This is a genomic window from Devosia elaeis, from assembly GCF_001650025.1.
Classification (GTDB): Bacteria; Pseudomonadota; Alphaproteobacteria; order Rhizobiales; family Devosiaceae; genus Devosia; species Devosia elaeis.
On the sequence record NZ_LVVY01000130.1, the window covers coordinates 1 to 52,339 of the forward strand.

Here is a 52,339-nt window from a genome sequence, read left to right on the forward strand (position 1 = left end):
GATTGACGCTGAGGCTCACCCTGTTTGACGCGCAGCAGATCATGGAGCGCCATCATGGACCCGCATTCCCTTTTCAGCCTGAACGATCATCTTGAAGCCCTCAGCGAGCATGGCGATCCGCTCGAGATTTTGGAGCAGACGGTGGATTTCGAGTATTTTCGATCCTGGCTGGTCGAGGGGCTGGGTTATGGCGACGGCAGCAAGGGTGGCCGGCCGCCGTTCGATCCGGTGGCCATGTTTAAGATCCTGATCCTGCAGGCCCAGCACAACCTGTCCGATGCCCGCACCGAGTTCATGATCCGCGATCGCCTGAGTTGGATGCGCTTCCTGGGTTTCTCGCTCGGCGATCGCACGCCCGATGAGAACACCATCCGCCATTTCCGCAACCGCATGACCGAGACCGGCACGCTCAAGCGGGTGATGAAGGCCTTCGACTGGCAACTGCACAAGAAGGGCTACATCCCGATGTCGGGCCAGATCGTGGATGCATCGCTGGTGCCGGCGCCCAAGCAGCGCAATACCGACGGCGAGCGGGACGCCATCAAGGCTGGCAAGTCAGCCAAGCAGATCTGGCCAAACGAACCGGCCAAAGCCGCACAGAAGGATACCGACGCGCGCTGGACCCTCAAGATCGGCGGCAAGGTGCGCTACCGACCCGACGGCACGCCACTGCCCATGATCGCCATCCCGGTGTTCGGCTACAAAAGCCATATCAGCATCGACCGGCGCTATGGCTTCATCCGGGCCGCAGCGGTGACCTCGGCCAACCATCCCGATGGCCGGATGCTGCGCCAGGTCATTGACCGGGAAAACACCAGCAGCGAGGTCTGGGCCGATAGTGCCTACCGCTCGCAAAGCAACGAGGCCTGGCTGGCCGATCGCATGCTGACCAGCCGCATCCATCGGCGCAAGCCCAAGGGGAAATCAATGCCGATCGCGACCGCGCGGGCCAATGCGGTCAAATCCTCGATCCGCGCCCGGATCGAGCACGTGTTTGCTCACCAGAAAAACCGGTTCGGCCTGTTCATCCGCACCATCGGCGTCGCGCGGGCCGAGGCGAAACTGACGCTGGCCAATCTGGCCTACAACTTCGATCGCTTGGTCTTCCACGAAAAGCGCGCGGTCACGGCATGAGTCTGCCCGGGAACGGGGAAAATGCCCTTTGTGGGGCACCACAGGCGGTCAAAAACAGGGTCAAATAACGCCCAAATATGCCAAAGCGCTGAAATCAGCCGGCCATCACGGCATCATCGATCCTGAAGACACGGTTTTTGCGGGTCTCCAGCTCATCATAACTGCGGAACCGAAGACGCGGCGTGAAGAAGCGTTCCCGCACCAGGCCCACCTGGTTCTCGACCTGACCCTTCTCCCAGCCGGAGGCCGGCGTGCAGGCGACGGGGTCAACCAGATGATGGCCGCACATCTGCAGGAAGCGCCGATTATAGGCCCGCTCTTTGCCCACGAAGATGGTCTCGACCGCTGTCTTCATGTTGTCGTAGATGCCGCGCGTGCAGGCGCCCTTGAAGAACGCGAAGGCCCGATCATGAGCATCGAACACCATCTCCTGGGTCTCGCGTGGATAGGCCCGAACGAACATCATCCGGCTATGGCACAGCCTCACATGGGCAACCTTGACCGTTACCGTCGTGCCGTTGAGCAGCACGATCTCGTGGCTCCAGTCGAACTGGTACGCTTCTCCGGGCGCAAAGCTCAACGGCACAAACGCCGAAGCCACATTGGACGAGCGATCCCGGCTCCAGTTCCGGGCATAGCGCCGGACCGCATCATAGCTCCCCTCGTAACCGAGGCCCGCCAGTTCCTCGAACACCCGGATCAGCGTCAGCCGCTCGCGTGCCGCCTTCCCTTCGTTGGCCAGCAGCAGTCGGTCCAGCTCAGCTTGCCATGGGCCGATCCGCGGCAGCGGCTGCTTCTCGCGTTCATAGGAAAAGCTCGTCTCGCCCGAACGGATGATCTTGCGCACCGTATTGCGCGCAACATGCAGTTCCCGCTCGATCTGCTTGATGGACTTGCCTTGCACGAAATATGCCCGACGAACCCGTGCAATCGTATCCACGCCCTTCATCCCCCAACCGCCCGTCAAATCCAAAACAGGCAGTCTGCTCAACAAATCCAGGGGGTCAAAATTAGATGCCGATTACCCCCATAACGGGGTCAATTTTGCACGCCGAAACACAGCCGTCGCGCAGCTTCATCTGAACAACCAACGCGCCACCGCCGACGCGGTGATCGCCGCGATCGGCGGTGGCTCGAAACCAACGGTATTGAAGCATCTTAAAACATTGCGTGAGGAGCCGCCGCAAGCGGTGGACGACCTTCCGGCGGGTATCCTCGATCTGGTCCGGCCAGTCGTCGCGCAGATCTTTGCCGAGGGCCGAAAAGCTGAAGCGGTGCGAACCCGCGATCAGATTGAGCGGCTGCACCGGATGCTCGGTGACCTGGAGGCCGAGGTGGAAACGCTAGGGGCGGTCAATGCTGCGCTGGACGAGCAAGTCGTCGACTTGGGTCGGGAGCTCGATAAGTCCAGCAAGGCTCTGTCGAGCGCCGAAGCGCAGATCGTGGCTAGGGATCGCAAGATCGAGAAACTGACAGCACAGCTCAGCGAAAAGGAAATGGTCGCCCAGCGCCAACTCGCCGCGGCCATGAAGGGGTTTGAGCAGAAACTGTCGCTTCTGGCCGAGAACATGCTCTCTGCAAAGACCGCCCGGGTGAACACTACAGGCGATTCAACCTGATTGCGAAATCGAGCAGTCGAACGCCTCAGTCTGAGCGCCGGCCCAGGGCGGCCTCTATCCAATCCTCGCTCAAATCGACTGCAAACTGATCGCTCTTCAAGGCAATGCGTTTGACTGCCTGTTCAAGGCTGGTTGCGTCAATGGCCGTTTTCTCGGCCAACAGCGATAGCGTTGCCTCAGCGATCAACTGTCGCGCTCGGCTGACCGTCCGGCCCGACGCCGCCCAGGCCCGACGCTCCAAGTCCTTCTTAAGCCGAGACGCGTCCTGCAATGCGCCCTCAACAGACGTCAGGTCCTGGAGCGATTGGATAAGGCGAGACATCAAACGGCCCCTTCCCTTTCATCGTCCATGAAAATCGATCTCGTTTCCTCACCATGTCCATAGTAGTCAAGGTGGCGTGGATGAGGTCGGAACGGTCGGGACAAGGCGTTACCAGGAACGGTCATCGCAACAAGATCCTGCTCGAGCTGAAATATGCTCAAAAGGTCGGATCGACCAGCCAATGCGTGCATAGTCATCTGCTTTATGGTTCGGGCAGGAACCTGGCTCTCAGTTTCCGACTGCGCATAAGCCACCAATTGCGCGACCATCCGGATCAAATGCGGGTTCTGCCAACGACTGACGCGGCCTAACGTGTTGGCGCGCTCCTCCGGCCCTGCGGATTTCAACAGGCCGACTATGGCGTTAACGGCCTGAACGACGTGGTGCTTACCAAGTCGTTCCAGTCGAGACCAGTCAGGACCCGGCGAGGCAAGCGAAAACACGACACCCGGATCGGTGGGCACCGGCATAGGCATGCCGGAGGAGTCCATCAAAGTCAGATCTCGCCAACCTTTGCAGCGCGCCAGACTGTGCATGGCGCGAGCGCCTCGTTCTCGTATGGGCTCCTCAAGGAGTATCCTATCGCCTCGATCGACAATGAAGGCATCGCCGATCACCAGAACCAAACCAACGTTCTCGATAGGAATGTTCTGCTCGACACTTATCCCGCGCTCCATGAGCGCGGCCATGGCACTCTCGACGGAAAGCGGAGCCAACTCATCTGTGCTCGCCTGCAACGATGTGAGGACCGAAAGGTCGGCAAAGGCCTGCTCCAACGCGTCCAGCGCCGCCTGCCTGTCGGCGTTGAGCGCCTCGATCCGTTTTTTGATTTTCTGATGCTCGTCACGCAACTGGCGTTGTGCATCGCGTCGTTTCAAAATTGGCGAACCGCCTCCCGCCCGGCGGCCACCCAAAACTCTTTTTGGCAGTTTATCCTCGGGGGGCAGTGTGCCGTCACGCTCGACATTGGGGCGCGGATCGAAGCTTATTTCTAAACCCTGCCTTTTCGCCAGAGAATTGAACCCTTCAGCGACGCGAACGCGCACGTCAAAACGAAACCAGACATCGAGCTCGCGACATTTCCGTCTCGCGAATCCATCATTGGACAAAGCTCGCGTCGAAATCAGGCCGTGAAGATGATCGTTCGGCAATCCATCTTTGGCCGGCGATCTCTCCCAGTCGACCTGGACGGCCAACCCCATATCCACCAGTGGTCGAAAAAGCTCCTCTACGCAGCTTTCGGCCCATTCGGTGTTCAGCTGCCTGGGCCAGACAATATCGAAATACCGCGCCTCTCTGGAATCCCTGCGGCGCTCCGCCTCTCCGGCCGCCTGCCATATCCGATCACGGCTCCATGTCCCTGGATCGACGTCCTGGGGCACAAGAAGCCACTGGCGGACATGCGTCACGATGTGTCCACCGCGTTCTTTCTGAAGCGAAAGACCGTCGTGCCGTTCCCTGCCCATCTGGTATTCAGACCGCCCACTTGCGCTCCATCCGTCGCCTCTGGACACGCCGCCGAAACTCACACCGGGCAATTCAACCATCTGCATGTCCTGCTCCAATGTGTTAGTGAATGAACACGTCGCGAATGATCGAGCCAAACCCTGAAAGGCAGGCCATCACGAATGCGTCACCGCCTTAGCGTTGCGGACCATCACGATATCTTCCGGCCAACTCTATGGACGCGGCGCGGCCTTGGCTGCCTTCGACCACGGCGCAACCTGCTTGGCTTCCACCCAGGGCACCAACCGGATCGGCTGCGGCTCAAGATGCGCCGTCACCACCGGCAGCTTCAGCAAATGCTCCATTTGCTTGGCGATGCTGATTGGGCTGCAATAGCGCTCGGTCGTCTCGGAATCCCCTCCATGGCCAAGCAAATCTGCTCGGAACTCCTTCATGACTTCGTTCTGCTTGAGCTCGTCGCCGAAGAAGTGACGCACCTGATGTGGCGTGAAACCAACCGCGCGCAGCGATGAAAGCATCTGCTTGTAAAGTCGGTCTCCCAATAGCGAGCGCGAGGACGGCGAATAGAGATCTGGAAACAGGCGCTGGTAGCCCAGGGCCCTGATGGCTTCGACATACTCAAGAAAACCGAGCCGGATGATTTCGGGATGGAGCGCCAGGTTACGCACCGATTGCAGATTCTTGATGCGGCGGAATGCATTGGGCGCGATATGGATATAGGGAATATCGCCATTGTCCTGGATGACATCGTCCACCGCCAGCCCGCAATACTCCTCGCGGCGCGCTCCCTCATAGGCGGCCAGAATGGTGCAGTAATATTCGGCGCGGTGAAAGAACTCTGTCCCGGGCGTGTCGATATCGTCCCAATGCGCATAGCCGATGAAGACCGGCCTTTGGAACAGTCTCTGCACATCCGCTTTGTCCGGGATTGACCGCTGATCGCGGCCACGCTTGTTCTTCTTGGCGCGAAACGCCGTGGTCGACAGCTCCGGATCGAGAGCAACACCAAGACCGCTGCGGGCATATTTGAGAAGCTGCCCCAGGAATGTGAGGTGGCGGTTGCGCGTTGCACCTTGTAGCGTTCCGCACTCGGGTATCTTGTCTTGGGCGATGATACGGATTTCGGCAATGGAGCGCTTCTTGTCATCGGGGCTTTTGCCGAAACTCATATGCAACGAACGGAGGAAACCGTCGAAATCGGCGAGGTGGTCTTGGTGCACACTAGACAGATCGGCGATGCCGAACTCTTCTGCCATGTAGCGACCAAACAGGTCGAAAATGAACTTGGCCTGTCGAGCTGTCTTTTTGTCCCACTCACCGTCCTGAACGCGTTTGCTCTCCAGCGCCATTGCCACCTCGGCGATACCACCTGCTTTGCCCTGCGGCTTTGGTCGCACAGCAGCAACGTCCTTGGTGGCCAAGTCATTGTTAGCAATTGCAGCGGTCGGCGCGGGGGTTTGCGACGACCCTCCCCTCGCCTCCTCCATCAGCGTGACGAAATCCAGCTCGGAAACCGGCCGGTTTCCATAGCGCTGTTCGGCGCCCAGCAGGGCTTCGCCCAAAGCCCTGAGATAAACCGGCTGGGCCCGGGTCAGGCTGATCGCATTCACCTCGGCGCCCGCATCCCGGATATACCGCGCCAGACGCTGCCGGGAAATCTTGATTTCATCCCCGTCATGAAGCCGCGCGATGTGTTCAATCACCTTGACGATAAAATCGGCGCCACGCCCTTCCTCCAGCAGCCGCTGCTGTTCCTCTTCATGGATATGGGCATTGGCGCCCTGCTCCGACAGCAGCCTATAAGCTAGGCCCTGTGCCAGCTCCGTCTCCAGCAATTCGGCGCGCTCGGCCGTTGGATTGGCCCGCTCGAGATCGGCCAACAGGCCGAGCTTCTGCTGGTGCTCCACCAGCACCGCCTTGAACAGGGAACCGAGCTGTTCCCGGCTGATCTCTGCGCTCTTATCCACAAACACCTCCATTGCCCGCGCATCGAGTGGCGGGACCAGGCGACGGGCAACGGCCACGTCCTTGGTTCTGAGGTTCACCTTGACATGAGAGATTCGCAAGCGTGTTGCGATGTGAGTCGGCAACCGCCGCTGCCAGTAATAGACGGCGCCTCGACGAAGAAGATGGGGTCCGCGTGCCATATGTACCTGCCTTATGTATCACAGGCATGTACCCCAGTTACTGCGACTCGACCCCCAGAACACGATTGTTCTGGATAACTCGAAGTCCGTAACGCAAGGGATATTGACAGACATGCAGAATCATGGCTGGGGCGCCAGGATTCGAACCTGGGAATGGCGGTACCAAAAACCGCTGCCTTACCACTTGGCGACGCCCCAACTGGCGCGGTTCCTACACGGTTTGACCGTGCTTCGCAACACGATGTCGAGGCCTGCGGAAAAGGTTGTGGGAAGCGCTTGAACAGAGGCGGGCGCGAGGCTATAACGCCGCCACGTCGTGACGCGCCCGGAGCTTTCCGGGCAGGAATTTCCCGAGGTCACACGCCTGACGGAGTATAGCGCAGCCTGGTAGCGCACCTGCTTCGGGAGCAGGGGGTCGCGTGTTCGAATCACGCTACTCCGACCAATGGAACCGGGCCTCTTCGGAGGTCCGGTTTTTTGTTTCCGGCACAGTTCCCGCCAAGGCCGGCGGCAAGGCCATACCGACGCGGCGGCCGCGATCGCCGCTTCCAGCGCCCCGGCATCGCCATGATGCCGGGACGGCGTGCGCCGGCCTGCCCTTTGTGCTCACTGCCGCGCCGGCAAAACAAAACCCCGCGGGACCCGGTCCCGCGGGGTGAGATGGCTTGCCGATTGCGCCTGGGCTAGAGCAGCGCCTGCTCGTTGCGGCCCATGAGGCGGAAGGCGATATAGACCGCGATGCCGCTGAGCACGAGCAGGATGGTGGACATGGCCGCCGCCGTGCCGAAATCGCCGTCCAGGATCAGCAGGTAGATGCGCACCGGCATGGTGATGGTGGAACCCACATAGAGCACCAGCGAGGAGGAGAGCTCGTTGATGGCGGTGACGAAGCTCAGCATGCCGCCGGCGATGATGCCGGGCACGATCAGCGGCACGGTGATGCGCAGGAAGGCCTGGAAGGGGCTGTAGCCGAGGGAGATCGCCGCCTCCTCCAGCGAGGGCGATATCTGCCGCAGGGCCGAGGACGTGGTGCGCACCGTATAGGGCAGGCGGCGGATGAAGATCGACAGCACGATGATCGACGCCGTGCCGGTCAGCACCAGCGGCCCGGTATTGAAGGCGGCGATATAGGCGATGCCGATGACGATGCCGGGCATGACATAGGGGATCATGAAGGCGCCATCGAGCAGCGAGGTGTTGAGCGTGGTCCGCCGGGCCACCAGCACGCCGACAATGGTGCCGACGATGACGATCATCACCACGGCCGAGGCCGAGAAGGTGAGCGAATTGCGCACCACGTCGCCCAAGTTGAACAGGATGCGTTCATAGCTCTGCAACGCGAAGCCGTCCTGGAACACCGGGCCATTGGTGCGGCGCAGCGAATAGATGACCGAGATGATCACCGGCATGGCCCCGCACAGGCCGATGAAATAGACCGCGAAATGCGCCAGCACGTTGCGCCAGCCCTTGAGCTTTATCTTGGTCGGCTTGTTGATCATGTTGCCGTGATAGACATTGCGGCGCGACATGAAGCGCTGCAGCAGCACGAAGACCAGGGAGACCGCGATCAGCACCACGCTGATCGTGGTGGCCATGGACATGTTCGAGCCCACTTCGGCCGAATAGAGCGTATAGGCCTCGGTCGCCAGCACGTTATAGCCCCGGCCCAACAGGCGCGGCGTGCCGAAATCGGCGATGGACTGGATCAGCGCCAGCAGCCCTCCCGCGGTGAGCGCGGGAAACACCATGGGGAAGGAAATCTTGAAGGTGCGCTGCAGGGGCGTGAGGCCCAGGCCCTCCGCCGCTTCCTCGAGCGAGCGGTTCACGTTGGACAGCGCGCCCGACACCATCAGATAGACGAAGGGATAGAATTTCAGCGCGAAGACGACGAGGATGCCGCCGACGCCATAGATGGGCGGCATCATGATGCCGAAATCGCGCAGCCAGGCCCGCACCACCCCGCCCGCGCCGAACAGCACGATCCAGGAATAGGCGCCGATAAAGGGCGGCGAGACCAGCGCCAGGATGGCGAGCAGCGAGACGAAACGGCTGCCCTTGATCTGGAAGCGCGAAATGCAGAAGGCCATGATCGAGCCCAGCAGCAATGCGCCGGCCAGCCCGCCGAAGCCGACCACCAGCGTATTGATGAAGGCCCGCTGGAAGCGCGGCTCGGCGAAGAACCGCAGGTAATTCTCGATCGTGGCATTGCCGGACGTGTCGAAGAAGCTCGACAGCAGCACCGAGCCGACCGGGATGAACAGCAGAAGCAGCAGGATGCCCCAGGTGCCGATCATCACCAGGGTCCAGAAATCGAATTTGCGGGACATGGCCTAGCCCTCCAGGGACAGACGTTTGCTGTCGGCGTCGAAAGCCATCAGCGCGCTGCGCTCGACCAGGACGGAGACCGCCTCGCCAGGGGTCCGGACGGCGCCGAGCGCGGGATTGGAGACCTGCACCACCAGGGCGCCGGCAGGCGTGTCGACCAGGACATGGGCCTCGCGGCCGAGATAGGTGAACTTGCTGATCGTGCCGGCCAGGGCGACCGCGCCGGAAGGCGCGCCCTGCCCCGCCTCGAGCAGGGACAGCCGTTCCGGCCGGATCGTCCAATGCGCCGCATTGGCGGAAATGCCCAGTTCGGCGAGCAGCTTGGCGCGCCCTTCCCCATCGGCGAGCGTGTTCAGCGTGCCCACGAAATTGGCGACGAACAGGGTCTGCGGATTGCCGTAGATTTCCTGCGGCGTGCCGATCTGCTCGATATGGCCGGCGCTCATGACGCAGATGCGGTCGGAAATGGCCAGCGCCTCTTCCTGGTCATGCGTCACATAGATGGTGGCGATGTCGACGCGCTTCTGGATGTCGCGGATTTCCTCGCGCAGTTCGATCCTCAGCTTGGCGTCGAGATTGGACAGCGGCTCATCCATGAGCAGCAGGCGCGGATTGATGACCATGGCGCGCGCCAGCCCGATGCGCTGCTGCTGGCCGCCGGACATGGCGGCGGGTAGCCGCTCGGCCAGGGCCTGCAGATGCACGGCGGAGAGGGCTTCGGCCACGCGGGTCTTAATCTGTTCGGCAGGCACCTTGCGCGGCTTGAGGCCGAAGGCGACGTTGTCGAACACCGACAGATGCGGAAACACCGCATAATCCTGGAACACCATGCCGATATCGCGCTTGTGCGGCGGGATGGCGCGCAGGTCCTGCCCGTCGAGCATGATGCTGCCGCTGGTCAGGTCGTTGAAGCCGGCAATGGCGCGCAACAAGGTGGTCTTGCCGCAGCCGGACGGCCCCAGCAGGGTGAAGAATTCCCCACGCTCCACGGAAATGGAGACGCCGTTCAGCGCCCGGAAGCCGGTGAACTGCTTCACGCCGTCGGTAACGGTCAGATAGGCCATGCAAGCCCTCCCCTAGCCTGTTCTCATTGTGTCAAAATTGTAACCACGATTTTCGCCTTGCAACAAGTGGAATGTCGTTTCATGATCGTGGCGGATCAATTTTTGATCACGGGAGAACAGGAGGAAATCATGCGTGTTGCAAAACGAACATTCCTAGGCATGGCACTGGCGCTGGCGGTAACCACGGCCCTGAGCCCGGCTCTGCAGGCCCAGGAAGGCCCGGTGGTGATCTATACCGCCCATAAATCCTCGATCGTGGACCGGCTCCTGCCGGTGTTCGAAGCGGATACCGGCCTCAAGGCCGAAGTGGTGCAGCTCGGTTCGGGCGATGTCGCCCGCCGCGCCCGCGCCGAAGCCGGCGCGCCAGCGGCCGACGTCATCTGGTCCATCTCGGGCAGCCAATTGTCCGAACTGGCCGATATTCTCGAGCCCTACAACCCGCCCGAATTCGACACGATCGACCCCCAATTCGTCACCGATGTCGCCTGGACCCCCTATACCTCGGTGGTCTATGTGCTGGCGGTCAATACCGACATGCTCTCGCTGGACGATGCGCCCAAGAGCTGGGCGGAGCTTGCCGATCCCAAGTGGCAGGGCCAGATCGCTTCGGCCCGCGCCGACAATTCCGGCTCGGCCATGCAGCAGCTCCAGGCGGTGCTCACCATTTTCGGCGATGAAGGCTGGGACACCTATGCCGAAATCGCCAAGAATTTCGTGCTCACCGATTCCTCGGGTTCGGTGCCGCGTTTCGTCGCCGACGGCGAAACCTCGATGGGCCTGACGCTGGAAGACAATGCGCTCGAATATGTGCATGGCGGCGCGCCCATGGGCGTGATTCTGCTCTCCGACGGCACGGTGGCGACGCCCGATGGCGTGGCGCTGGTCCGTGGCGGACCAAATCCGGAAGGCGGCAAGGCCTTCATCGATTGGGCCCTGTCCAAGTCCACCCAGGAATTGCTGGCCAACGAGATCGGCCGCCGCTCGGTGCGCACCGACGTGGCTCCTCCTCCGGGCACGCCCAATCTGAGCGACGTCAATGTCGTCCGGCCCAAGCCCCTGATCGATCTGGGCGGCGCCGAAGGCGTGCTCGGTCTGTGGCGCGTGGCCATCGGCGAATAAGCCTCCGACAACCTGGTATTATGACGGGACCATATCCGAATGCAGCAATTGGAAGCCTTCACGCTGGGCAAGAAGTTCAGCGCTCCACACGCCAATGAGGACTCTCTCGTCATCATGCCCAATCGTGGTTACGCCGTCATCGACGGCGTAACCGACCGCAACGGCACCCGCTACAACGGCATGCTCTCGGGGCAGTTCGCCTCGCGCATCGTCCAGGGCGCCATCGAGAAATTCATCCTGGCGCAGGGCGATGCCAGCCAGCCCGACCTGCAATATGCCGGCGGCATGCACTTCATCGATTATCTCGGCCGGGCCATCCATGCCGGCTATGTCGCCAACGACGCGCTCGATGCCGTCACGGCCGACTGGAAGCTGCGCGGCGGCTGCACGGTCATGGCCGCCATGATCATCGGCGACCGGCTCGAAGTGGTGGCGCTCGGCGACAGCGGGTTGCGCATCAACGGTAATGACGTGTTGCAGGTCCTCAAGCCGCTGGACGACGTTACCGCCATCATGCGCCGCGAAACCTGGCGCTATTTCGAGGCGCTGGACCGCGATACCGAAACCTGCGACCGCCTCGCCGCCGCCATCACCTGGCTGGGCACGCGCCACCAGGCCGCCGGGTCCGAAACCGCCGATGCTGGCGTCCTGGCGGAACTGGAAAGCCGCTCGCTCGCGGCTTGCCGGGCACATCTGCCGGCCGTTCCCGCCGCCGAGATCGAGGCTTTGGTGCATGGCGGCATCTGCCATGCGCAGGGCGATTTTCAGAACGTCACCGGGCCCGTCCTGGGCTATGGCGGGCTCGATGGCTTCGCCGTGCCGGAACGATATGTGGAGACACGTTCCTACCCACTGGCCGAAGTGGAAACGATCGAGCTATTTTCCGATGGCTATTTCAAGCTGGGAGAGGGCTTCGGCGTGGCCGCCTGGGAACAGGCGTTCCGCGAGGTGGAGGCCGAGGACTTGCACAAGATCGGCCGCTATATGAGCACCAAGGGCACCACCGACATTGCCTTGACCGATGACCGCACCTATCTGGGCGTGCGGTTGAAATGAGCGGTCATGCGCGGATGGATTCGCCCTATTCCGCGCCGGACACGCCCGAAAGCGGCATGGCCGATCTCAACCAGCGCCAGGCGCAGATCCTGGAGGCGGTGCGCGCCAATGGCGCGGCCGCCGTCTCCGAACTGGCGGCGCAATTCTCCGTCACCACCCAGACCATCCGCCGCGACCTCAAGGTGCTGGGCGAGCGCGGCCTTCTGGTCAAGGGATTCGGCGGCGCCTTCGCGGCGCCTGGCGTCGCCCGCTATACCTATAGCGAACGGCACAGCACCGAGATCGAGATCAAGCGGCAGCTTGTCGAGGCGCTGCGCCCCTTCCTATTCAACGGCGCCACGATCTTCGTGGGCCTGGGCACCACCTTCCACCACCTGCACAATGTGATTGCCGATTTTCCCGGCGTGCTGATCGCCACGCCCAATCTCGAGGTGATCTATACCTGCGCCCTGCACACCGATGCCACCGTCTATGCCTATGGCGGCTATGTGCGCAACAAGGACACCTCCATCCTCACCCTGGGCGGCGGCAGCCGGCAGAAATTCAAGTTCGACATCGCCCTGATCGGCGCCAGCGCCATTGACCGGGATGGCGCCGTGCTCGAATTCGACCCCATGGAAGTCGAGCTCACCCGCGAAATTCTCACCCAGAGCCGCAAGGTGATCCTCGTCGCCCATGAGGGCAAGTTCGACCGCAAGGCTCCCCACCAGGTCACCCATCTCGACGATATCGACGTCATCGTCACCAATAGCGATCTGCGCTCGCACCTCGACAATGCCACGGCCCTCGCCCGGCTCCAGGTGGTGACAGTAGCGCCGGACGGCACCTGACGGCATTTCACGTTCAAGCGGAAGCGGTTCTATCCCCCCACCCACCGCTCGTCACCCTCGGGTCAGGCCCGAGGGTGACGATCCGGATTGGGCTGGAATCGCGGCTCTTGCCTCTCACCCCTTAAGAGAGAGAGAGCGATTAGAACCGTGTCCGCTTAAACCTGAAGGCGCTAAAAGTGTTGACGGACACGAGGTTTGCACATTCCGGGATAATGCGGGATGGTAAGGGACATAACGGCACAAACGCCGGGAAATCATGGCCTTACGGGCCGACAGAAGGATGACGCGACCAAGGGGGAAGGTTTGCGCACATCGGGAGTAGCGGGCGGTTTGCGACACGAGGTTTGCGCAACCGCCTGTAAATTCAAATACATTGAAACCCACCTTTCAACGGCATTTAAAAACCGTTCAAACCGGCTCGTCGTGACTGACCACGATCAGGCCGATTGTTTACCAGACGCCGCCCGTCTGCCTTTTTCGAGCAACTCTCGCTCCAGCTGATCGAGCGCCATCAGCAAAGCCCCGCGCTGTTCATCCTGGGTCTCGGCGACGGCCACGATCCGGTGATACATCTCCAAGCCCAGCTCGACCTCGTTGACGGTCTGGAGCCTGCCGCCGACCTTTTCATAGGTGCGGCGAATGCCGTCAATCACGCGGGAAAACAACCACTTATCCAATTCGTGCGCACCATCATCATCCGCAGCGCGGGGCTCGGCGCTCATCTCCCCCTTGCCGGTTGCGAGCCAGGCTACCGATACAGGCCCAGCGCCCGCCAGGGCGACCAGGCGCGGGCGTGACGGCTCTGATGCACCTTGAAGATATTTGTCGATAACGCTCCTTGATAGGCCGGACTTGGCTGCAAGCTGTCCGCGCCCTCCGGCCATTTCAACAAGCTGCTCCATCCTGCGTACAAACGTGTGATCTGCGTCAGACTTCACGTTCATAACTCTGACATTGCCGCACACAAACGTCTGCGCGTGTCAGAGTTTGCGATAATCTTTGAAATACAATGATTTAGAAGCCTAACTGCGGACGCTCTCCGCCATTCGAACTCTGACGCGTACAAACGTGGTTGCAAATCGCGTAAGTTCATGTGAATGTATATCTCGAACGTGTCCATTTTACACCGCACTTATCGCCCCTCGGACAGCACTCCTGGAGGCGATGAAAACGAAAGCGAAGGCTCTTGATGGCGAGACCCGCGCGCATTGCCCGCAAAGGCAAAGGCTGGCACCCCGAAGAGATCAAGGCCGCGATCCGCATGCGCGGCAAGACCATGAGCGAGCTGTCTATCGCGAACGGGTATCACGAAAGCGCGCTACGCCAGGTCCTGCGCAAGCCGTGGCCTGCGATCGAACGCCTTGTCGCCGACTTCCTGGGTGTGGACCCCCAGGAAATCTGGCCCGACCGATACGGGCCGGACGGGATGCCAAACCGCCCCTTATTCGGACGTGTGAAGTTTATCCCGAATGCGCACGTTCGTCAGCGTAAAAATTCACGGGCGGCATAAACATGCGCGCCCCGACCAATATGGGCATAGCGCCTTGGAATGAGCGCGGCCTGACCAACCTCGAACGCGATCGCATCAGGGCGGCCTGGGCCGTCAAGATGAACTATCGCGCCGACCATTATCGGCGCGAGGTTGAGCGCCTCGACGTGCTCATGCAGGCCGAAGGTAATCGCGGACGCTCCCGTCATACGGATCAGCAGGGTTCGGAGGTGGAGCAGTGAGCCATTGGTCCGCCAGCAAAAGCGGCACGGCGATGCGCAGGTCAGCGTTGTGGTGCGCCAGCCAGCTGACCTTTTCGCGGATCACCTGCTGGAATGCGTCCCGGTCGAGCGCCCCGCTGCGCTCCAGGGCCGACGCCAGCGCGCAAATCAGGTGCGCTTGGCCTTGCAGGGTCCAGTCCATTTCCTCGCGCAGGTCGGCGTCCCGACCGATATCAGTTTCTCCCATTTCCCTCTCCTTGGGTTTGTTGAGCCATCCGAAGGTAGGGAAAGGCGGGCGCGGTGTCACCGCCGCGTCCGCCATCTCGATCCGGGAGGCGCTGGCATGACGCGCGCGACCCCGATCAGCGACACCCTTTTCCCGCCGGCCGAGCAGATCATCGCCATGGCGACCGACGCCGAGCGCGCCGGCCTGATCCTGCGCCTGCCCGACGCGATCGTTCACGAGAAGATCGCCGAGCTTTGTGAGGCGTGCGTGGCGGTCGGATTTACGGTCGGTGCAGCGTTCCTGACGGCTCGCGCCGCATCATTCAGTTCAGCGCGCAGGATCGATGGTGGCCTGGCGCTCGATGTCATGGCGCATCTGGAAGATTTGCGCCACGCGATGATGGTGATCGCATTTGCGTGCGCCATCAGTCCGCAAAAGGTCTCCTCCCCAACTGGCCGGACAAACCGTGCTTCGCGCGCGGCGCGTCCGGCCGCTTCTTTTTCGGGGGGGGGGGGCATGACTGATCTTTCCATGAAGAAAATCGGCAAAACCGCCGGTCGTATCGAGGATCGCGCCGAGCTTATCGGCGAGTTCGAGTTTCCGATCGAGATGACCGAGGTCGGGCCGCAGTTCGTCATCCCCGGATGCGAGCGGCCGACCGACGCCGATGCAACCGATGGTGGCAAGGCATGAGTGGCCGCAAAAGCTATCGCAACCGCGATGACCGGCAGATGTCGTTCGATGAATATTTCGTGGTTCCGACGCCGACCGAGGTCCGTCCCGGATCGATCGCCGGTCTCGACCAAGAGCTGCGCCAGGCGTTGAGCCGCAGCCTCAAGGGTCAATCGCTTTCCCGATACGAGGTCGCCGCCAAGATGAGCGAGATGCTCGGCGACGACATCTCCAAGAACATGCTCGACGCCTATACGGCCGAGAGCCGCGAGACGCATCAGATTTCGGTGGTGCGGCTGGTCGCCATGATCCTTGCGACCAAGGATTACGACCTGCTCGCCATGATCGCCGAGAAGGTCGGGTGCCGGCTCCTGGTGGGCGAGGAGGCGATCGGTGCCGAGATCGGCTTCATCGATCAGGAGATCGAGGAGCTGCGCAACCGGCGCAACCAGCTCAAGCGCATGTCTCCGGTCACGATCAAGCGGGGGCGCACATGATGGAGTGGCGCACCGCAGCCGAGTGGGCCGAGCTGGGCCTGCCCGATTTGCCATCGACCCCCAGCGCGCTGATCCGCCGCGCCGCCCGCGAGGGCTGGCAGCGCCGCGATCGCGCCGGCCGTGGCGGCGGCTTCGAATACCACTTTTCCAGCCTGCCCGACAAAGCGCGCGCAGCCTATATCCTGCGCAGCGCCCCGAAGAAGCCGGTGCGCGGCAAGGGTTACGACCAGGACGGATTGTGGGCGCGCTTCGAGCGGCTCACCGATGCTCACCACCAGGAGGCCAATCGCCGCCTCAAGGCCCTGGAGGCGGTCGCCGATCTGACGGCGGCCGGCCTCAAGAAGCTCACGGCTATCGCTCATGTTGCGAGCCAGGCGGAGGTCAACCCGGCCACGATCCGGCGCTGGTTCGCCATGGTGAAGGGGATCGAGCGGCAGGACTGGCTCGCCGCCCTTGCCCCGAGATACGCCGGAAACACGGAAGCCAAGGCCGAGTGCGATCCGCGCGCCTGGGACTGGTATGCCGGTCACTATCTGACCCGCCGCCAGCCATCCCATGCCGACACCTATCGCCGCCTGCAAGAAGTCGCGGCGGTTGAGGGCTGGACGATCCCGTCCGAGCGCACGATGGCGCGGCGGATCGAGACCGATGTGGACCGGCTGACCCTTACCCTGATGCGCGAGGGCGAGGAGGCCATGGCCGCCCTGTTCCCGCGCCAGCAGCGGGACGCTACCGTGTTCGCCGCTGGCGAGGCGGTCAATGGCGACGGCTTGAAATTCGATCGGCTCTGGGTCCGCTTCCCCGATGGCGAGATCATCAACACCGCTACGGCATGGCTCTATCAGGACCTGCGTACCCGCAAAATCCTCGCATGGCGTCTGGGAAAGACGGAAAACACGGACCTGTTCCGGCTCGCCACCTATGACCTGACCGGCGTCTGCGCGCCCCAGTTCGTATGGCTCGACAACACCCGCGTTGCCGCCAACAAGACGATGACGGCGGGCGCGCCCGGCCGCCATCGCTTCAAGGACAAGGACTTCGACGGGCTGGGCCTTCTGCCGGCCCTGGGGATGACGCCGAAGTGGACCAATCCCGACAGGGTGACAGGCACGCCCGGCGCAAAGCCGATCGAGCGCGCCTTCGGCATCGGCGGCATCCACGAGAAGGTCGCCACGCATCCCGCCTTTATCGAGCGCGGCTACAGCAAGGCCACCGCGATCGACGCGGAAGAATTGCGGGCGGTGCTCGATCAGGAGATCGCCCGCCATAACAGCCAGAAGGGCCGCCAGACAGAAGCCTGTCGGGGCCTGTTGAGCTTCGATGAGGCGTGGGAAGAGGCAACCCGCTCGATCGTCTTCCGCAAGTTCTCGCAGCGCCAGCGCAACATGCTGCTGATGGTGCGCGAGGTGGTCCGCGTCGATCAGACCGGCATGGTGTCGATCAAGGCCGGCCAAAGCACCCATGGCCGCAACCGTTACTGGAGCGAGGCCAGCGCGCGGCTTTCGGGCAAGCGCATCGTGGCGCATTTCGATCCCGACAATCTGCACGCTGGTATCTTCATCTATTCGCTGGCCGGCGACTATCTGTGCCAGGCCGAGCACCGCCCGAGCGTTGCCTTCAACGACACCACGACGAGCCGCGAGCTGAAGAAGTTCCGCGAGCAGGCGGCCAAGGCGGCCAAGCGGGAAGCGGCCGCCGTGTCGCGCATGAGCGCCCTGGAGCGCGCTGCCCTTTACGAAAACGCCACCAAGCCCGCGCCGGACGATCCCGCGCCATCGGTCGATCACAAGGTGATCGCCGCGCACTGGGCCAAGCCCTTCGATCCGCAGAGCGAGGCCAAGCGCACCGGCACCGATGATGTGCCGTTCGATCTGCCGGAAGACCGGGATGATGAGCTTACCGAGCGCTTCTCGGCCAACGTGCGCGCGCTGCACCAGAAGTTTCTCAAGGAGCAGCTTTAGGGCGGCCCCTTGGAAAAGCGGCCGGCGGCGATAGTACCGCCAACCGGCCATCCCCTGAACGAAAGGAGACCCAATAAATGACCGAAGAAACCAACATTGTCCATATCGAGCGTCCGGTGCCCACCGAAAGCGACATGGACACGCTGGTGAGCGTCCCGACCGATGCTCGCGAGCGCATGCGTGAGGCGATGCGCCAGGCCGGCCTTTCGCAGGCCGCCGCCGCCCGCGAGATCAGCATCTCACCTTCGGCCCTCAACCAGTGGCTCCAGGGCAAATACGCCGGCTCGAACGAGGAGATCGAGGGTAAGGTCGAAAACTGGCTCTCGGCGCGCGGCCGAAAAGATGATGTCGCGGGCGCATTGCCGGCCATTCCGACATTCTTTCGCTCGCCGTCGAGCCTGAAAATCATCGACACCCTCGCCTATGGCCAGATGGCCGGCGATATCGTCTGCATCTATGGCGGTCCCGGCGTTGGCAAGACGGTCAGCCTGCGCCAGTACCGTGACACGAACCCGTCTGTCTGGATCGCCACCATGGCACCGGACAGCGCCCCGGTGGTCCCCGCGCTTGAGGAGGTCGCCGAGGCGGTCGGCATCAGGGATGCAGCCGGCGGCGCGCGCAAGATCGCTCGCGCCATCCGCCGCCGCGTCGAGGGCACGCGGGGCCTGCTCATCATTGATGAGGCCCAGCACCTTTCGGTCGCCGCGCTTGAGCAGATGCGCTCGATCCACGACGCCACCGGCATCGGCCTCGCCCTTGTCGGTAACGAGGCAGTCTATGCCCGTCTCACCGGCGGCACCCGCGCCAGCCATTTCGCCCAGCTCTTCTCCCGCATCGGATCGCGCCTGTTCATCTCGCGCCCGACGATCGGCGACGTGCGGGCGCTGGCGGCCGCCTGGAATGTCAAAGGCAAGGCCGAGCTGGACCTGCTCCAGCAGATCGCCAGCAAGCCCGGCGCGCTGCGCGGGGTCAGCAAGGTGCTTGCCTATGCCGCAATGAGCGGCGGCGGTGCCGAGATCACGGTCTCGGCCCTTCGCCATGCCTGGTCAAACCTCGGCGCACAGGAGTGAACGCCATGCTCGCCAACGAAATCCGCACCCTCATTTCGCAGGTCAACGGGCTGATGCTGACGCGCAGCCTCAACAACACCAATCTGCGCCTGGCCGGCGCATCCCTGCTCGACATCGCCGATCGGGTCGAGTGCCTGGAGCGCGCCATTGTCCCGGCCACGCACCGCATCCCCGAGCGCTCGATCCAGGGCGACAAGGTGGTGCGGCTCGACCAGCATCGCCGCGCCCGCCCGCACGCGGTCCCGGCCGACAATGGAGCGCCGGCATGAGACCCGCGCCCCTGACCGTTCGCTCGATCGCCAAGGCGGTGAGCGAATATTACCGCATCGACTGGAACGACCTCGCCTCGCCGCGCCGGACATCGAACATCGTCCGCGCCCGGCAGGTCCTGATCTTCCTTGCCCGCGAGCACACCACGCTCTCGCTGCCCCAGATCGGCCGCCGCGTTGGCGGCCGGGATCACACCACCGTCCTGCATTCGTGCCGCAAGATCGGCCACCTGCGCGATGTCGATCCCGAGATGCGCCAGGAGCTGCGCGATATCGAGGAGATCATCTACGAGCAGGCCGAGGAAAACGCGCACTACCAGGTCGCGCCGGACCCCGACACCGATCCTTTCGAGATCGCCGATCGCATCATGAGTGAGCCGCAGGACGATTGGCGGCTGACCGCCTCCGAGCTGCGCACGCTCGCCGAGGCCGTCATCATGCGCAAGCCGATCGATGAGCCGGACCCAGACCCGGTTCCGCTGCCCACGCCGGAGCCGGTCGAGGTCAAGCCGACCCTGCCGGTCCCGGCACCTGCGGCCCAGCCGATCCGGCCTCTCGTCCCGACGCCCATCGCCAGCGTGCTCAAGGCATTCCGCAACCTTGAAAACGCCCGCTTCACGCCCCGCGAGCGCGGCGAGCGAGAGGCGTTTGAGCGCGCTTTAAACACCCTTTCAAACCACCTGAACACGGAGAGCAATCATGTCAGGCACTGAAACGATCGCCGCCATGGAGGCGGATAACTACGCCCAGACCGGCCAGATCGAGCTGATGGGCGACCAGTACATGAAGGATGCGGGCGGCCGCCTCGTCCCCGTCGAAGTGGTCAAGCCCGAGCACCGTCTCGAAGATCAGACCGTGCGCAAGATGATCGGCTATGCCGAGGAGCTGTCCGCGCGCATCGCCCGGTTTCGCGGCCACACATTCGATGACATCGCCAGCACCCTCGACCTCATGGCCGAGAAGTACGGCACCAAAAAGGGTGGCACCAAGGGCAACGTCACGCTCACCAGCTATGACGGCCTGCTCAAGGTCACCGTCCAGGTGCAGGAGCAGCTGACCTTCGGGCCGGAATTGCAGATCGCCAAGAACCTGGTCGATCAGTGCATCGGCTCCTGGGCCGAGGGCGCGAACGATAAAATCCGGGCGCTGGTCGAGCACGCCTTCCAGGTGGACAAGGAGGGCCGGATCAACCGCGCCGCGCTCTTCCAGCTGCGCCGCCTCAACATTGATGATGCCGACTGGAAGGCCGCCATGGAGGCGCTGGGCGATGCCATCCGCGTCATCGGCTCCAAGGAATATGTGCGCTTCTACCGCCGCCCGGATGCCCGCGCCCGGTGGGAGCCAATCACCATCGATCTAGCGGCCGCGTGATGATTTCCCCGCGCGCCTATGAGCTGCACGCCCAGCTCGGCCTCCTGCTGTCCGGCGCGCGGCTCGGCGACAGCGTTCATGCGGCCACCCTGACGCTTGCCGGCATGGCCATCGTTGCCGCCGACACGCCCGAGGAAGCCGAAATCTTCTTGCGCAAGGTCGCCGCCGATGCCGCCCGCGTGGTGGCCAGCAATTGGGCGATGAAGCCGACCATCGACGCCCAGGTCGCGGCGGCCACCGCCGCCGCCAATTCTGAAAAACCCAACTGAACAGGAGAACGGACATGCTTACGAACGAAATGCAGATGCGTGCCGAGCTGCTCGGCAAGGTCCTTGAAACCGGCGTCCCGCCGATGGAGGCGCTCGACCATGCGCGCCAGCTCTGGGACTTCATCGACTGCGGCAACAATGTGATTGAGGAGTGCGGCGTCTGCTCGGCCGACAACGTGATCGGCGTGATGCTCTCCATGGACGGCAGCTGGCAGCGCTTCGACGGCAGCGGCCGTGAGCTGGACTGGCTCGACTTTGATCGCCACCCGATCTATTCGCGCATCCGCCCCGTCGAGCAGGACGGCCAGGCCATGGTGGAAATCCCCGCCTTCTATGTCCGGGTCGATCATGATGGCGGCCTTCTGACCTGGGCGGTGTCCGATCAGCCGATGGGCGGCTTTATCTTGCACCCGGCCTTCCGTCGCCCGGACGGCACCGAGGCCAGCGCCATTCGCATCGGGGCCTATGCCGCCGCGCGCCGCGACGGGAACGCGGCGGTGGCCGCCGGCCTCAAACCGTGGACCTCGATCAACTTCACCTCCGCGCAGGAGCAATGCCTGGCGCTGGGGCCGGGCTGGCGCATGTGGTCGATCTACGACCTCTCGGCCATCCAGATTTTGATGATGATCGAGAAGGGTGGCGCGGACATGCAGACCCTGATCGCGCGCGGCAATGTCGATGGCGGCGGCCCGCTCGGCGGCGGCGAGAGCAGCGCCAGTTGGCGCGGCCTGCATGAGCTTTGGGGCAATGTCTGGCAGATGGTCGATGGCCTCACCATCGCGGGCGACGAGACGATCAATGTCTGGAGCACCGAGCGGCCGGGTAGCGGCGAGTGGGTCTCGACGGGCGTCAAGTATGGCCCCGGCAGCGATGACGGCTTCCCGACGAGCTTCCATGTCGAGGCCGGCGACGGCTTCGACCTTTCGCTCCTGTTCCTGCCCAGCGCGGTGACCGACGACAGCGACGACGCGGTGATCCCGGACTGGACCTGGGGTCATTGGGGCGACGGCGAAACCGTCCCTTATTGTGGGGGCGACTGGAACAGCGGCGTCAATGCCGGGGCGTTCGCTCTGAACCTCGGGAACGGGCGGTCGGACGTGAGCACGAATGTCGGCTTCCGGCCCGCTTTCGTCATCTGAAATCTGCGCTCCTGCAATCAGGCGGCCCGCCGGAAGGCGGGCTGTCACCCCGGCGAAACCGCGAAGGCGGTCTGCGGATACGGGCAACCCGCACTGATGAGCCAGCCCAGCGAGAGAGGAGAGTTTGCCATGCAACGGCAGATGCAGTTCTCTGATGTATATCCCGCCGCGCGCGACACCGAGACCAGCCGCGCGGCCGCCGCGTCCGTCGCACCCAGCGCGGCCCGCGTGCGCTCCATGGTGATGAACGCCATCCGCGCCTCGGCCCATGATGGTCTCACAGCCGACGAGGTGGCCGGCCGCATCGGCATGTCGATCCTCACCGTCCGGCCTCGGGTGTCCGAGCTGGGCAAGGCCGGCGCGATCGTGGACGCCGGCATCCGTCGCCCCAACCAGTCCGGCCGCCGCGCCATCGTCTGGAGGGCGCGGGCATGAAGAAGGTCTCGATCGGTGCCCAGATCATGGAGGTCGAGTACGAGCTGGCCATGCGCCGCTCCGTCTACCAGCGCCAGGTCAGCACCGGAAAGATGAAGCGCGCCGAGGCGACGCTTCACACCGAGCAGATGGAGGCGGTGCTCGCCACCCTCAAATTCGTTCGCGACAACGAGGATGACTTCCGCGCCTTCATGGCGGCAAAGCGGGAGGTTGCAGCATGAGCCAGTCCATAAAGGCGATCCATGTCTGCCGCCGCCAGGTGGTCGGGCTGGAGGATGAGGCCGTCTGGCGCGACTTCCTTGAGAACGTCTCCGGCTCCCGATCCGTCAAGGAGATGAGCGAGCGCCAGCGCGAGGAGGTGATCGCCGAGCTGCGCAAGCGCGGCGCGAAGGCGGCCCGGCCGTTCCGCAAGTCCGACAAGCCGCACGTCCGCAAGGTCTTCGCGATCTGGGGCGATATGTGCCGCGAAGGCATCCCCGACAAGGCGAACCGGGACGGCCTCCGCGCCTTCGTCGCTCGGGTCACCCGGCGCGATGACCGACCGGATGGTGTCGGCGATCCCGAATGGCTCGACCCCGCCGATGCGCGGATGGTCACCGAGGCCCTCAAATCGTGGCGCGGCCGCGAGATGGCAAAGAGAAAGGCAGGATGATGAGCGAAGTTGCGGAGCTGAATATCGAGGTTTCATCCGGTGCCGATCACGTCGCCATGAGTGTCCGCTCGGGCGGCGTCGCCATCCAGGTGGTGATGACGCTGGAGACGGCCGGCGCTCTGGCCGAGGTCCTCGCCCGCGCCGCCAGCGGGCAGGAGGTGGACGATGAAGAGTGATCTTGTCGATATCGACGTTCAAATCCATGCGCGCACCGAGCGGGCGATCCTCGTTTCGGATGATGGCGAGCGCGAGGGCGCCGTCTGGCTTCCGCTCGCCGTCGAGGTGGCGGCCCAGGGCAAGCATCATGTCGTGACGATGCCGGAATGGCTGGCCGTGGACCGGGGGCTGATCTGATGGCCCGCCGCAAGAACAGGTCCTGGCGCGTCAAGATCGACAAGGCCGGCCTCGCCCGCCTCGGTAGCGCGCTTGTCCACGACCACGACGACATGATGGCGCGTGGATATGTCATGTGCGGCTCGTCCGGCCTCTGGCGGACCCGGCGCGGCACCTTCACGGCCCGGCTTGCCTATCGGTGCAGCGATCGCACCGTGAGCATCGTGCATACCATTCGCGGCATCCAGCTGGGGGCCGGCGATGTCTGACGATCCGGTCCTGGACGAGCTGGACGATCTGCCTCCGACCCTTCGGCGCATTGCCGAGGTGGCCGGGATGACGGCGGCCGTCCAGCTTGCCCATGACCATGGAGGCACCGAAATCTATATCCGCAAGAAACTCGACGGCGACCATATCCTCGTGCGCTCGGTCGGGATGCGCGCCGCCGCCCTGATCCTCGACGCCCTCGGCGCTGGGGCGCTTGAGGTTCCGCTGGGGCCGAGCTGCTATGGCCGCCAGCTCTCCCGTTCGATCGCTGCGCGTCTCGCGGCCGGTCATTCCGAAAGCCAGATCGCCCGCGCCCTCGGTTGCCATATCCGCACCGTGCGCCGCCACCGCGCCAACCTACCGACATCGCAGCTCGACCTGTTCGAGTGATCTTGCGCGGCCGCGCTTTTCCGTACATCGTAAGCAAGGATTGCCGGAACCCCGGAACGCTGTCCGGGTGTGAGCTGGCCGCCGCATTGGGCACGCTGATTTGCGAATGAGTGCAAATCGAGCCGGGACCAATGACCACCATCGAAATCCAGAGACAGCTCGCTGCCCTCGGCTTTGATCCGGGACCGATCGACGGCATCATGGGGCCGCGCACCCGCGCCGCCATCCGCGCCTTCCAGACCTCTCGCCGCCTACTCGTGGACGGGATCGTCGGGCCGCAGACGCGCGCCGCCTTCGCTGCCACCGCGCCCGCACCCTCGACGCCATCCGCGCCATCCTCGTCTCCGGCCGCTTCGATCGTGCCGGCGGCCTGGATGCCGCGCGCCGCCATGCGCCGGGTGCATCTGCACTGGACGGCGGGCGCGTACAACGCCAACGGCCTCGACCAGAACGCCTATCACCTCCTGATCGACGGGACGCCGAAGCTGGTTCGCGGCAAGTGGCCGATCAGCGCCAACGTCACCTGTCCGCGCGGGGCCTATGCCGCCCATACGCTCAACGCCAACACCGGCGCGATCGGCATCTCGATCTGCTGCATGGGCGGGCCGGGTGTGACGATGGCGAACCACGGCAAATATCCGATGAAGCGCGAGCAGTGGGAGATGGCTGTCCAGGCCATCGCCGAGCTTTGCCGCTTCTATTCCATCCCCGTCACCGACAAGACGGTGCTGACCCACGCCGAGGTGCAGCCGAACCTCGGCATCCGCCAGAACGGCAAGTGGGACATCGCCACCCTGTCCTTCGACCGCTCTTTCGACACCGCGCGCAAGGTGGGTGACCGCCTGCGCCGCGAGGTCGCCGCCCGCCTTTGAACCGGAGAAACCACCGATGCCCCTCAAGCTGCCTTTCGCCCTGATGATCCTGATCGTGGCGATCCTCGCGTTCCTTGCCTTCTCGCCGACCCTGGCCCTGGCGGCCGACAGCACCGTGTCGCTCGCCCCGGCCGTCGATCTGGTCGGGCCTTATATCGTCTCGATCCTGGCGGCACTCTTTGCTGCCTTACTCGGCTGGCTGTCCAAGCGGCTCAATGACTGGCTCGGTTTCGAGATCGACGGGCGCAGCCGCGAGGCCCTCCATAGCGCCGCCGTCACCGGCCTCGACCATGCAATCGCCCTTCTGCGATCGCGCGGCGAGGAGGTGAAGTTCGATGTCCGCGCGCCCGTTGTCGCCGAGGCCGTCGATTGGGTGCTGACCAAGGGTGCGCCCGGCGCGGTCCAGCGCTTCAACCTCACGCCGGCCGATGTCGAGGCGATCGTCACGGCCAAGCTCAACCAGGTCCTCAAATGATCGAGGGCATCGTCGCCTTCCTGGTCGGCCTGCTGGCCCGGATCGCGCAGGATTTCATCACCGATTATCGCCGCGCACGGGCCGACGAATGGCAAGGGGAAGTCAATGACAGGATGCTTGAGGCCGGGACCGATCGCCCTCGTGATCGTGGCGAGCTTGTTGGCCGGATGCGCGACGGGACCTTCTAGCGTGGCGTGCGTTCCGGTGGCGGCCTATCCCGCCACCTTCCTCGATCGCGCCGCCGATGAGGTCGAGCACCTGCCCGATGGCAGTGCGGTCGAGCAGATGCTGGCCGACTACCAGGTGATGCGCGCCCAGGCGCGCGCCTGCGCGGCCAGCCGATAAGGAGTGCGGGATGCACGATCGATACTATAAAGAGCGGCGGCGCTGGCTGGTCATCAACTGGTGCCTTGCCGTGCTCATCATTACAGCGGTCATTGCGCTGATCGCCCTCGACGCCAGTCTCGCGCCGGTCGCAGGAGGCAGGTCATGACGCTTGTCGATATCATTCTGCCGTACCTGCCGCTGCTCAACGTGGTCATCATTCCGGTGGCCGGGTATCTCCTCCAAACCTTCAAGCGCGATCTGGTGTCCAAGGAGGAAATGAGCGCGCACACCAATCGCCTCGCGGCGCTGGAGCGACGTACCGACCTGATCGATCGCGACCTCAAGCACCTGCCTGACCAGAACGACCTGTCCAGGCTCAAGGAGGCGATCGCCGCGCTGGCCGGCGACAGCAAGGCCCAGACCCAGCAGCTCCGGGCGGTATCCACCTCGCTCTCGCGGATCGAGGACTATTTGTTGAAGGCTGGAAAATGAGCTTCAAGGATTTCGTTACCGAGGACCGGCGTCTTTTCATCCTGCGCCTGCTCGCCGATATCGGCGGCAGTGCCAACGAGAGTGTCGTCTATGACGGATGCCGGGCGGCCGGCCACCGGCGCGGCGTCACCCGCGACGTGGTGCGGGCCGATCTGGAATGGCTGCGCACGCGCCACCTGGTCATCTTCGAGTGGTACGAAGATACGGTCCTGGTCGCGGTCCTGACCTCGCGCGGCGCTGATGTCGCCAGTGGCGATGTCGAGGTCGAGGGTGTCAAACGCCCGACTTCCTTCCGGTGACCGGCATGGGTCGCCAGTCTTCCATCCGCCGCCTTCCCGCCGAGGTCCGCGAACTGATCGGCGATCTGCGCGAGCGCGGCCGCACGATCGATGAGGTGCTCGACAAGCTGCGCGAGCTGGACGTTGAGGTCTCGCGCTCGGCGCTCGGCCGTCACGTCAAGCAGCTCGACGCGATCGGCGCGGAGATCAGGCGGTCCCGCACCATCGCCGAGGCGCTTGTCCGACGCTATGGCGAGGCCCCGGAAAGCCGCACGGCACGGCTCAACATCGAGCTGATGCACGCCTTCATCAACAAGCTGATGATTTCCGAGGATGGCGAGATCGTCTCGCTCGACGCCAAGGAGGCCATGTTCGTGGCCACCGCGCTCCAGAAGCTCGCCCAGGCGTCCAAGCAGGACCTCGACCGCGAGGCGGTGCTGCGCCAGGAGTTCGCCCAGAAGATCGACCGCAAGCTTGCCGAGGCCGAGGCCGAGCTGGCCGATGGCGAAGCCGGCAGCGCCGATCCCAAGGCGGTGCTGCGCCGTATCCGCGAAGACGTGTATGGGATTTTCTCATGAACGGCCCCGCTGTCCCGCTGCACGGCTTCCAGCGCCGGTGGTTCCTTGATCGGTCTCGCTTCAAGATCGGTATGTTCGCCCGCCAGACCGGCAAGACCTTCACCACCACGCTGGAGATCGTGGACGATTGCTTCGAGGCGTTCACGCTGAACCAGCGCCGCCGCTGGGTGATCCTTTCGCGTGGCGAGCGCCAGGCCAAAGAGGCGATGGACGAGGGTGTGAAGGTCCACGCAAAGGCATATCAAATGGCCTTTGAAGAAAATGAGTACGAGGTCGAGGGGTCGGGTGACGTGCGTTACAAGGCGCTGGAGGTCACCCTGCCGGGTGGCTCGCGCATCACGGCGCTGCCCGCCAATCCTGATACGGCGCGCGGCTTTTCCGCCTCGGTGTTTCTCGATGAGTTCGCCTTCCACCATGACAGCCGGGCGATCTGGAAGGCGCTCTTTCCGGTCATCTCGGCCGGCCATCGCATCCGCGTGGTCTCAACGCCGAACGGCAAGGGCAACAAGTTCTACGAGCTGATGACGGCCGACGACGCCGAGGCGTGGTCGCGTCACATTGTCGATATCCACCAGGCCGTCGCCGATGGCCTTCCGCGCGACATAGATGAGCTGCGCGCCGGTATAGCCGACGAGGATGCCTGGGCGCAGGAATACGAGTTGCAGTGGCTGGACGAGGCCAGTTCCTGGCTTCCATACGATCTGATCCTCGGCGTCGAGAGCGAGATGGCCGGCGACCCCGATGGCTATCAGGGCGGGCCGTGCTTCATCGGCAATGACATCGCCCGGCGCAATGACCTCTGGGTCGCCTGGGTCTGGGAGCAGGTCGGCGACACCTTCTGGGCGCGCGAGATCGTGACGCTCAAGAACGCCAGCTTCTCCGAGCAGGAAGATCGCCTGAACGAGCTGATGGTCCGCTACAATCCGGTGCGGCTTGTCATGGATCAGACCGGCATGGGCGAGAAGCCAGTCGAGGATGCGCAGCGCCGCTATGGCGATCTGCGCGTCGAGGGTGTCATCATGACGCCGGCCCGCCAGCTCGACATGGCCACCAACGCCAAGCAGCTATTCGAGGACAAGCGGGTCCGCATCCCGGCCGGCGACCCGGTGCTGCGCGCGGACCTGCACAAGCTCAAGAAGACGGTCGGGCCGACCGGCCATCCGCGCCTTGTCGCCGATCGGGACGCCGCCGGCCACGCCGACCGGACCTGGGCGGCGTTCATGGGCCTGGCGGGCGCGTCCGATGGCGTCATCGAATACGGCTACCAGCCCGCGCCGAGGCTGCGAAAGCTGTCCGGGTACGGCGAGGACGATGATCGCGCCATGCAGGTCGGGCCGAGGTTTGGAAGAAGGGGTGCATGGTAATGGCGCAGCTGCTCGATCAGTGGGGCCGGCCGGTCCAGCTCAACAAGCTCCGCGAGGAACAGGCCGCGCCGTCCCTCGCCAGCGTCCGCCAGGTTGTCGGCGGCCATCCCGCCCAGGGCCTGACGCCGGCCAGGCTCACCGGCCTCCTGCGCGATGCCGAGCAGGGTGACGCGATCGCCTATCTGGAGCTGGCCGAGGAGATGGAGGAAAAGGACCTCCATTATCTCTCGGTGCTCGGCACCCGCAAGCGCGCCGTCGCCCAGCTCGAAATCACCGTCGAGAGCGCCTCGGACGATAAGGTCGATGTCGATAATGCCGACCTCGTGCGCGACTGGCTGCGCCGCGAGGAGCTTGAGGACGAGCTGTTCGATATCCTCGACGCGATCGGCAAGGGCTTCTCGGTGACCGAGATCATCTGGGAAACCTCGGCCAGGCAATGGTGGCCGGCGCTGCTCAAGCGGCGCGACCAGCGGTGGTTCGAGTTCGACCGCGAGGATGGCGAGACGCTCTATCTGCGCGGCCCTGGCGAGCTGGAGGCGCTCCGGCCGTTCAAGTATATCCAGCATGTCAGCAAGGCGAAGTCCGGCATTCCGATCCGGGGTGGCATCGCGCGCGCGGCCGCCTGGGCGTACCTGTTCAAGAATTACGACCTCAAGGATTGGGTGACCTATATCGAGGTCCATGGTCAGCCGTTGCGCGTCGGCAAATACCATACGGGCGCGACCGAGGCCGACAAGGAAGTGCTCCTGCGCGCCGTCGCCAATATCGGCTCGGACGCCGCCGCCATCATCCCGCAGAACATGCTGATCGAGTTTGTCGAGGCGGCCAAGCAGGGCGGCGCGACCGACCTATATGAAAAGCTCGCCGACTGGCTCGATCGCCAGGTGTCCAAGGCCGTTCTCGGCCAGACGCTGACCACCGAGGTCTCGTCCGGTTCGCTGGCGGCCGCCAAGGTCCATGAGGACGTGCGCCGCGACATCATGCGATCGGACGCCCGCCAGTTGGCCGCCACCATCAACCGCGATCTGGTCAGGCCCCTGATCGACCTCAATCGGGGGCCGCAGGAAAACTATCCCCGCATCGTCATCGGCCTGCCGTCCAACATCGACATGAAGCAATATGCCGAGGCGGTGGGTCAGTTGGTCGATCGCGGCATGAAGGTCGAGCAGTCCGTGGTGCGCGACAAGCTGGGCCTGCCAGAGCCGGAACCCGATGCCGACCTGCTGACGCCGCCGGGACAGGCTGCGCCCGAGGCGCTGCCCTCATTCCATTCCGCCCGGCCGGCGCGGGTCGCCCGTCACTCGGCCGACCAGATCGACCGCCTGGTCGATGAGGTGTCCGGTGAATGGGAGGAGGTCATCGGCCCGATGGTCGCGCCGGTGCGCGAACTTCTGGCCGACGCCGGCTCGCTTGAAGAGGCGCGCGATCGCCTGGCCGAGCTGATCGCCACCATGGACACCTCGGCCCTTGAGGACGTGCTGTTGCGTGCCGGCTTCCCGGCGCGCCTGGCAGGCAGGCTGGAGGTTGAACTTGGCAGACGAAATCGAACTTGAGCCGCTCGCGCCCCAGGAGGCGATCGACGCCTTCCGCCGCAAGGGCCATGCGATCACCTTCTCCTGGCAGGACATGGAGCGCGACGAACACTCGCGCGACTTCACAGTCGCCAAGGTGGCGAGCCTCGATATCCTGGCCGACATTCGCGCGGCCATGGACGCGGCGATCGCCGAGGGCACCACGCTGCGCGAGTTCGAGCGCCAGCTCACGCCGCTGTTGCAGGAAAAGGGATGGTGGGGCCGCGACGTGATGACGGACCCGCTGACCGGCGAGGCGCGCGAGGTGCAGCTGGGCAGTCCGCGCCGGCTCCAGATCATCTACGACACCAATCTGCGCATGTCCTATGCCGCCGGGCGCTGGGAGCGGATCGAGGGCGTGGCGGCCGCGCGCCCCTGGCTGCGCTATGTGGCGATCCTTGACGATCGCACCCGCGACCAGCACCGCGACTGGCACAACACCGTGCTGCGCTGGGATGATCCGTGGTGGGATCAGCACGCGCCGCCCAATGGATGGAATTGCCGCTGCACCGTCCAGCAGCTCGGCGACCGCGACCTGGAGCGCATGGGGCTTTCGCCCAGCTCGCCGCCCTCGTCGCCGCCGCGCACCTGGGTGAACAACCGAACCGGCGAAGTGCGCCAGGTGCCGGGCGGCGTCGATCCGGGCTTCGATTACAATGTCGGCCGCGCGAACATGGCGCACATGCTCGATGTCGCCACCGGCAAGCTCGACCTGACCGACGACGATCTGGCCCGCGCCACGATCCAGGCGATGGTGGCCGGCCGATCCTTCTCCAGCTTCCTGCGCTCGCCCGGTACCGGGGCCGGGCATCCGGTCGCCACTGGCGCGGTGCGGGTCGGCGGCACGCGGCCGACCGTGGTGTTGCCGGCCGAGACCGTGCGCCGCCAGGCGGCCGATGGCACACTGCCGCAGGCGGCCGACTGGATGCGCGTGCAGGCGATGATCGACGCCGGCCAGGCCAGCGCCCAGGGCAATGTCCGCCACATCACGCTTGAGGGCGAGCCATATGTGATGGAGGTCGAGCGCGGCGAAGACGGGCGCATCAAGGTCACCAGCCTGCGCCGGGTCGGGTCATGAGCGAGCGGGTCGAAGATCTATCCCGCCGCCTGGCGGAAGTGACCGATGGCGAGCTGGACGCCTTTCTGGCCTGGCTGGCCCAGCACTGGACCGTCGCCCCGCACGAGGTGACGGCCGCCGAGATGACGCCCGAGCAGATCGAGGGATGGAACCGATGCGTTGACAGCATCCCGGCCGCGATCGCGCTCTGGCTTGAGGACGAAACCCGGCTCTGATCGGCCGATTTTTCCGCAGCTTTCCCAAAATCGCCACAGAGGCCCGCTGGCGGCCGTTGTGTCTTTCTGGCCCTACGATGCCCGGAAAGTTTTTAAACGCTTGTTAAATGCGTTTAAGGGGGTGCCACGGCGATATTTAAAGCCGCCCTCGCACGTCACTGTCATCTGCCGGGGAATTGGCCCGAAACTGGCCCCGGACACCTGTCCGGGTGTGATGGCTGGAGCCTGCCCATAAAACTTGCCCAGAACGAGCCGGCAATCAAGCCGCTCATTTCAGGAAAAGGGCAAGGGCCTCGAATATGGACGTGCTGCTGGCGACACACTCGATCGCGCTGCCCGGTGATGGCCAGGCTCCCGATTGGGTGCACCTGATCCCCGCCGGGCGCTTTGCCGGCCGGGATGGTCGCGGTCCCTACAAGCTCAATGACGCGGCGGCCGTGCTCGCCGCCAGCGGCCAGGCCGGCCTCGACCCGGTGATCGATTACGATCACCAGACGGACCTGGCGGCGGTGAAGGGCGTCGGCGGCACTGCGCCGGCGGCCGGCTGGGTGAAAGAGCTTGAGGCGCGCGCCGATGGCATCTGGGGTCGGGTCGAATGGACCGCCCGCGCCGCCTCGGCGATCGCGGCCCGCGAGTATCGCTACGTCTCCCCCGTTTTCCAGCACACCAAATCCGGCGAGGTCCTCAAGGTCCTGCGCGCCGGCCTCACCAATAATCCGAACCTCCAGCTGACGGCGCTCGCCAGCCAGGAGACCGATCCGACCAAGCTCCAACCCGAGGGAGAAACCATGGAAGAGCTTCTTAAGGAGCTGGCAGGCGCATTCGGCCTGCCGGAAGACAGCGACCGGAAGGCCGTTGTCGCTCATGCGACCCAGCTTGTTGCCGGGTCGAGTGCGCAGGCCACCGCGATCGCCGCCATGGCGAAGGCGGCCGGCGCGAAGGAAGACGATGCACCTGACGCCGTTGTCACGGCCGTCCAGGCCGCCATCGAAAAGGCTCCGGCCGCGACCGAGCCGGACCCGGAGAAGTACGTGCCGGCCGAGCTGGTCACCAGCCTCCAGGCCCAGGTCAAGGAGCTGATGGGCGACAAGACCACCCAGGTGGTCGATCAGGCCATCAAGGACGGCAAGGTGCCGCCCGCCAATCGCGATTGGGCAGTCGCCTACCACAGCAAGGACCCCGAGGGCTTCGCCAAGTTCCTGGGCGGCCAGCCGGCCATCCTGACGGCGGGTGCCGCGCCCGGCGGCAAGGTCGAGGGCGACGGCGCGCTCGATGCCGATGACCTGGCCATGTGCTCGGCGATGGGCATCGACCCCGAGGAGTTCAAGAAAACCCGCCAGAAGGAGGCCCAGTAAATGGCCGCGCTCACCAAGGACCGCAACACGCCGGAGCGCACCGGCAAGGATTTCAGCTTTCCGGTGAAGGCATCGACCCGGATTTTCGCCGGCTCCATCGTGGTGCTCGCCTCGGGTAATGCCGAGCCGGGCAAGACCGGGACGGGCCTTGTCGTGGTCGGCCGGGCCGATGCCCATGCCGATAACCGCAACGGGGCGGCCGGTGAGATCGACGTGCCGGTGCGCGCCGGTGTGTTCCGCTTCGAAAACTCGGCCAGCACCGACCTCATCACCCGCTCGGACATCGGGTCGGATGCCTGGATCGTGGACGATCAGACGGTCGCCAAGACGGACGGCAGCGCCAGCCGCTCGAAGGCCGGCCGGATTGTCGATGTCGATGACCTCGGCGTCTGGGTCCAGCTCGGCTAACAGGAGAACCGCTCAATGATTATCAACCAAGCCAATCTCGGCCGCCTTTATACCGGCTTCAAGACCTCGTTCAGTCGGGGTCTGGGGCAGGCCGATCCGCAGTGGCAGCGCCTCGCCACCCGCGTTCCCTCGACCACGCGCGAGGAAAAGTACGGCTGGCTCGGGAAGCTCCCGAACCTGCGCGAGTGGATCGGCGATCGCGTCGTTCACGGCATCCAGCTCCATGACTACGCCATCAAGAACAAGACCTGGGAAGGCACCATCGCTGTCCCGCGCGAGGACATTGATGACGATCAGTACGGCGTCTATGCGCCGCTGTTCGAGGAAATGGGCCGCTCGGTCGCCGCGCATCCCAACCAGCTCGTGTTCGAGCTGCTCAAGGCCGGCTTCACCTCGCCCTGCTACGACGGGCAGAATTTCTTCGACACCGATCACCCGGTGCTCGACGCCGATGGCAAGACGGTTTCCGTCTCCAACACCGGCGGCGGCTCGGGTGCGCCGTGGTTCCTGATCGATGATAGCCGCACGCTCAAGCCGATCATCTACCAGGTGCGCAAGGACTACGACATGGTGCGCCAGGATGCGCCGACCGACGACAATGTGTTCAACCGCAAGGAGTTCGTCTACGGCGTCGATGGCCGGTCCAATGTCGGCTTCGGCTTCTGGCAGTTCGCCTACGGCTCGAAACAGACCCTCGACAAGGCGGCCTACAAGACCGCCCGCGAGGCGCTGTCCGGCATGAAGGGCGATTACGGCCGCCCGCTGGGCCTCACGCCCAAGCTGCTGGTGGTTCCGCCCTCGCTCGAAGGGGCCGGCCTCGAAATCCTCAATGCCGAACGCGATGCGGCCGGTGCGACCAACGTCTACAAGGGCACGGCCGAGCTGCTCGTTGCTCCCTGGCTGGCGTAAGGGAGGGCTGATCCATGGCAAAGCTGAAAGTTCTTCGCATCACCGCCAAGCGCGACGGCCGCCGCCGCGCTGGCATCAACCATCCGTCCAGCCCGGTCGATCATCCGCTCGACGCCTTCTCGAAAGCGCAGCTCGCGCAGCTCATGGCCGACGATCAGCTCGTCGTTCAGGAGACCGAGATCGACGTGCCGGATGAAAAGCCGGCTGGCGGCGGCCGTGGCGGAAAGGCTGCGAGCTGACCGATGGCCTATGCGACCGCCCAGGACATGATCGACCGCTTCTCCGAGCAACAGCTCAAGGAGGTCACCGATCCCGATGTCGAAAGCATCAGGACCGAGGCGCTCGATCGTGCGCTTGAGGACGCATCGGACGAGATCGACGGCTATCTGGAGGGGCGGTATCGCCTGCCCCTCCCGAACCCGCCGCGCTCGCTGCGCATCATTGCGTGCAACATCGCAATGTATCGCCTGCTCTCGCTGCGCCAGATCGACGTGATGGAAGACCAGCGCAAGCGCTACGAGGACGCGATCAAGTTCCTGCGCGCCGTCTCGACCGGCGACATCAATCTGGGCCTTACGCCCGCCAATGAGACCGTCCAGCCCGCTGGCGGTCCGACCATGCGCGAGGGGCCGGTGCGCACCTTCTCGCGTGACAGGTTGCGGGGGTACTGATGGCTGGCGTCAAGGTTTCCATCACGATCCAGGATGACGGCTTCCGCGATGCGCTGACGCGCCTCTTGGATCGCACCGCCAACCTCAAGCCGGTGTTCGATGAGATCGGCTCGGCCCTGCTCGCCACCACCGAGCAGCGCTTCGAGAGCGAGAGCGGGCCGGATGGCTCGCCCTGGGCAGCGCACTCGCCCGCGACCCTGTTGCGGCGCGGCTCGAACGCCAGGAAGCTGCGCGACAGGGGTCACCTTTACCAGTCGCTCACCTATGCTTCGGGCCGGCTCAAGGCCGAAGTCGGCACCAACCGCATCTATGCGCGCATCCACCAGCTCGGCGGCCAGGCCGGGCGCGGGCGCAAGGTCACCATTCCGGCCCGGCCCTATCTCGGGGTCTCGACCGATGACCGGCGCATGATCGGCGAAATCCTGACAGACCACCTGGCCATGGCGGTGCGGCGATGATCGGCGAAGTCGAAGCGGCCATTGTCGAGCGCCTGACCGGCCAGCTCACCGGGGTGAAGGTCGAAGCCTTTCCCGACAAGCCCGACACCTACAACATGCACCACCCGAAAGGGACGGTGCTGGTCGCCTTCGGCCGCTCGACCTATTCGGCCCCGCGCTCGATCGACCTGGTTGTCCAGGAGCGCCGGGTCGAGTGGGACATCACGCTCCTGATGCGCAACCTGCGCGACCACGCCGGAGCCTATGACGTGCTCGACGCCATCCGGCTCGTGCTCACCGGCTGGCGCACGTCCGGCTGCGGCAAGCTCATGCCGGTGCGCGAGCAGTTCCTCGACCAGCGCCAGGGCGTGTGGACGTTCGTCCTGACCATGGCGCACTCGGTCACTGTGGTCGAATGCGCCGAGGAAGAGGACCTGCCGCTCCTCAAGCGCGTCAACACCGAAGACGATTACGGCACCACCCAGGCCCCGCCTGGTGAGCCTGATGACGACTGAAACCCGGCACAACGGAGGTTCGAAAGCCAATGGGTAAGTTCATCTACAAGGGTCCGATGTCCGCCGCCACGCTGCGCGATGGCACGGACGTGATCCTCATGAACGGCCGGGAAGTCACCCTGCCGGACAACAACGAATGGGTGCAGAGCCTTGTGGCCCAGAAGCGGCTCGTCCCGGTGACGGCCCAGCGCTCCGCGCCCAAGGCGCAGGGCAAGACCGCTCCCCAGCCCGCTGACAAGGAGACCAAGTAATGGCTGCGAACTTCCTTCATGGCGTCGAGACGATCGAGATCGACAAGGGGCCGCGCCCGATCCGGGGCGTGAAGACCGCCGTGGTCGGCCTTGTCGGCACCGCGCCGATCTTTGCGGTCGATGGCACGCTCGCCACCGTCAACGAGCCGGTGCTCGTCCTGTCCGATCGTGACGCGGCGCAGTATTTCGGGCCGCAGATGGAGGGCTTCACCATCCCCCAGGCGCTCGATGCGATCTTCGACCAGGGGCGCGGCATCGCCATCGTCGTCAACGTCTTCGACCCCGACGAGCATTCGACGGCCCAGCCGGAGGCGGCCAAGAGCTTTGCGTCCAATGATCGGCTCACCCTCGACCACCAGGGCGTGTTCAATCTCGTCGTCAAATCCTCGGACGGCAACACCACCCACGAGCTGGGCGTCGATTACGAGATCGATCCCGTCGCCGGCATCGTCACGCGCCTCGTCGGCGGCGCGATCGCGGCCTCGGCCTCGGTGCTGGTCGCCTACGACTATGCCGACCTCGAAAAGGTCCAGCCCTCGGACATCATCGGCACGGTCGATGTGGCGGGCAACCGCACCGGCCTCCAGGCGTTCCAGGACACCTATAATGACATGGGCTTTTTCGCGAAAATCCTGATCGCCCCTGTCTATGGCACGCTCAACGCGGTTGCGACCGAGCTGAACGTGATGGCGTCCAAGCTGCGCGCCGTCGCCCTGGTCGATGCGCCGATCGGCACCACCTTCGCCGAGGCCATCGCCGGTCGCGGCCCGAACGGCTCGATCAACTTCAACTATTCGGGCGAGCGGATGGTGCTCTGCTATCCGCACCTCAAGGTCTATGACATCGCGACCGACGAGGAGCGCCTGGAGCCGTTCAGCCAGCGCCTGGCCGGCGTCATCTGCGCGGTGGACAATGATCGCGGCTATTGGTGGTCGCCCTCGAACAACGAGATCAAGGGCATCACCGGCGTCGAGCGCAAGCTCTCGGCCATGATTAACGACCCCACCACCGAGGTGAACCTCTTGAACGAGAACGGCATCGTCACGCTGTTCAATTCGTTCGGGACGGGCCTGCGCACCTGGGGCAACCGCTCGGCCGCCTGGCCGACCGTCACGCACCCGAAGAACTTCATCAACGTGCGCCGCACGGCGGACGTGATCCATGAGAGCATCGAATATTCCATGCTCCAGTTCATCGACCGGCCGATCAACCAGGCGCTGATCGATGACATCAAGGAGAGCGTCAACGCCTTCATGCGCACGCTGATCGGGCGCGGCGCGCTGATCGACGGCAAGTGCATCTACGATCCGGCCAAGAACGAGCCGACCCAGCTGGCGCTCGGGCATCTGGTGTTCGACATCGAGTTCATGCCGCCCACGCCGGCCGAGCGGATCACGTTCGAGAGCTTCATCAACATCGAGATGCTGCGCCAGCTCGGCGGCGGCCAGTAAGGAGGTTTGACCCATGGTCAACAAGATCGCCATCAACCGCGTGACGAACGCGAACATCTATCTGGACGGCAACTCCCTCCTCGGTCGCGCCGAGGAGCTGGAGCTGCCCCAGATCAAGCACAAGATGGCCGAGCACAAGGCGCTCGGCATGGTCGGCACGGCCGAGTTCTTCTCGGGCATCGAGAAGATGGAGGCCAAGGTCAAATGGGCGTCCTTCTACCAGGAGGTGATGCGCGAGGCGGTGAACCCATTCAAGACGGTGCGCCTCCAGGCGCGGGCCAGCCTTGAGACCTATACCGGCCAGGGCCGCACCGCCGAGGTTCCGGTGGTCATGATGCTGACGGCCGCCTTCAAGGAGTTCCCGCTCGGCACCTTCAAGCAGCACGAGCCGGCAGTCGTGGATACCGTCCTTTCGGTCTACTACGCCTCCATGCAGATCGACGGAAACGAGATCTTCGAAATCGACGTGCTGGAGAACATCTACAAGGTCGCCGGAGAGGACGTACTGGCTACCTATCGCCTCAACATCGGGGCGTAGGCAGGGGCGGCGGGCGCTGACCGGCCTGACCAGCGCCCGCCGCTTTCATCGTGATGTCAGGCCAGCCAGGAGACAGGCCAAATGACTGACAAGACCGAAGACAAGACCGCCCCCGCCAGCGCCGCGCCCGCAGGCGTCAAGACCGTGACGCTGCCCAGCTCGGGCAAGGTTGCGACCATCCGCAAGGGGAAGGGCAAGGACATGCGGCTTGCCGCGCGTCACGTCAATCCCGCCCAGGACCCGATCGGCTATGCGATGGCGCTGGCCGCCCAGCTCACCGAGATCGACGGCAATCCGGTGCTGCCCGAGGAGCTGGACGAGATGGAGATGGATGACGTGGGGGCGATCATGAGCGCGCTGCCGGGAAAGTCCCTACCCCAAGAGATGCTTTCGCGCTCGTAACGGTGACGGGATGGTCGGCGGCCGAGATCGATGGAATGGACATCACCGATCTTGCCGATTGGCTCGAAGAGGCCGCCGATCACGCCAAGGCCGTCAAGGCTGCGCGCGAAGCCGCTCTTTCTTCTTGAGCTGGGCGGCTTCGTGCTCGGCCTTCGCCTGCGCCCAGCCCTGCCGCAGCCCGCCGCCGACCGTCTTAGTCAGCGCTGCCGAGCCGCGCGTGGCCATGATGATGGCTTTGATCCCGACATAGGCCAGCCCGAGGATCGCGCCGACGCCGAAGAGAATGAAGAAGAGAAACAGAAATTCCATGGCCTGACCCTTTTCGCTTCTGCCAATCCGAAAGTCTAACTCGATATGGACAGCATTTTCAATCTTGCGGTGATTATCCAGGCGGTCGATCAACTGACCGGACCTGCCCGCGAGATGGCTCGGGCGATCGGAGACCTCGACGCGATGGCCGATCGCGGCCGCGCGATGCAGGCATGGGGCAACCAGATGTCGGTCTCGGGCGCGCTGACGCAGGGGGCCGCGAACCAAATCTGGGGGGCGCTGCAAGGGCCGATCGATGCGGCGGCGCAGTTCGAGGAAAGCATGGCGCTGGTCCGCGCCGTCACCAACAACATCACCGGCGAAGAGTTCGAGATGCTCTCGGCCCAGGCGCGCGAGCTGGGGGCGACCACCACCTTCACCGCCACCCAGGCCGCCGATGGCATGGCCTTCCTCGCCAAGGCGGGGTTTGACGCCAATGAGCAGTTCGCCGCCATGCCGTCCATGCTGGCACTGGCGCGGGCCGGCTCGACCGATCTGGGCCAGGCCGCCGATATCGCCTCGAACATCCTTTCGGGCTTCGGGCTTGAGGCCGAGGAGATGACGCGCGTGGCGGACGTGATGGTGCAGACCTTCACCACCGCCAACACCGATATCCCGATGCTCGGCGACACCATGAAGTATATCGCGCCGGTGGCGCGGGCGGCGGGCATGAGCCTGGAAGAGAGCGCCGCCATGGCGGGCCTGCTCGGCAATGCCGGTATCCAGGCGTCGATGGCCGGCACCACCTTGCGCTCGATGCTCCAGCGGCTGGCCGCGCCGGGCGGGGCGGCCGCCACCATGCTCGAAGAGCTGGGCATCTCGGTCGCCGACAGCGACGGCAACATGCGCTCGATGGTCGATCTGCTCGCCGATGTCGGCCATGCGATCGATGATCTGGGCACGCAAGAACAGCTCCAGATCATCTCGACCATCTTCGGGCAGCGCGCGGCGGCCGGCGCAGCCGAGATGCTGGCGCAGGGAACCTCGGTCGCCGAATATGTCGATCTGATTACCGACAGCGGAGGCCGCGCCGCCCAGGTCGCCGCCGACATGGCCGACAATTACCGGGGCGCGCAGGTCGAGTTCGCCTCGGCGATCGAGGGCTTGCAGATCACGTTGGGCTATCTGCTCCTGCCAACGCTCACCGAGGTGGCGCGGGTGGCGGCCGGCGTGGTGCAAGTCCTGATGGGATGGGCCGAGGCCAATCCCTGGCTTGCCGAGATCGCGCTCAAGATCGCGCTGATCGCAGCCGGGGCGCTGCTGGTGATCGCGCCGATCCTTTCAATCATCGGCGGCTTCGCCACCATGGCCGGCGTCGGACTGATCGCGCTGTCCAAGATCGGCGTGGCGTTCGTCTGGCTTCTCCCGAAGATTGGTGCCGCGTCCGTCGCGATCGGTCTTTTTGTCGGGCGCATGGTCATGGGGGCGGCGACGGCCGTCCCGGCCTTCCTGTCCGGCCTGGCGTCCATGGGTGCGGCGCTGGGCGGGGCGCTGCTCACCGGCCTGCGCGCGGTCACCGGCGCGGCCCGCGCCATGGGCCTGGCGTTCCTCATGAACCCGGTGGTGCTGATCGCGCTGGCGATCGCGGCGGCCGCCTTCCTCATCTGGCAATATTGGGAGCCGATTTCCGCGTTCTTCGTCTCGCTCTGGGGCGACGTTCAAACGGCGTTTGAAGGCTTTTCGAGCTGGCTTTCGGGGTGGTGGGAGACCGTCGCCGCCGCCTGGGGCGCGATCACCTGGGACGGGATCATTCCAGATTTCGACTGGTCGGTGCTGATCCCGCCGATCACCTGGGAAGGCTTCCTCACCGCGCTTGACTGGCTGACCTGGCTGACGCCGATCCGGTGGCTGGACTTCATTCCCGGCTTTTCCTGGGCCGAGGTGCTGGAGGGCGTTGCCGAGTTCGACTGGTCAACGCTGATCCCGAACGCCCCAGAGATCGACTGGTCGGCCGTCACGCAAGCGATCGCCGCCCCGATCGAGGCCGCCTTCGGGCTGGTCGATGCCGTCTGGGGGCGCTTGCAGGCGCTGTTCGAGTGGTCGCCGATCGAAGCCATCACCGGCGCATTCGGCGGGATCGGCGAAACGCTCGTCGGCTTCATCTCCGACGCTGCCGACATGGCCGGCGCGGCGTGGAACCGGGTGACCTCGCTGTTCTCCAGCGCCGATGCCGTCGATCTGGCCGCCCGCGATCCCGCCTCCATCGAGCGCGCCACGGCGGCCGCAAACGATCTGGCGACGGCTCTGGAGGGTGTCGCGGTCCTCGACATGAGCGCCGCCCAGGCCGGCGTCAACGCGGTCTCCGATGCCGCTGCCAACGCCATCAATCAGGCGGCCGGCATTCCGCGCGCGGCCGACGACGCGGTGCGGGCGGCCCGTTCGATCGTGGCACAGGCTTCGTTCCACAATGAGGGCGTCTCGCTGATGGCAACGCTCGCGGCCGGCATTCGCGCCGGGGCGGCCCAGGCGGTCGAGGCCGTGCGCGATACCGTCCAGGTCATGCGTGACCACCTGCCGCATTCGCCCGCCAAGGTCGGCCCGCTCTCGGACCTGCATCGCGTCCAGTTCGCTGAAACGCTGGCCGATGCCGTCCGCCCTGCGCCCGCGATCGAGGCGGTGCGGCGCATGACGGCGGGCATGGCGGCCGCGCTGGCCGGGGCCACGCTGTCCATGCCTGCCGCCGCCAGCCAGCTCCCGGCCATCAACCCGATCAACCTGCCGGCCGTCTCGCTGGCCATGCCCCAGGTGGGCCTTGGCGCGGATGCGGCCGGCCCGGCCGGCGCGATCGGCGCGGCCCAGCCGGGCGTCCAGGTCTCGATCGATTTCAGCCCGAACATCACCATGCCGGGCGCCGGGGGCGGCGAAGGCGGCAGCGCGCAATCGCGCGAGCAGATGCGCGAGCTTCTGCGCTCGATGAGCTACGAGATGGTGCAGCTGATCCAGGATGAATTGAAGCGCCAACAGCGTCAGGAGTATTAACGATGTTCGCCATGCTCGGCCCGATCAGCTTCCGGCTCATCACCTATTTCGAGGGAGTGACGAACAAGCGCGGCTATGACTATGCCCGCCATGACGTGATCGAGGGAAAGCCGCGCCTGCAATGGATCGGCGACGATCTGGAGGAGGTGGACATCGACCTGATGTTCCATGTCTCCTACTGCAACCCCGAGGCCGAGCTGGCCAAGCTCAAGGTCGCCGGCTCCATGCACACCGCGCTGCCCTTCATCTACGGCTCGGGCCAGTATGTCGGCATGTTCGTCATCAAGTCGATCCGCTCGACGGCGCGCCAGACCAACAGCCGGGGCGCGCTGGTCGCGGTCACCGCCCGCGTGTCGCTGGTCGAGCATGGCGGGTTTGGCGGTCTCGGCGGCCTGCTGGGCGCGGTGATTTCGGTGGTCAACAATGTGGCCCGCGCCAGCGGTGCCGGTGGCAATGCCCGCTCTGGCCCGCCGCCGGCCGCGCCCTCGGGCGATCCTGGCGGGGTCTCGTCCGGCTCCATCGTGAGGCAGTGACCATGCAGCAATATGTCGAGCACATCACCACCGAGGGCGACCGCTGGGACCTGCTGGCCTGGCGCTACTATGGCGACCCGCACCTTTATGAGCCGATCATCGCCGCCAACACTGCGGTGCCGATCCGTCCGCTCATCGCCTCGGGCATCAAGCTGCGCATTCCGGTGCTGCCTGACGAGGTGGTTCTCGACCGCGACCTGCCGCCCTGGAAGCGGGGCCGCCAGTCATGATGGTCCCGCAGGCGACGTGGGTGCTGATCTATCAGGGCGCGAATATCGGCTCGGACGCGCTCATGGTGGTCTATACCGATTTCGACCACGGCAAGTCCGACGAGATCGAGGCGCGGTTCGAGGACAAGCTCCATCGCTGGAAAGGTAGCTGGTATCCAGAGAAGGGCGACGTGATCGACCTCTCGATCGGCTGGCTCGGTCAGGGCCTCCTGCCGTGCGGCAAGTTCGAGGTCGATGAGATCGACTTTACCGGCCCGCCCGATACCGTCATCATTCGCGGCCTGGCCGCGCCGGTGACCGACAGCCTGCGCACCAAGAAGACAAGGAGCTTTGAGAACAAGACGCTGCGCGAGATTGCAGAGCAGATCGCAGGCGAGCATGGAATGTCGGTCGATGGCGAGATCGAGGACATCACCATCAAGCGGGTGACCCAGAACGACGAGCGCGACCTGGAGTTCCTCAAGCGCATCGCCGAAGAGTACGCCCACGTCTTTGCGGTGCGCGAGAAGGTGATCTTCTTTTCGACCATCAAGAGCCTGGAGGAGCAAGAACCGGTGGCGATTGTGCCGCGCACCGAGATGAAGAGCTTCGACTTCAACGACAAGACCCACGAGGTCTACAAGGCCTGCACGCTATCTTACCACGATCCCGAAACCGCCAAGCTGATCGAGGTGACGGTCGAGGACCCGGACGTAAAGACCGGCGACACCCTCAAGGTCAAGGCGCGCGTCGAGAGTGAGGGGCAGGCCAGGACCCGCGCCGAGGCGGAGCTGAAAAAGGCCAATGCCAAGAAGCTCACCGGCCGGATCGAGATCGTCGGCGACCACCGGATGATCGCGGGCAACAACATCCAGGTTACTGGCCTGGGCAAGCTCTCGGGCAAATACTACGTCGAGACCTCGCGCCATCGCATCGAGCGCAGCGCGGGCTACACCACCGAGATCGAGGTGCGCCGTGTCCCTTAGAATTGGCATCGTGACAGAGACCGACCCGGCCACCGCCAAGGCCCGCGTCCAGTTCCCCGACCACGACAATGTGCAGAGCTTCTGGCTTCAGGTCCTTCAAGGCAAGACCAAGAGCGACAAGACATACTGGATGCCGGTAACCGGCGAGCATGTCGTCGTCATCATGGACAAGGGCGAGGAGGCCGGCGTCATTGCGGGCGCGATCTATTCGGAAGCCGATGCGCCACCTTCATCGGACCCGAACGTGCATACGATCGTCTATGGCGACGGAGCCTCGCTCACCTATGACAAGGGCAGCCAGACGTTCATGCTCTCGGTGGGCGGCGTCAAGGTCGATATCTCGCCGGCAGGAGTGGCAATCACCGGCGGCATGGTCACGCATAACGGGGTCAATATCGGCGACACCCATGTGCATGGCGGCATTCTTCCCGGCCCCGCGAAAACCGACGTTCCGCAATAGCCAGGTTGGCGAGCGCGGCCGTTCCGGTGTAGCATTGCTCATCCCTTCGCATCGCCATCCCGCTTTGGCCCGGACACCTGTCCGGGTGTGAGGGTTTCCGCCTGCGCGCGATCATCGCGCCATGGTTCAGGATGTTCGACAGATTACGGCTGCTCATTGGCAACCCCGGCTCGGCTCGCATGGCGAGATTGTCGAGGGTCTCGATGACATTCACCAGTGCATCCGCATCATCCTCCTGACGCCCAAGGGGTCCGATCCGCACCGGCCCGAGTTCGGGTCCGACCTTTGGCACTATCTCGATCATCCGATGGAAGAGGCCGTGCCCCATGTGGTGCGCGAGGGCGTCGATGCGCTCCGGCGCTGGGAGCAACGCATTGAGGTGGTGCGCCTCGTGCCCGTCCAACTCGGCCGCGCCCACATGCACATCACCGTCGAATGGCGGCTCGACGGACAGGGCGAGCTGATCGCAACGGAGGTCCGCGATGCCGTTGCCTGAACCCAGCTTTGTCGAGCGCGATCCGGCCGCCCTCACGGCCCAGATGATCGCCGACTACGAGACCTATACCGGGCGCAAGCTCCAGCCCGCGCAGGTCGAGCGGCTTATCATCGACATCATCTCGTACCGCGAGAGCTTGGTGCGCGTGGCCATTCAGGAGGCCGCAAAGCAGAACCTCTTGGCCTTCGCCGCCTTCCCGATGATCGACTATCTCGGCGAGCTGCTCGGCGTCACCCGCTTGCCCGAGGCGGCCGCCCAGACCACGCTGCGCTTTACCCTTTCGGCCGTCCAGCCCGGTTCGGTCATCGTCCCGGCAGGAACGCGCGTGCGCTCGGCCGATGGTCAGGTGGTCTTTGCCACCCTTGCCGACCGCGAGATCAAGGCCGGGGAGCTGGCGGCCGAGGCGACCGCGCAGGCCCAGACGCCCGGCGAGATCGCCAACGGCTATGTGCAGGGCCAGATCGCCGCGCTGCTCGATCCGATCCCGCACGTCTCCGGCGCGGTCAACGTCTCGACCTCGTTTGGCGGCCGGGCGCGGGAAACCGACAACCGGCTGCGCGAGCGCATCCGCGAGGCCCCGGAACGCTTCTCGGTCGCCGGGCCGGTCGGGGCCTATCGCTGGCACGCGGTCAGCACCCATCAGTCCATCATGGACGCGGCGGTGCTTAGCCCGCGCCCCGGCCTCGTGCGCATCCACGTCCTCACCGATACCGGCCTGCCCAGCGCCGAACTGCTCGAAGCCGTCACCGCGCAGGTATCCGACGACAGGGTGCGCCCGCTCACCGATACGGTGCAGGTTGCCCCGCCCGTGCGCGTGCCCTACGACATCACGGCCGCGATCACGCTGTTCCGCGACGTTGATCCCGAGACCGCGATCACGGCGGTCCATGCGGCCGCGCAGTCATTCGCCGCCGAGCGTCGGCGGGGTCTCGGCCGCGACCTCGTGCCCAGCCAGATCATTTCCGCGCTCTCGGTGGCCGGGGTCTATCGCGTCCAGCTCACCACCCCCGAATGGCGCGAGCTTGATCCTTCCGAATGGGCCGATTGCGAAAATATCGTCCTGACCATCGCGGGGGTGGCCGATGGCTGACGACGATCTGCGCCTCCTCCCGGCCGGGATCAACGATGAGCGCAGCCGCGCGCTGCTCAAGCTGATCGGCCGCCTCGGCGACATCGACCTGACCCCGCTGCTGGTTTACCGGATCGATGAGCTGCCCGACGACGCGCTCCACCTTCTGGGCTGGCAGTTCCACATCATGGGCGCGGAAGGCTGGGACCTTGCCGAGACGCCCACCGAGCGCCGGGCGCTGATCCGCCGCGCCATCGAGCTGCACCGCCACCGGGGCACGCCTTGGTCGATCCGCGAGGCGATCCGCTCGCTCGGCTATGCCGATGCCGAGATTGTCGAGGGGCTTCCCGTCACCCTCTATGACGGCGAGCGCAACCACTCGGGCGCGGAGACCTATGGTGGCGGCACCCGCTGGGCCATGTTCCGCGTTCTGCTCGATCTGGGCGAGGACAAGGGCGTTGACGCGACCCGCATCCGCCAGCTCGTTGACCTGATCGAGATATGGAAGAACGCCCGCTCGCATCTGGTCGATGTCGGGTTCCGCGCCAACACCGAGGACGCCATCGACGTTCACGATGAGATGGACGCGCTGGCGCGCTACATCGGCGAGGACGTGTATCCTTGGGGCCGCCGCTATGACGGCTCGATCGTCCACGATCACGGTGTCCGCCACCTCCATGACGGCGCGCTCCTCCATGACGGCGTGCCCGACCATGCCGGCTGGGGCGAGACGGGCGAGCTTTACGCCAACCGGCAGGTCACCCTGACCACCGGTATCGCCATGTCGATGGAGGATCGGGCCGAGGTCATCCCGCTTTACGATGGCCGGTATCTGCACGCGGGCATCACATACGGCGAAGGCCAGCCCTCGGCCGCCGACCCGGCCATGCCGATCATCCTCACCCGCCATTTCCGCCATGACGGCAAGCACCGGCACGCGGGCGACATCTATGACGGCGAGACCGATCACGATGGCGGCCGCCCCTACTTCGCCGGGATTTACCACGGCGGTCCCGTCAACACCCAGCTAACAGCACTTTGAGGCCCCGATGAAAGCCACCGAAACGCTTAGCCTGCGCGGCTCCCTGCTCGTGAACGTCCGAAGGGCGGGCGTGCTGGTCGAGAGCTGGCGCGACGACAACATGATTATGGTCGGCGCGCGCAACGCGCTTGCCCAGCTCATTGCCGGTGAAGGCGCGGGCAAGATCATCACCCGCATCGGCGTCGGCACCAACGGCAACGGCCCGACCCCCGACGACACCGGCCTGACGGGCGGTTTCATCAAGCCCGTGCAGGGCCATGAGTACCCGGCTCCCGGCCGCGTCCAGTTCAACTGGCGGCTTGAGACGGCCGAGGCCAACGGGATGGTCATTCGTGAGTTCGGCCTGATCGCGGCCGACGACACCCTTTTCGCCCGCAAGACCCGTGCTCCGATCGAGAAGGCCGATGACATCAGCCTCGACGGCGCGTGGACCATCATCTTCTAGCAAAGGAGCCTCAAGGAATGGCGAACCTTCCAGAACAGAACACTTATCCCTCGGGGATTTACCAGATCGAGCTGACTGATCCGGTTGTCGGCGGCCCCGATGGTATCTCCAACGTGCAGGCCCGCCAGCTCGCCAACCGCACGCGCTGGCTGAAACAGATCGCCGATGAGGTGGTCGAGGCGCGCGGCGAAGGCGGGTCCAGCCTCGCCGCCCGGCTGGCCGGGTATGACGCCTTCTCGCCCGAACAGCAGGTCTCGATCCTCGCGGGCGTTCAAGAGGCGCTCGGGCTGGGCGGCCTTCTGGCGCGGGAACTGGCGAACCTGCGCGGCCGCGTGCTGGCGCAGGGCACCGTCACCATCAAGAACAAGCACGTCATCACCGGCATGGTGCTCACCAAGACCGAAATCCGCGCCTTGCACCTGTCCCAGACCGGCGATGTCGGCACCGGCATATCCCGCGCCCAGATCGACGGCATGATCGTGAGCCTGCCCGATGACGATTACCACGTCTCGGTGCCCTCGAACGAAAGCGATGAGGCGCGGACCTATTTCGCCTATCTGGTCAACACCGGGGGCGTTTCCTACGGCGTCCAGATCGACCAGCAGGTGCCCGACACCGGCCTGCCGCTCTACCGGATCGAGGTCCCGGCCAACAACACCGGCAACAGCCTCTCGGCCGTCACGCTCACCGATCTGCGCGTCATTCAGGCAACCAATTCGTGGGTGGCCTCCTATGAGCCGTTCGCGTCCGTCGCCTTCCCCGACACGCTCCCGGCCGCCGATTACGGCGTGGAGCTGGAAGTCGAGGACGCCACCAACATCGCGGCGGTCGGCACGCTCGAAGCGTACGACAAGATGCGCAACGGCTTCAAAATCCGGCAGACGGGCAGCGCGGACAACGTGCGCATCCGCTGGACCCTTCTCAATCTCCGTTACCAGTGAGGGCGGCCATGAACATCGAACATATGAACGAAGGCACCAAGGTCGAGGCCGAGCTTGTCGAGTGCGTCCTTAGCCTCGGCGACGGCGAGATCATCATCGATCTGGCCGAAGAGCAGCGCGACATCGAGCGCGTGATTTCCGTGTTCGTGGACACGGCAGGAGACCTTCACCTGACGGGCGATGCCTATGCGGCCGTCATCATCATTCCTCCCCGTCGCTACACCGATGAGGAGGTCACCGTCGAGATCGATGGCGAGGAAGTCATCGAGATCGTGCCGGTGCCGCAGCCCTGCACGGCCGAGGCCGTGACGCTGCGCCTTTGGGCTTTGCCCGAACATCCCGACGAAACCGAAAACGAGGAGTAAGAACCTATGGGTGTCACCATTTCCACCCCGGACGCCTTGCGTCAGTCCGTCGAGGCCGCCAGCGGCGGCGTCAACACGGTGCTCTATGACGCAAAGGGCTATCCGTCGATCATGTGCGTTGTCCCGCGCTTCAATGTCGAGGACATCGATCCCGGTCTCGGGTCGGGCGTGCATCCCGCCTTCGTGGTGGGCGGCGTCCAGAAGAGCGAAATCTTCATCGGCAAATTCCAGGCGGTTCTGCATGACGATCATGCGCTCTCGCTGCCCGGTCAGGACCCGCAGGCCAACATCAATTTTACGGCCTCGGACGCGGCCTGCGCGATTAAGGGGCCGGGCTGGCACATGATGACGAATGCCGAGTTCGTGGCGGTCGCGTTGTGGTGCTGGAAGAACGGCTTCCAGCCGCGCGGCAACACCAATTGGGGGCGGCATCATGACCAGACCTATGAGGTCGGCCGCCGCACCGATGGCCATGCGCCGGGCGTGTCCGAGGGGCATGGGCGTGTCCTGACCGGCTCGGGGCCGGTGAGCTGGTTCCACGACAACAGCCCGGCAGGCATTGCCGATCTTTGCGGCAACGTCTGGGAATGGGTTCGCGGCCTTCGCCTCGTTGATGGCGAAATCCAGATCATCCCCGACAACAACGCCGCCGTGACGGACATCGACCATAGCCCCGGCTCGGACCTTTGGCGGGCGATCCTGCAAGACGGCACGCTGGTGAACCCCGGCACGGCCAACACGCTCAAGTATGACGCCTCGAACGCGAACGGCTCGGGCAATCCGATCCTCTCGACCAGCGTCACCAACCAGTCGGACGGCGACACCAGCACCTCGCAGCCGTTCAGCGCGATGGCCACCGCCAGCGGGGTTTCGGCACCGAACCTTGCCAAGCTGCTCGGCCTCTTCCCGCATGATGGCGATGTCGAGGGCCGCCACTATGCCCGCAACGTGGGCGAGCGCGTGCCGCTACGTGGCGGCGGTCGGGCCGATGGCGCGTATGCCGGGGCGTTCGCTCTGCACCTCAGCAACGAGCGGTCGAGCGTGAGCACGGCTGTCGGCATCCGGCCCGCTTTCGTGCTCTGAAATCTGACCGCCTGACATCTGTGGGACGGGCGATAGCCCGTCCCTTCTCTTGAACACCATTGCGTATATCGGGGGCTGCGGTGGACGATCTTAAAATCCGTCGCAAGTGCGAGGACATGATTGCTTACGGCTATGTGGTGCTGAAACAGTTTCCGAAGGCCGAGCGGCATGTGCTCTCGCAGGAAATCCGCACCACCATGTGGGCGCTGCTCCGGCTCATAATCATCTGCAATCGCCGGTACTTCAAAAAGACCACGATGCAGGACCTTGACGCCGAGCTGGACCTGTTGCGCAGCCAGATCAGGATGGCCCAGAAGCTGGGGCATCTCTCCTTCAAAAGTTACGAGGTATGGAGCCGCCATCTCGATGAGATCGGCCGGATGATCGGTGGGTGGTTCAAGAGCCTGCAAGAACAGGGGCGCGGGTAATGTGGCTTGAGCGCGTGCCGCTACGTGGCGGCAGTCGGAACAATGGCGCGAATGCCGGGGCGTTCGCTCTGAACCTCAACAACGAGCGGTCGAACGTGAACACGAATGTCGGCTTCCGGCCCGCTCTCGGAGATCGCCAGAAGTTGAAGCCTCACGGGGCTTCTCCCAGAGCACCATCCGAAAGGCCCTGCGATCCTCGGCCAAGTGCCGAAAAACTGAACAGGTCGGAGCGGGACAGTAGCCGCCGCATGCCGGCGACCCCTTGCTCCGGCCGCCCTCGGGGGAATGATGGCCAAGACCTATAGCGACCTCTATGGATCGTTCACCACGTTCGAGGCGCTGCACCGCGCTTGGGGCCGGGTCATCAAGGGCCGCCGCGCCCAGCAGGACGTGCTGCAATTCGAGCGCGACCTCGAACCCAACCTGATCGACATCCAGAACAGCCTGATCTGGAAAACCTATCGCACCGGCCCGTATCGCCACTTCAAGGTGTTCGAGCCGAAGGAGCGCGGCATCGCTGCCCTGCCGCTCAAGGACCGCATCGTCCAGCACGCCCTGATCGAGACCATCGACCCGATCTGGGGCAAACGCTTCATCTTCGACACCTATGCGTGCCGCCCCGGCAAGGGCACCCATGCCGGTGCCGATCGTGCGCAGGCGTTCCTGCGCGAAGCCCTGCGCGAGCAAGGCTCGATCTATGTGCTCAAGGCCGATGTCTCGAAGTATTTCCCGAGCGTCTGCCATGACGTGCTCAAGCGGCTGATCCGCAAGCGCATCGCCTGCCCGGACACGCTCTGGCTGATCGAGGGCATCATCGACAGCGCCGCCGATCCCGGCGCGATCATGCCGCGCGGCATCCCGATCGGAAACCTCACCTCCCAGCTCTTCGCCAACGTCTATCTGCACGAGCTGGATGAGTTCGTGAAATACGAGCTGCGCGAGAAGCGATACCTTCGCTACATGGACGATTTCGCCATCATCGGCGGGACCAAGGCCCACCTCCATGACGTGCGGCGCACGATCGAGGATTTCCTCCACGCCCAGCTCGGCCTGCGCCTCAACCACAAAACGCAGGTGTTCCCCGTCTCGACCAAGAACGGCCGCCCGCTCGACTTCCTCGGCTATCGCATCTGGGCGACCCACCGGAAGATCAGAAAGGACAGCGCCGGCCGGATGCGCCGCAAGATGAAGCGCATGGCGCGCCAATATCACGAGGGCAAGATCAGCCTCGATCAGGTCAGTCAGGTGGTGATGAGCTGGGTCGGCCATGCCGGCCATGCAGACACATTCAGGTTGCGCAGCCGGGTGCTGGGCGATGTCGCCTTCATCCCGCCGCCGCGTGGAAGGAGGAGCCATGACTGATCGGATCATTGTAAAGCCCCTTGCGCCGCTCGCGCCCTATATCGGCGGGAAACGCAACCTGGCGAAGGTCATCATCAAGCGGATCGATGCGACCCCGCACGATTGCTACGCGGAGGTTTTCGTCGGCATGGCGGGCGTGTTCCTGCGCCGCCAGCACGCACCCAAGGCCGAGGTCATCAACGATTACAGCCAGGACGTGGCCACCTTCTTCCGGGTGCTCCAGCGGCACTATGTGGCCTTCATCGACATGATGCGCTTCCAGCTGACAACCCGCGCCGAGTTCGAGCGACTGGCCCGGACGGACCCGGCCACGCTGACCGACCTGGAGCGCTCGGCGCGCTTCCTCTACCTCCAGAACACCGCCTTCGGCGGCAAGGTGGCGGGGCGCAATTTCGGGGTGGCGGTCGATCGGCCGGCCCGCTTCGATATCACCCGTCTGGGGCCGATGCTGGAGGAGGTTCATGCTCGGCTGGCGCGCGTGGTGATCGAGCGCCTGCCATATGATGAGTTCATTTCCCGCTACGATCGGCCGGGCACGCTTTTCTATCTGGACCCGCCATATTGGGGCAATGAGGGCGACTACGGGCCGGGCATGTTCGAGCGGAAAGACTTCATGCGGATGGCCGCTCTCCTGCATCAGGTGCAGGGCCGCTTCATCCTCTCGATCAACGACCGCGAGGAGGTCCGGGACCTGTTCGCGGGCTTCCACCTGGAGCCGGTCGAGACAACCTACACGCTGTCCAGCAAGGGTGCGAAAAAGGTGGGTGAGCTGATTATCAGCGGGGGCGGCAATGGAGATCGTTGACCTCGGCGAGGTGCGCTCCAGGCGCGCGCTGGCGGCCAATGCGCCGGACCCTGACTGCATCGTTTACGATGGCGACGGCAGGGCCATGGGCATCTTCGCTGTCGATTGGGAGCATGGCGGCCGACGCTGGACGGTCCAGATAGCCGCCTACGATTGGGCCGACGCCGAGGCCCGCGTGGCCTCTATGAGGGTCGGGCTGCACGTCACTGGGCAGGTGGTTGCGAAGGGGGATGCGCCGGCCTGTTGAGGGCGCTATAAGCGGCGTTTAAACGAGGTGTTTGAGAGTGTTTAAATGG

At 64.6% G+C, this 52,339-nt stretch carries 70 protein-coding genes, 2 tRNA genes and 1 pseudogene; 63 read left to right on the forward strand and 10 right to left on the reverse strand.

Features of this window, described 5'->3' with window-relative positions:
* Positions 1 to 54: 54 nt before the first annotated feature.
* Positions 55 to 1,134 (forward strand): transposase, encoded by a 1,080-nt coding sequence (locus A3840_RS17115; protein WP_067459760.1) that lies wholly within the window; start codon positions 55 to 57, stop codon positions 1,132 to 1,134.
* A gap of 148 nt (positions 1,135 to 1,282) precedes the next feature.
* Here A3840_RS17115 and istA read toward each other — a convergent pair.
* Positions 1,283 to 2,083 (reverse strand): annotated as a pseudogene (istA, locus tag A3840_RS17120) (IS21 family transposase); the annotation flags it as partial.
* Between istA and A3840_RS19185 the strand changes: the two are divergent.
* Positions 2,022 to 2,753: a DNA-binding protein gene (locus A3840_RS19185; protein WP_082904009.1), complete on the forward strand. Its 732-nt coding sequence runs from the start codon at positions 2,022 to 2,024 to the stop codon at positions 2,751 to 2,753. The pseudogene istA and the gene A3840_RS19185 sit on opposite strands and share 62 nt — an antisense overlap.
* Positions 2,754 to 2,778: 25 nt before the next feature.
* Here the strand turns inward: A3840_RS19185 and A3840_RS17135 are convergent, their stop codons facing one another.
* From A3840_RS17135 to A3840_RS17150, 4 genes are all read right to left on the reverse strand, one after another.
* Complete coding sequence (locus tag A3840_RS17135; RefSeq protein WP_067459772.1) at positions 2,779 to 3,075, reverse strand: hypothetical protein; 297 nt, start codon at positions 3,073 to 3,075, stop codon at positions 2,779 to 2,781.
* Complete coding sequence (locus A3840_RS17140; protein WP_131798362.1) at positions 3,075 to 4,628, reverse strand: MobA/MobL family protein; 1,554 nt, start codon at positions 4,626 to 4,628, stop codon at positions 3,075 to 3,077. The genes A3840_RS17135 and A3840_RS17140 overlap by 1 nt, the downstream gene beginning before the upstream one ends.
* 126 nt (positions 4,629 to 4,754) lie before the next feature.
* The gene (locus tag A3840_RS17145; RefSeq protein ID WP_109442357.1) at positions 4,755 to 6,689 is read right to left on the reverse strand and encodes a DUF6538 domain-containing protein; all 1,935 of its coding nucleotides are present in this window, start codon (positions 6,687 to 6,689) and stop codon (positions 4,755 to 4,757) included.
* Positions 6,690 to 6,812: 123 nt separating this feature from the next.
* Positions 6,813 to 6,887: transfer RNA gene (locus tag A3840_RS17150), tRNA-Gln, on the reverse strand.
* A gap of 170 nt (positions 6,888 to 7,057) precedes the next feature.
* Here A3840_RS17150 and A3840_RS17155 point away from each other — a divergent pair.
* A tRNA-Pro gene (locus A3840_RS17155) sits at positions 7,058 to 7,134 on the forward strand.
* 238 nt (positions 7,135 to 7,372) lie between these two features.
* Here the strand turns inward: A3840_RS17155 and A3840_RS17160 are convergent.
* Positions 7,373 to 9,016 carry an ABC transporter permease gene (locus tag A3840_RS17160; RefSeq protein ID WP_067459781.1) on the reverse strand — a complete coding sequence of 548 codons (1,644 nt, stop codon included), beginning with the start codon at positions 9,014 to 9,016 and terminating at the stop codon, positions 7,373 to 7,375.
* Between the two features lie 3 nt (positions 9,017 to 9,019).
* Entirely contained in the window at positions 9,020 to 10,078 is a 1,059-nt protein-coding gene (locus A3840_RS17165; protein WP_067459784.1) for an ABC transporter ATP-binding protein, read from the reverse strand.
* 129 nt (positions 10,079 to 10,207) lie between these two features.
* On the opposite strand from A3840_RS17165, the gene A3840_RS17170 reads away from it, so the two are divergent.
* From A3840_RS17170 to A3840_RS17180, 3 genes are read left to right on the forward strand one after another with little or no spacing between them, the layout of a single operon-like run.
* Positions 10,208 to 11,197 carry an extracellular solute-binding protein gene (locus A3840_RS17170; protein WP_165603208.1) on the forward strand — a complete coding sequence of 330 codons (990 nt, stop codon included), beginning with the start codon at positions 10,208 to 10,210 and terminating at the stop codon, positions 11,195 to 11,197.
* Positions 11,198 to 11,236: 39 nt separating this feature from the next.
* Positions 11,237 to 12,253 carry a hypothetical protein gene (locus A3840_RS17175; RefSeq protein WP_067459789.1) on the forward strand — a complete coding sequence of 339 codons (1,017 nt, stop codon included), beginning with the start codon at positions 11,237 to 11,239 and terminating at the stop codon, positions 12,251 to 12,253.
* A complete protein-coding gene (locus tag A3840_RS17180; protein ID WP_082903994.1) occupies positions 12,250 to 13,083 on the forward strand; it encodes a DeoR/GlpR family DNA-binding transcription regulator in 834 nt (277 codons plus the stop codon). The genes A3840_RS17175 and A3840_RS17180 overlap by 4 nt, the downstream gene beginning before the upstream one ends.
* Positions 13,084 to 13,520: 437 nt before the next feature.
* Here A3840_RS17180 and A3840_RS17185 read toward each other — a convergent pair whose 3' ends face one another.
* The gene (locus tag A3840_RS17185) at positions 13,521 to 14,021 is read right to left on the reverse strand and encodes a helix-turn-helix domain-containing protein (RefSeq protein ID WP_165603209.1); all 501 of its coding nucleotides are present in this window, start codon (positions 14,019 to 14,021) and stop codon (positions 13,521 to 13,523) included.
* A 251-nt stretch (positions 14,022 to 14,272) separates the two neighbouring features.
* Here A3840_RS17185 and A3840_RS17190 point away from each other — a divergent pair, with 251 nt between their 5' ends.
* Complete coding sequence (locus A3840_RS17190) at positions 14,273 to 14,593, forward strand: helix-turn-helix domain-containing protein (RefSeq protein ID WP_067459798.1); 321 nt, start codon at positions 14,273 to 14,275, stop codon at positions 14,591 to 14,593.
* A gap of 150 nt (positions 14,594 to 14,743) precedes the next feature.
* Here A3840_RS17190 and A3840_RS19495 read toward each other — a convergent pair whose 3' ends face one another.
* Positions 14,744 to 15,040 (reverse strand): hypothetical protein, encoded by a 297-nt coding sequence (locus tag A3840_RS19495; protein WP_131798363.1) that lies wholly within the window; start codon positions 15,038 to 15,040, stop codon positions 14,744 to 14,746.
* Positions 15,041 to 15,136: 96 nt separating this feature from the next.
* On the opposite strand from A3840_RS19495, the gene A3840_RS19500 reads away from it, so the two are divergent.
* The 40 genes from A3840_RS19500 to A3840_RS19190 all read left to right on the forward strand — a co-directional run bounded on the left by A3840_RS19500 (position 15,137) and on the right by A3840_RS19190 (position 38,659).
* Positions 15,137 to 15,712, forward strand: coding sequence for a hypothetical protein (locus A3840_RS19500; RefSeq protein WP_131798364.1), 576 nt, complete (start codon positions 15,137 to 15,139; stop codon positions 15,710 to 15,712).
* On the forward strand, positions 15,709 to 16,188 hold the full coding sequence (locus A3840_RS17205) for a hypothetical protein (RefSeq protein WP_067459806.1): 480 nt from the start codon (positions 15,709 to 15,711) through the stop codon (positions 16,186 to 16,188). The genes A3840_RS19500 and A3840_RS17205 overlap by 4 nt, the downstream gene beginning before the upstream one ends.
* Positions 16,185 to 18,149, forward strand: a complete 1,965-nt coding sequence (locus A3840_RS17210; protein ID WP_082903995.1) for a transposase domain-containing protein — start codon at positions 16,185 to 16,187, stop codon at positions 18,147 to 18,149. The genes A3840_RS17205 and A3840_RS17210 overlap by 4 nt, the downstream gene beginning before the upstream one ends.
* 77 nt (positions 18,150 to 18,226) lie before the next feature.
* A complete protein-coding gene (locus A3840_RS17215) occupies positions 18,227 to 19,219 on the forward strand; it encodes an AAA family ATPase (RefSeq protein WP_082903996.1) in 993 nt (330 codons plus the stop codon).
* A gap of 5 nt (positions 19,220 to 19,224) precedes the next feature.
* Positions 19,225 to 19,488: a hypothetical protein gene (locus A3840_RS19770; protein ID WP_165603210.1), complete on the forward strand. Its 264-nt coding sequence runs from the start codon at positions 19,225 to 19,227 to the stop codon at positions 19,486 to 19,488.
* The gene (locus tag A3840_RS17225; RefSeq protein WP_067459815.1) at positions 19,485 to 20,201 is read left to right on the forward strand and encodes a helix-turn-helix domain-containing protein; all 717 of its coding nucleotides are present in this window, start codon (positions 19,485 to 19,487) and stop codon (positions 20,199 to 20,201) included. The genes A3840_RS19770 and A3840_RS17225 overlap by 4 nt, the downstream gene beginning before the upstream one ends.
* Positions 20,188 to 20,859, forward strand: a complete 672-nt coding sequence (locus tag A3840_RS17230) for a DUF3164 family protein (protein WP_245676658.1) — start codon at positions 20,188 to 20,190, stop codon at positions 20,857 to 20,859. Before A3840_RS17225 ends, A3840_RS17230 begins: the two co-directional genes overlap by 14 nt.
* Positions 20,859 to 21,128: a hypothetical protein gene (locus tag A3840_RS17235; protein ID WP_067459818.1), complete on the forward strand. Its 270-nt coding sequence runs from the start codon at positions 20,859 to 20,861 to the stop codon at positions 21,126 to 21,128. Before A3840_RS17230 ends, A3840_RS17235 begins: the two co-directional genes overlap by 1 nt.
* 14 nt (positions 21,129 to 21,142) lie before the next feature.
* Entirely contained in the window at positions 21,143 to 22,267 is a 1,125-nt protein-coding gene (locus A3840_RS17240; RefSeq protein ID WP_067459821.1) for a hypothetical protein, read from the forward strand.
* A gap of 129 nt (positions 22,268 to 22,396) precedes the next feature.
* The gene (locus A3840_RS17245; RefSeq protein ID WP_165603211.1) at positions 22,397 to 22,702 is read left to right on the forward strand and encodes a hypothetical protein; all 306 of its coding nucleotides are present in this window, start codon (positions 22,397 to 22,399) and stop codon (positions 22,700 to 22,702) included.
* Entirely contained in the window at positions 22,699 to 22,923 is a 225-nt protein-coding gene (locus tag A3840_RS17250) for a hypothetical protein (protein WP_067459824.1), read from the forward strand. Before A3840_RS17245 ends, A3840_RS17250 begins: the two co-directional genes overlap by 4 nt.
* On the forward strand, positions 22,920 to 23,354 hold the full coding sequence (locus A3840_RS17255; RefSeq protein WP_067459827.1) for a regulatory protein GemA: 435 nt from the start codon (positions 22,920 to 22,922) through the stop codon (positions 23,352 to 23,354). The genes A3840_RS17250 and A3840_RS17255 overlap by 4 nt, the downstream gene beginning before the upstream one ends.
* The gene (locus A3840_RS19775; RefSeq protein WP_165603212.1) at positions 23,351 to 23,530 is read left to right on the forward strand and encodes a hypothetical protein; all 180 of its coding nucleotides are present in this window, start codon (positions 23,351 to 23,353) and stop codon (positions 23,528 to 23,530) included. The genes A3840_RS17255 and A3840_RS19775 overlap by 4 nt, the downstream gene beginning before the upstream one ends.
* Entirely contained in the window at positions 23,520 to 23,708 is a 189-nt protein-coding gene (locus A3840_RS17260) for a hypothetical protein (RefSeq protein ID WP_067459830.1), read from the forward strand. Before A3840_RS19775 ends, A3840_RS17260 begins: the two co-directional genes overlap by 11 nt.
* The gene (locus A3840_RS17265) at positions 23,708 to 23,956 is read left to right on the forward strand and encodes a hypothetical protein (protein WP_067459833.1); all 249 of its coding nucleotides are present in this window, start codon (positions 23,708 to 23,710) and stop codon (positions 23,954 to 23,956) included. Before A3840_RS17260 ends, A3840_RS17265 begins: the two co-directional genes overlap by 1 nt.
* The gene (locus A3840_RS17270) at positions 23,949 to 24,344 is read left to right on the forward strand and encodes a helix-turn-helix domain-containing protein (protein ID WP_067459836.1); all 396 of its coding nucleotides are present in this window, start codon (positions 23,949 to 23,951) and stop codon (positions 24,342 to 24,344) included. Before A3840_RS17265 ends, A3840_RS17270 begins: the two co-directional genes overlap by 8 nt.
* A 131-nt stretch (positions 24,345 to 24,475) precedes the next feature.
* Positions 24,476 to 25,216, forward strand: a complete 741-nt coding sequence (locus A3840_RS17275) for a peptidoglycan recognition protein family protein (RefSeq protein ID WP_067459839.1) — start codon at positions 24,476 to 24,478, stop codon at positions 25,214 to 25,216.
* Between the two features lie 16 nt (positions 25,217 to 25,232).
* Positions 25,233 to 25,691, forward strand: coding sequence for a hypothetical protein (locus A3840_RS17280; RefSeq protein WP_067459842.1), 459 nt, complete (start codon positions 25,233 to 25,235; stop codon positions 25,689 to 25,691).
* Positions 25,688 to 25,879 (forward strand): hypothetical protein, encoded by a 192-nt coding sequence (locus A3840_RS19505; RefSeq protein WP_131798365.1) that lies wholly within the window; start codon positions 25,688 to 25,690, stop codon positions 25,877 to 25,879. The genes A3840_RS17280 and A3840_RS19505 overlap by 4 nt, the downstream gene beginning before the upstream one ends.
* Before the next feature lies 1 nt (position 25,880).
* On the forward strand, positions 25,881 to 26,036 hold the full coding sequence (locus A3840_RS17285; protein ID WP_205633406.1) for a hypothetical protein: 156 nt from the start codon (positions 25,881 to 25,883) through the stop codon (positions 26,034 to 26,036).
* A gap of 10 nt (positions 26,037 to 26,046) precedes the next feature.
* On the forward strand, positions 26,047 to 26,184 hold the full coding sequence (locus tag A3840_RS19780; RefSeq protein WP_165603213.1) for a hypothetical protein: 138 nt from the start codon (positions 26,047 to 26,049) through the stop codon (positions 26,182 to 26,184).
* Complete coding sequence (locus A3840_RS17290) at positions 26,181 to 26,510, forward strand: DUF2730 family protein (protein ID WP_067459848.1); 330 nt, start codon at positions 26,181 to 26,183, stop codon at positions 26,508 to 26,510. The genes A3840_RS19780 and A3840_RS17290 overlap by 4 nt, the downstream gene beginning before the upstream one ends.
* Positions 26,507 to 26,809 carry a VpaChn25_0724 family phage protein gene (locus A3840_RS17295; protein WP_067459851.1) on the forward strand — a complete coding sequence of 101 codons (303 nt, stop codon included), beginning with the start codon at positions 26,507 to 26,509 and terminating at the stop codon, positions 26,807 to 26,809. The genes A3840_RS17290 and A3840_RS17295 overlap by 4 nt, the downstream gene beginning before the upstream one ends.
* 5 nt (positions 26,810 to 26,814) lie before the next feature.
* Positions 26,815 to 27,366: a phage protein Gp27 family protein gene (locus A3840_RS17300; protein ID WP_067459854.1), complete on the forward strand. Its 552-nt coding sequence runs from the start codon at positions 26,815 to 26,817 to the stop codon at positions 27,364 to 27,366.
* On the forward strand, positions 27,363 to 28,730 hold the full coding sequence (locus A3840_RS17305) for a terminase large subunit domain-containing protein (RefSeq protein WP_067459857.1): 1,368 nt from the start codon (positions 27,363 to 27,365) through the stop codon (positions 28,728 to 28,730). The genes A3840_RS17300 and A3840_RS17305 overlap by 4 nt, the downstream gene beginning before the upstream one ends.
* Positions 28,724 to 30,283, forward strand: coding sequence for a DUF935 domain-containing protein (locus tag A3840_RS17310; RefSeq protein WP_067459860.1), 1,560 nt, complete (start codon positions 28,724 to 28,726; stop codon positions 30,281 to 30,283). Before A3840_RS17305 ends, A3840_RS17310 begins: the two co-directional genes overlap by 7 nt.
* Positions 30,261 to 31,379, forward strand: coding sequence for a phage head morphogenesis protein (locus A3840_RS17315; protein ID WP_067459863.1), 1,119 nt, complete (start codon positions 30,261 to 30,263; stop codon positions 31,377 to 31,379). The genes A3840_RS17310 and A3840_RS17315 overlap by 23 nt, the downstream gene beginning before the upstream one ends.
* Positions 31,376 to 31,594 carry a hypothetical protein gene (locus A3840_RS17320; protein ID WP_067459865.1) on the forward strand — a complete coding sequence of 73 codons (219 nt, stop codon included), beginning with the start codon at positions 31,376 to 31,378 and terminating at the stop codon, positions 31,592 to 31,594. The genes A3840_RS17315 and A3840_RS17320 overlap by 4 nt, the downstream gene beginning before the upstream one ends.
* A gap of 299 nt (positions 31,595 to 31,893) precedes the next feature.
* Positions 31,894 to 32,949: a phage protease gene (locus tag A3840_RS17325; RefSeq protein WP_067459868.1), complete on the forward strand. Its 1,056-nt coding sequence runs from the start codon at positions 31,894 to 31,896 to the stop codon at positions 32,947 to 32,949.
* Positions 32,950 to 33,357, forward strand: a complete 408-nt coding sequence (locus A3840_RS17330) for a hypothetical protein (protein WP_067459871.1) — start codon at positions 32,950 to 32,952, stop codon at positions 33,355 to 33,357. It begins immediately after the preceding gene.
* A 15-nt stretch (positions 33,358 to 33,372) separates the two neighbouring features.
* A complete protein-coding gene (locus A3840_RS17335; RefSeq protein ID WP_067459874.1) occupies positions 33,373 to 34,266 on the forward strand; it encodes a Mu-like prophage major head subunit gpT family protein in 894 nt (297 codons plus the stop codon).
* Between the two features lie 14 nt (positions 34,267 to 34,280).
* On the forward strand, positions 34,281 to 34,505 hold the full coding sequence (locus tag A3840_RS17340; protein ID WP_067459877.1) for an HI1506-related protein: 225 nt from the start codon (positions 34,281 to 34,283) through the stop codon (positions 34,503 to 34,505).
* 3 nt (positions 34,506 to 34,508) lie between these two features.
* On the forward strand, positions 34,509 to 34,937 hold the full coding sequence (locus A3840_RS17345) for a gp436 family protein (protein ID WP_067459880.1): 429 nt from the start codon (positions 34,509 to 34,511) through the stop codon (positions 34,935 to 34,937).
* Complete coding sequence (locus A3840_RS17350; RefSeq protein WP_067459883.1) at positions 34,937 to 35,395, forward strand: phage virion morphogenesis protein; 459 nt, start codon at positions 34,937 to 34,939, stop codon at positions 35,393 to 35,395. The genes A3840_RS17345 and A3840_RS17350 overlap by 1 nt, the downstream gene beginning before the upstream one ends.
* Positions 35,392 to 35,889, forward strand: a complete 498-nt coding sequence (locus tag A3840_RS17355; protein ID WP_067459885.1) for a Gp37 family protein — start codon at positions 35,392 to 35,394, stop codon at positions 35,887 to 35,889. The genes A3840_RS17350 and A3840_RS17355 overlap by 4 nt, the downstream gene beginning before the upstream one ends.
* A 29-nt stretch (positions 35,890 to 35,918) precedes the next feature.
* Complete coding sequence (locus A3840_RS17360; protein WP_067459888.1) at positions 35,919 to 36,140, forward strand: hypothetical protein; 222 nt, start codon at positions 35,919 to 35,921, stop codon at positions 36,138 to 36,140.
* A complete protein-coding gene (locus tag A3840_RS17365; protein WP_067459891.1) occupies positions 36,140 to 37,591 on the forward strand; it encodes a phage tail sheath subtilisin-like domain-containing protein in 1,452 nt (483 codons plus the stop codon). Before A3840_RS17360 ends, A3840_RS17365 begins: the two co-directional genes overlap by 1 nt.
* Before the next feature lie 13 nt (positions 37,592 to 37,604).
* Positions 37,605 to 38,129 carry a phage major tail tube protein gene (locus A3840_RS17370; RefSeq protein ID WP_067459894.1) on the forward strand — a complete coding sequence of 175 codons (525 nt, stop codon included), beginning with the start codon at positions 37,605 to 37,607 and terminating at the stop codon, positions 38,127 to 38,129.
* An 81-nt stretch (positions 38,130 to 38,210) separates the two neighbouring features.
* The gene (locus A3840_RS17375) at positions 38,211 to 38,531 is read left to right on the forward strand and encodes a hypothetical protein (protein WP_067459897.1); all 321 of its coding nucleotides are present in this window, start codon (positions 38,211 to 38,213) and stop codon (positions 38,529 to 38,531) included.
* Positions 38,532 to 38,566: 35 nt separating this feature from the next.
* Positions 38,567 to 38,659, forward strand: a complete 93-nt coding sequence (locus A3840_RS19190; RefSeq protein ID WP_245676659.1) for a hypothetical protein — start codon at positions 38,567 to 38,569, stop codon at positions 38,657 to 38,659.
* On the opposite strand, the gene A3840_RS17380 is transcribed toward A3840_RS19190, so the two are convergent.
* Entirely contained in the window at positions 38,625 to 38,933 is a 309-nt protein-coding gene (locus tag A3840_RS17380; RefSeq protein WP_165603214.1) for a hypothetical protein, read from the reverse strand. The two genes, A3840_RS19190 and A3840_RS17380, sit on opposite strands and share 35 nt — an antisense overlap.
* 51 nt (positions 38,934 to 38,984) lie before the next feature.
* Here A3840_RS17380 and A3840_RS17385 point away from each other — a divergent pair, with 51 nt between their 5' ends.
* The 16 genes from A3840_RS17385 (at position 38,985) to A3840_RS17460 (ending at position 52,290) form a co-directional block, all read left to right on the forward strand.
* Positions 38,985 to 41,819 (forward strand): phage tail tape measure protein, encoded by a 2,835-nt coding sequence (locus A3840_RS17385; protein WP_165603215.1) that lies wholly within the window; start codon positions 38,985 to 38,987, stop codon positions 41,817 to 41,819.
* A gap of 2 nt (positions 41,820 to 41,821) precedes the next feature.
* On the forward strand, positions 41,822 to 42,352 hold the full coding sequence (locus A3840_RS17390) for a phage tail protein (protein ID WP_067459906.1): 531 nt from the start codon (positions 41,822 to 41,824) through the stop codon (positions 42,350 to 42,352).
* Between the two features lie 2 nt (positions 42,353 to 42,354).
* Positions 42,355 to 42,582, forward strand: coding sequence for a tail protein X (locus A3840_RS17395; RefSeq protein ID WP_067459909.1), 228 nt, complete (start codon positions 42,355 to 42,357; stop codon positions 42,580 to 42,582).
* Positions 42,579 to 43,547 (forward strand): phage late control D family protein, encoded by a 969-nt coding sequence (locus A3840_RS17400; protein WP_067459912.1) that lies wholly within the window; start codon positions 42,579 to 42,581, stop codon positions 43,545 to 43,547. Before A3840_RS17395 ends, A3840_RS17400 begins: the two co-directional genes overlap by 4 nt.
* 10 nt (positions 43,548 to 43,557) lie before the next feature.
* The gene (locus A3840_RS17405; protein ID WP_067459926.1) at positions 43,558 to 44,007 is read left to right on the forward strand and encodes a phage baseplate assembly protein V; all 450 of its coding nucleotides are present in this window, start codon (positions 43,558 to 43,560) and stop codon (positions 44,005 to 44,007) included.
* Positions 44,008 to 44,128: 121 nt separating this feature from the next.
* Positions 44,129 to 44,503, forward strand: coding sequence for a GPW/gp25 family protein (locus A3840_RS17410; RefSeq protein ID WP_067459928.1), 375 nt, complete (start codon positions 44,129 to 44,131; stop codon positions 44,501 to 44,503).
* On the forward strand, positions 44,490 to 45,593 hold the full coding sequence (locus tag A3840_RS17415; RefSeq protein ID WP_067459929.1) for a baseplate assembly protein: 1,104 nt from the start codon (positions 44,490 to 44,492) through the stop codon (positions 45,591 to 45,593). Before A3840_RS17410 ends, A3840_RS17415 begins: the two co-directional genes overlap by 14 nt.
* On the forward strand, positions 45,586 to 46,614 hold the full coding sequence (locus tag A3840_RS17420) for a phage tail protein (RefSeq protein WP_067459932.1): 1,029 nt from the start codon (positions 45,586 to 45,588) through the stop codon (positions 46,612 to 46,614). Before A3840_RS17415 ends, A3840_RS17420 begins: the two co-directional genes overlap by 8 nt.
* A gap of 7 nt (positions 46,615 to 46,621) precedes the next feature.
* On the forward strand, positions 46,622 to 47,059 hold the full coding sequence (locus A3840_RS17425; protein WP_067459933.1) for a hypothetical protein: 438 nt from the start codon (positions 46,622 to 46,624) through the stop codon (positions 47,057 to 47,059).
* A gap of 17 nt (positions 47,060 to 47,076) precedes the next feature.
* Positions 47,077 to 48,000, forward strand: a complete 924-nt coding sequence (locus tag A3840_RS19905) for a hypothetical protein (protein ID WP_067459937.1) — start codon at positions 47,077 to 47,079, stop codon at positions 47,998 to 48,000.
* 8 nt (positions 48,001 to 48,008) lie between these two features.
* Positions 48,009 to 48,365: a hypothetical protein gene (locus A3840_RS17435; protein ID WP_067459940.1), complete on the forward strand. Its 357-nt coding sequence runs from the start codon at positions 48,009 to 48,011 to the stop codon at positions 48,363 to 48,365.
* 6 nt (positions 48,366 to 48,371) lie between these two features.
* A complete protein-coding gene (locus A3840_RS17440) occupies positions 48,372 to 49,448 on the forward strand; it encodes an SUMF1/EgtB/PvdO family nonheme iron enzyme (RefSeq protein ID WP_067459948.1) in 1,077 nt (358 codons plus the stop codon).
* Positions 49,449 to 49,528: 80 nt separating this feature from the next.
* Positions 49,529 to 49,876, forward strand: a complete 348-nt coding sequence (avd, locus tag A3840_RS17445) for a diversity-generating retroelement protein Avd (RefSeq protein ID WP_067459955.1) — start codon at positions 49,529 to 49,531, stop codon at positions 49,874 to 49,876.
* Positions 49,877 to 50,161: 285 nt separating this feature from the next.
* Positions 50,162 to 51,238 (forward strand): reverse transcriptase domain-containing protein, encoded by a 1,077-nt coding sequence (locus A3840_RS17450; protein ID WP_205633407.1) that lies wholly within the window; start codon positions 50,162 to 50,164, stop codon positions 51,236 to 51,238.
* Positions 51,231 to 52,043 carry a DNA adenine methylase gene (locus tag A3840_RS17455; protein ID WP_067459956.1) on the forward strand — a complete coding sequence of 271 codons (813 nt, stop codon included), beginning with the start codon at positions 51,231 to 51,233 and terminating at the stop codon, positions 52,041 to 52,043. The genes A3840_RS17450 and A3840_RS17455 overlap by 8 nt, the downstream gene beginning before the upstream one ends.
* Positions 52,030 to 52,290, forward strand: a complete 261-nt coding sequence (locus A3840_RS17460) for a hypothetical protein (protein ID WP_067459957.1) — start codon at positions 52,030 to 52,032, stop codon at positions 52,288 to 52,290. Before A3840_RS17455 ends, A3840_RS17460 begins: the two co-directional genes overlap by 14 nt.
* Positions 52,291 to 52,339: the final 49 nt, after the last annotated feature.

Bases quoted from the DNA above. Each gene is read 5' to 3' on its own strand.
- A3840_RS17115 (WP_067459760.1), top strand. From the start codon at position 55: ATGGACCCGCATTCCCTTTTCAGCCTGAACGATCATCTTGAAGCCCTC.
- A3840_RS19185 (WP_082904009.1), top strand. From the start codon at position 2,022: ATGGACTTGCCTTGCACGAAATATGCCCGACGAACCCGTGCAATCGTA.
- A3840_RS17135 (WP_067459772.1), bottom strand. From the start codon at position 3,075: ATGTCTCGCCTTATCCAATCGCTCCAGGACCTGACGTCTGTTGAGGGC.
- A3840_RS17140 (WP_131798362.1), bottom strand. From the start codon at position 4,628: ATGCAGATGGTTGAATTGCCCGGTGTGAGTTTCGGCGGCGTGTCCAGA.
- A3840_RS17145 (WP_109442357.1), bottom strand. From the start codon at position 6,689: ATGGCACGCGGACCCCATCTTCTTCGTCGAGGCGCCGTCTATTACTGG.
- A3840_RS17160 (WP_067459781.1), bottom strand. From the start codon at position 9,016: ATGTCCCGCAAATTCGATTTCTGGACCCTGGTGATGATCGGCACCTGG.
- A3840_RS17165 (WP_067459784.1), bottom strand. From the start codon at position 10,078: ATGGCCTATCTGACCGTTACCGACGGCGTGAAGCAGTTCACCGGCTTC.
- A3840_RS17170 (WP_165603208.1), top strand. From the start codon at position 10,208: ATGCGTGTTGCAAAACGAACATTCCTAGGCATGGCACTGGCGCTGGCG.
- A3840_RS17175 (WP_067459789.1), top strand. From the start codon at position 11,237: ATGCAGCAATTGGAAGCCTTCACGCTGGGCAAGAAGTTCAGCGCTCCA.
- A3840_RS17180 (WP_082903994.1), top strand. From the start codon at position 12,250: ATGAGCGGTCATGCGCGGATGGATTCGCCCTATTCCGCGCCGGACACG.
- A3840_RS17190 (WP_067459798.1), top strand. From the start codon at position 14,273: ATGGCGAGACCCGCGCGCATTGCCCGCAAAGGCAAAGGCTGGCACCCC.
- A3840_RS19495 (WP_131798363.1), bottom strand. From the start codon at position 15,040: ATGGGAGAAACTGATATCGGTCGGGACGCCGACCTGCGCGAGGAAATG.
- A3840_RS19500 (WP_131798364.1), top strand. From the start codon at position 15,137: ATGACGCGCGCGACCCCGATCAGCGACACCCTTTTCCCGCCGGCCGAG.
- A3840_RS17205 (WP_067459806.1), top strand. From the start codon at position 15,709: ATGAGTGGCCGCAAAAGCTATCGCAACCGCGATGACCGGCAGATGTCG.
- A3840_RS17210 (WP_082903995.1), top strand. From the start codon at position 16,185: ATGATGGAGTGGCGCACCGCAGCCGAGTGGGCCGAGCTGGGCCTGCCC.
- A3840_RS17215 (WP_082903996.1), top strand. From the start codon at position 18,227: ATGACCGAAGAAACCAACATTGTCCATATCGAGCGTCCGGTGCCCACC.
- A3840_RS19770 (WP_165603210.1), top strand. From the start codon at position 19,225: ATGCTCGCCAACGAAATCCGCACCCTCATTTCGCAGGTCAACGGGCTG.
- A3840_RS17225 (WP_067459815.1), top strand. From the start codon at position 19,485: ATGAGACCCGCGCCCCTGACCGTTCGCTCGATCGCCAAGGCGGTGAGC.
- A3840_RS17230 (WP_245676658.1), top strand. From the start codon at position 20,188: ATGTCAGGCACTGAAACGATCGCCGCCATGGAGGCGGATAACTACGCC.
- A3840_RS17235 (WP_067459818.1), top strand. From the start codon at position 20,859: ATGATTTCCCCGCGCGCCTATGAGCTGCACGCCCAGCTCGGCCTCCTG.
- A3840_RS17240 (WP_067459821.1), top strand. From the start codon at position 21,143: ATGCTTACGAACGAAATGCAGATGCGTGCCGAGCTGCTCGGCAAGGTC.
- A3840_RS17245 (WP_165603211.1), top strand. From the start codon at position 22,397: ATGCAACGGCAGATGCAGTTCTCTGATGTATATCCCGCCGCGCGCGAC.
- A3840_RS17250 (WP_067459824.1), top strand. From the start codon at position 22,699: ATGAAGAAGGTCTCGATCGGTGCCCAGATCATGGAGGTCGAGTACGAG.
- A3840_RS17255 (WP_067459827.1), top strand. From the start codon at position 22,920: ATGAGCCAGTCCATAAAGGCGATCCATGTCTGCCGCCGCCAGGTGGTC.
- A3840_RS19775 (WP_165603212.1), top strand. From the start codon at position 23,351: ATGATGAGCGAAGTTGCGGAGCTGAATATCGAGGTTTCATCCGGTGCC.
- A3840_RS17260 (WP_067459830.1), top strand. From the start codon at position 23,520: ATGAAGAGTGATCTTGTCGATATCGACGTTCAAATCCATGCGCGCACC.
- A3840_RS17265 (WP_067459833.1), top strand. From the start codon at position 23,708: ATGGCCCGCCGCAAGAACAGGTCCTGGCGCGTCAAGATCGACAAGGCC.
- A3840_RS17270 (WP_067459836.1), top strand. From the start codon at position 23,949: ATGTCTGACGATCCGGTCCTGGACGAGCTGGACGATCTGCCTCCGACC.
- A3840_RS17275 (WP_067459839.1), top strand. From the start codon at position 24,476: ATGACCACCATCGAAATCCAGAGACAGCTCGCTGCCCTCGGCTTTGAT.
- A3840_RS17280 (WP_067459842.1), top strand. From the start codon at position 25,233: ATGCCCCTCAAGCTGCCTTTCGCCCTGATGATCCTGATCGTGGCGATC.
- A3840_RS19505 (WP_131798365.1), top strand. From the start codon at position 25,688: ATGATCGAGGGCATCGTCGCCTTCCTGGTCGGCCTGCTGGCCCGGATC.
- A3840_RS19780 (WP_165603213.1), top strand. From the start codon at position 26,047: ATGCACGATCGATACTATAAAGAGCGGCGGCGCTGGCTGGTCATCAAC.
- A3840_RS17290 (WP_067459848.1), top strand. From the start codon at position 26,181: ATGACGCTTGTCGATATCATTCTGCCGTACCTGCCGCTGCTCAACGTG.
- A3840_RS17295 (WP_067459851.1), top strand. From the start codon at position 26,507: ATGAGCTTCAAGGATTTCGTTACCGAGGACCGGCGTCTTTTCATCCTG.
- A3840_RS17300 (WP_067459854.1), top strand. From the start codon at position 26,815: ATGGGTCGCCAGTCTTCCATCCGCCGCCTTCCCGCCGAGGTCCGCGAA.
- A3840_RS17305 (WP_067459857.1), top strand. From the start codon at position 27,363: ATGAACGGCCCCGCTGTCCCGCTGCACGGCTTCCAGCGCCGGTGGTTC.
- A3840_RS17310 (WP_067459860.1), top strand. From the start codon at position 28,724: ATGGTAATGGCGCAGCTGCTCGATCAGTGGGGCCGGCCGGTCCAGCTC.
- A3840_RS17320 (WP_067459865.1), top strand. From the start codon at position 31,376: ATGAGCGAGCGGGTCGAAGATCTATCCCGCCGCCTGGCGGAAGTGACC.
- A3840_RS17325 (WP_067459868.1), top strand. From the start codon at position 31,894: ATGGACGTGCTGCTGGCGACACACTCGATCGCGCTGCCCGGTGATGGC.
- A3840_RS17330 (WP_067459871.1), top strand. From the start codon at position 32,950: ATGGCCGCGCTCACCAAGGACCGCAACACGCCGGAGCGCACCGGCAAG.
- A3840_RS17335 (WP_067459874.1), top strand. From the start codon at position 33,373: ATGATTATCAACCAAGCCAATCTCGGCCGCCTTTATACCGGCTTCAAG.
- A3840_RS17340 (WP_067459877.1), top strand. From the start codon at position 34,281: ATGGCAAAGCTGAAAGTTCTTCGCATCACCGCCAAGCGCGACGGCCGC.
- A3840_RS17345 (WP_067459880.1), top strand. From the start codon at position 34,509: ATGGCCTATGCGACCGCCCAGGACATGATCGACCGCTTCTCCGAGCAA.
- A3840_RS17350 (WP_067459883.1), top strand. From the start codon at position 34,937: ATGGCTGGCGTCAAGGTTTCCATCACGATCCAGGATGACGGCTTCCGC.
- A3840_RS17355 (WP_067459885.1), top strand. From the start codon at position 35,392: ATGATCGGCGAAGTCGAAGCGGCCATTGTCGAGCGCCTGACCGGCCAG.
- A3840_RS17360 (WP_067459888.1), top strand. From the start codon at position 35,919: ATGGGTAAGTTCATCTACAAGGGTCCGATGTCCGCCGCCACGCTGCGC.
- A3840_RS17365 (WP_067459891.1), top strand. From the start codon at position 36,140: ATGGCTGCGAACTTCCTTCATGGCGTCGAGACGATCGAGATCGACAAG.
- A3840_RS17370 (WP_067459894.1), top strand. From the start codon at position 37,605: ATGGTCAACAAGATCGCCATCAACCGCGTGACGAACGCGAACATCTAT.
- A3840_RS17375 (WP_067459897.1), top strand. From the start codon at position 38,211: ATGACTGACAAGACCGAAGACAAGACCGCCCCCGCCAGCGCCGCGCCC.
- A3840_RS19190 (WP_245676659.1), top strand. From the start codon at position 38,567: ATGGACATCACCGATCTTGCCGATTGGCTCGAAGAGGCCGCCGATCAC.
- A3840_RS17385 (WP_165603215.1), top strand. From the start codon at position 38,985: ATGGCCGATCGCGGCCGCGCGATGCAGGCATGGGGCAACCAGATGTCG.
- A3840_RS17390 (WP_067459906.1), top strand. From the start codon at position 41,822: ATGTTCGCCATGCTCGGCCCGATCAGCTTCCGGCTCATCACCTATTTC.
- A3840_RS17395 (WP_067459909.1), top strand. From the start codon at position 42,355: ATGCAGCAATATGTCGAGCACATCACCACCGAGGGCGACCGCTGGGAC.
- A3840_RS17400 (WP_067459912.1), top strand. From the start codon at position 42,579: ATGATGGTCCCGCAGGCGACGTGGGTGCTGATCTATCAGGGCGCGAAT.
- A3840_RS17410 (WP_067459928.1), top strand. From the start codon at position 44,129: ATGGTTCAGGATGTTCGACAGATTACGGCTGCTCATTGGCAACCCCGG.
- A3840_RS17415 (WP_067459929.1), top strand. From the start codon at position 44,490: ATGCCGTTGCCTGAACCCAGCTTTGTCGAGCGCGATCCGGCCGCCCTC.
- A3840_RS17420 (WP_067459932.1), top strand. From the start codon at position 45,586: ATGGCTGACGACGATCTGCGCCTCCTCCCGGCCGGGATCAACGATGAG.
- A3840_RS17425 (WP_067459933.1), top strand. From the start codon at position 46,622: ATGAAAGCCACCGAAACGCTTAGCCTGCGCGGCTCCCTGCTCGTGAAC.
- A3840_RS19905 (WP_067459937.1), top strand. From the start codon at position 47,077: ATGGCGAACCTTCCAGAACAGAACACTTATCCCTCGGGGATTTACCAG.
- A3840_RS17435 (WP_067459940.1), top strand. From the start codon at position 48,009: ATGAACATCGAACATATGAACGAAGGCACCAAGGTCGAGGCCGAGCTT.
- A3840_RS17440 (WP_067459948.1), top strand. From the start codon at position 48,372: ATGGGTGTCACCATTTCCACCCCGGACGCCTTGCGTCAGTCCGTCGAG.
- A3840_RS17450 (WP_205633407.1), top strand. From the start codon at position 50,162: ATGATGGCCAAGACCTATAGCGACCTCTATGGATCGTTCACCACGTTC.
- A3840_RS17455 (WP_067459956.1), top strand. From the start codon at position 51,231: ATGACTGATCGGATCATTGTAAAGCCCCTTGCGCCGCTCGCGCCCTAT.
- A3840_RS17460 (WP_067459957.1), top strand. From the start codon at position 52,030: ATGGAGATCGTTGACCTCGGCGAGGTGCGCTCCAGGCGCGCGCTGGCG.